The 44,591-nt window shown below is 55.0% G+C and carries 44 protein-coding genes; 22 read left to right on the forward strand and 22 right to left on the reverse strand.

The window, feature by feature from the left end:
- From mnmA to rluE, 3 genes are all read right to left on the reverse strand, one after another.
- Window positions 1-1,029: tRNA 2-thiouridine(34) synthase MnmA (gene mnmA, locus PMI17_RS18615; RefSeq protein ID WP_007891492.1), on the reverse strand; the 1,029-nt coding region annotated here is incomplete at its 3' end.
- 42 nt (window positions 1,030-1,071) lie between these two features.
- Window positions 1,072-1,545, reverse strand: coding sequence for an NUDIX domain-containing protein (locus PMI17_RS18620; protein ID WP_007891493.1), 474 nt, complete (start codon window positions 1,543-1,545; stop codon window positions 1,072-1,074).
- Between the two features lie 30 nt (window positions 1,546-1,575).
- Window positions 1,576-2,214, reverse strand: coding sequence for a 23S rRNA pseudouridine(2457) synthase RluE (rluE, locus tag PMI17_RS18625; RefSeq protein WP_007891495.1), 639 nt, complete (start codon window positions 2,212-2,214; stop codon window positions 1,576-1,578).
- Between the two features lie 131 nt (window positions 2,215-2,345).
- On the opposite strand from rluE, the gene icd reads away from it, so the two are divergent.
- Window positions 2,346-3,596, forward strand: a complete 1,251-nt coding sequence (gene icd, locus PMI17_RS18630) for an NADP-dependent isocitrate dehydrogenase (RefSeq protein WP_007891496.1) — start codon at window positions 2,346-2,348, stop codon at window positions 3,594-3,596.
- Between the two features lie 83 nt (window positions 3,597-3,679).
- Here the strand turns inward: icd and PMI17_RS18635 are convergent, their stop codons facing one another.
- From PMI17_RS18635 to PMI17_RS18645, 3 genes are all read right to left on the reverse strand, one after another.
- Window positions 3,680-4,609, reverse strand: coding sequence for a glycosyltransferase family 2 protein (locus PMI17_RS18635; RefSeq protein WP_007891502.1), 930 nt, complete (start codon window positions 4,607-4,609; stop codon window positions 3,680-3,682).
- Entirely contained in the window at window positions 4,606-4,965 is a 360-nt protein-coding gene (locus tag PMI17_RS18640; protein ID WP_007891506.1) for a GtrA family protein, read from the reverse strand. The genes PMI17_RS18635 and PMI17_RS18640 overlap by 4 nt, the downstream gene beginning before the upstream one ends.
- A 178-nt stretch (window positions 4,966-5,143) precedes the next feature.
- Window positions 5,144-6,400 carry a mechanosensitive ion channel family protein gene (locus PMI17_RS18645; RefSeq protein ID WP_007891508.1) on the reverse strand — a complete coding sequence of 419 codons (1,257 nt, stop codon included), beginning with the start codon at window positions 6,398-6,400 and terminating at the stop codon, window positions 5,144-5,146.
- 204 nt (window positions 6,401-6,604) lie between these two features.
- Here PMI17_RS18645 and PMI17_RS18650 point away from each other — a divergent pair, with 204 nt between their 5' ends.
- A complete protein-coding gene (locus PMI17_RS18650; protein ID WP_007891509.1) occupies window positions 6,605-6,802 on the forward strand; it encodes a DUF6404 family protein in 198 nt (65 codons plus the stop codon).
- Window positions 6,803-6,856: 54 nt separating this feature from the next.
- Here PMI17_RS18650 and PMI17_RS18655 read toward each other — a convergent pair whose 3' ends face one another.
- Entirely contained in the window at window positions 6,857-7,105 is a 249-nt protein-coding gene (locus PMI17_RS18655) for a CsbD family protein (RefSeq protein ID WP_007891510.1), read from the reverse strand.
- A gap of 182 nt (window positions 7,106-7,287) precedes the next feature.
- Here PMI17_RS18655 and PMI17_RS18660 point away from each other — a divergent pair, with 182 nt between their 5' ends.
- Window positions 7,288-7,497 carry a DUF2767 family protein gene (locus tag PMI17_RS18660; RefSeq protein ID WP_007891512.1) on the forward strand — a complete coding sequence of 70 codons (210 nt, stop codon included), beginning with the start codon at window positions 7,288-7,290 and terminating at the stop codon, window positions 7,495-7,497.
- 12 nt (window positions 7,498-7,509) lie between these two features.
- Here PMI17_RS18660 and PMI17_RS18665 read toward each other — a convergent pair whose 3' ends face one another.
- Both PMI17_RS18665 and PMI17_RS18670 read right to left on the reverse strand, forming a co-directional pair.
- The gene (locus tag PMI17_RS18665; protein ID WP_007891514.1) at window positions 7,510-8,061 is read right to left on the reverse strand and encodes a hypothetical protein; all 552 of its coding nucleotides are present in this window, start codon (window positions 8,059-8,061) and stop codon (window positions 7,510-7,512) included.
- Window positions 8,062-8,122: 61 nt separating this feature from the next.
- Window positions 8,123-8,452, reverse strand: a complete 330-nt coding sequence (locus PMI17_RS18670; RefSeq protein ID WP_007891515.1) for a hypothetical protein — start codon at window positions 8,450-8,452, stop codon at window positions 8,123-8,125.
- Between the two features lie 199 nt (window positions 8,453-8,651).
- On the opposite strand from PMI17_RS18670, the gene PMI17_RS18675 reads away from it, so the two are divergent.
- Complete coding sequence (locus PMI17_RS18675) at window positions 8,652-8,831, forward strand: hypothetical protein (RefSeq protein ID WP_007891517.1); 180 nt, start codon at window positions 8,652-8,654, stop codon at window positions 8,829-8,831.
- A gap of 163 nt (window positions 8,832-8,994) precedes the next feature.
- Complete coding sequence (locus PMI17_RS18680) at window positions 8,995-9,378, forward strand: hypothetical protein (protein WP_007891524.1); 384 nt, start codon at window positions 8,995-8,997, stop codon at window positions 9,376-9,378.
- Between the two features lies 1 nt (window position 9,379).
- Here PMI17_RS18680 and PMI17_RS18685 read toward each other — a convergent pair whose 3' ends face one another.
- The gene (locus tag PMI17_RS18685) at window positions 9,380-10,042 is read right to left on the reverse strand and encodes an MBL fold metallo-hydrolase (protein ID WP_007891525.1); all 663 of its coding nucleotides are present in this window, start codon (window positions 10,040-10,042) and stop codon (window positions 9,380-9,382) included.
- 23 nt (window positions 10,043-10,065) lie between these two features.
- Window positions 10,066-10,989, reverse strand: coding sequence for a muramoyltetrapeptide carboxypeptidase (gene ldcA / locus PMI17_RS18690; RefSeq protein WP_007891531.1), 924 nt, complete (start codon window positions 10,987-10,989; stop codon window positions 10,066-10,068).
- Window positions 10,990-11,152: 163 nt separating this feature from the next.
- Here ldcA and emtA point away from each other — a divergent pair, with 163 nt between their 5' ends.
- Entirely contained in the window at window positions 11,153-11,782 is a 630-nt protein-coding gene (gene emtA / locus PMI17_RS18695; protein ID WP_072093393.1) for a membrane-bound lytic murein transglycosylase EmtA, read from the forward strand.
- A gap of 78 nt (window positions 11,783-11,860) precedes the next feature.
- On the opposite strand, the gene PMI17_RS18700 is transcribed toward emtA, so the two are convergent.
- Entirely contained in the window at window positions 11,861-12,811 is a 951-nt protein-coding gene (locus PMI17_RS18700; protein WP_007891536.1) for a sugar-binding transcriptional regulator, read from the reverse strand.
- A gap of 183 nt (window positions 12,812-12,994) precedes the next feature.
- Here PMI17_RS18700 and PMI17_RS18705 point away from each other — a divergent pair, with 183 nt between their 5' ends.
- The 7 genes from PMI17_RS18705 (at window position 12,995) to PMI17_RS18735 (ending at window position 20,520) form a co-directional block, all read left to right on the forward strand.
- Window positions 12,995-13,936, forward strand: a complete 942-nt coding sequence (locus tag PMI17_RS18705; protein WP_007891538.1) for a D-ribose ABC transporter substrate-binding protein — start codon at window positions 12,995-12,997, stop codon at window positions 13,934-13,936.
- Between the two features lie 13 nt (window positions 13,937-13,949).
- Window positions 13,950-14,549, forward strand: a complete 600-nt coding sequence (locus tag PMI17_RS18710; RefSeq protein ID WP_007891540.1) for a DUF2291 family protein — start codon at window positions 13,950-13,952, stop codon at window positions 14,547-14,549.
- Window positions 14,549-16,063 carry a sugar ABC transporter ATP-binding protein gene (locus PMI17_RS18715; RefSeq protein ID WP_036621842.1) on the forward strand — a complete coding sequence of 505 codons (1,515 nt, stop codon included), beginning with the start codon at window positions 14,549-14,551 and terminating at the stop codon, window positions 16,061-16,063. Before PMI17_RS18710 ends, PMI17_RS18715 begins: the two co-directional genes overlap by 1 nt.
- A gap of 1 nt (window position 16,064) precedes the next feature.
- Complete coding sequence (locus PMI17_RS18720) at window positions 16,065-17,171, forward strand: ABC transporter permease (protein ID WP_007891542.1); 1,107 nt, start codon at window positions 16,065-16,067, stop codon at window positions 17,169-17,171.
- 88 nt (window positions 17,172-17,259) lie between these two features.
- On the forward strand, window positions 17,260-18,093 hold the full coding sequence (locus tag PMI17_RS18725) for a transketolase (RefSeq protein WP_007891543.1): 834 nt from the start codon (window positions 17,260-17,262) through the stop codon (window positions 18,091-18,093).
- Window positions 18,086-19,030, forward strand: coding sequence for a transketolase family protein (locus PMI17_RS18730; RefSeq protein ID WP_007891544.1), 945 nt, complete (start codon window positions 18,086-18,088; stop codon window positions 19,028-19,030). Before PMI17_RS18725 ends, PMI17_RS18730 begins: the two co-directional genes overlap by 8 nt.
- Before the next feature lie 2 nt (window positions 19,031-19,032).
- Window positions 19,033-20,520 carry an FGGY family carbohydrate kinase gene (locus tag PMI17_RS18735; protein ID WP_007891545.1) on the forward strand — a complete coding sequence of 496 codons (1,488 nt, stop codon included), beginning with the start codon at window positions 19,033-19,035 and terminating at the stop codon, window positions 20,518-20,520.
- A 103-nt stretch (window positions 20,521-20,623) separates the two neighbouring features.
- On the opposite strand, the gene PMI17_RS18740 is transcribed toward PMI17_RS18735, so the two are convergent.
- Window positions 20,624-21,358, reverse strand: a complete 735-nt coding sequence (locus PMI17_RS18740) for a flagellar brake protein (protein ID WP_007891548.1) — start codon at window positions 21,356-21,358, stop codon at window positions 20,624-20,626.
- 185 nt (window positions 21,359-21,543) lie between these two features.
- Here PMI17_RS18740 and PMI17_RS18745 point away from each other — a divergent pair, with 185 nt between their 5' ends.
- A complete protein-coding gene (locus tag PMI17_RS18745; RefSeq protein ID WP_007891551.1) occupies window positions 21,544-21,792 on the forward strand; it encodes a GlsB/YeaQ/YmgE family stress response membrane protein in 249 nt (82 codons plus the stop codon).
- A gap of 62 nt (window positions 21,793-21,854) precedes the next feature.
- Here the strand turns inward: PMI17_RS18745 and PMI17_RS18750 are convergent, their stop codons facing one another.
- Window positions 21,855-23,954, reverse strand: a complete 2,100-nt coding sequence (locus tag PMI17_RS18750) for a TonB-dependent siderophore receptor (protein WP_007891555.1) — start codon at window positions 23,952-23,954, stop codon at window positions 21,855-21,857.
- A gap of 261 nt (window positions 23,955-24,215) precedes the next feature.
- Complete coding sequence (treA, locus tag PMI17_RS18755) at window positions 24,216-25,895, reverse strand: alpha,alpha-trehalase TreA (protein ID WP_007891562.1); 1,680 nt, start codon at window positions 25,893-25,895, stop codon at window positions 24,216-24,218.
- 207 nt (window positions 25,896-26,102) lie between these two features.
- Here treA and ghrA point away from each other — a divergent pair, with 207 nt between their 5' ends.
- The 3 genes from ghrA to PMI17_RS18770 are packed head-to-tail and all read left to right on the forward strand — an operon-like array spanning window position 26,103 to window position 28,390.
- Complete coding sequence (ghrA, locus tag PMI17_RS18760) at window positions 26,103-27,041, forward strand: glyoxylate/hydroxypyruvate reductase GhrA (RefSeq protein WP_007891564.1); 939 nt, start codon at window positions 26,103-26,105, stop codon at window positions 27,039-27,041.
- A gap of 24 nt (window positions 27,042-27,065) precedes the next feature.
- Window positions 27,066-27,803 (forward strand): phosphatase, encoded by a 738-nt coding sequence (locus PMI17_RS18765; RefSeq protein ID WP_007891566.1) that lies wholly within the window; start codon window positions 27,066-27,068, stop codon window positions 27,801-27,803.
- Window positions 27,804-27,829: 26 nt separating this feature from the next.
- Window positions 27,830-28,390: a molecular chaperone gene (locus PMI17_RS18770; RefSeq protein WP_007891569.1), complete on the forward strand. Its 561-nt coding sequence runs from the start codon at window positions 27,830-27,832 to the stop codon at window positions 28,388-28,390.
- A 3-nt stretch (window positions 28,391-28,393) separates the two neighbouring features.
- Here the strand turns inward: PMI17_RS18770 and PMI17_RS18775 are convergent, their stop codons facing one another.
- Window positions 28,394-29,755: a CoA transferase gene (locus tag PMI17_RS18775; protein WP_007891572.1), complete on the reverse strand. Its 1,362-nt coding sequence runs from the start codon at window positions 29,753-29,755 to the stop codon at window positions 28,394-28,396.
- A 47-nt stretch (window positions 29,756-29,802) separates the two neighbouring features.
- Window positions 29,803-30,693 carry a DMT family transporter gene (locus PMI17_RS18780; protein ID WP_007891574.1) on the reverse strand — a complete coding sequence of 297 codons (891 nt, stop codon included), beginning with the start codon at window positions 30,691-30,693 and terminating at the stop codon, window positions 29,803-29,805.
- A gap of 190 nt (window positions 30,694-30,883) precedes the next feature.
- Between PMI17_RS18780 and PMI17_RS18785 the strand changes: the two genes are divergently transcribed.
- Complete coding sequence (locus tag PMI17_RS18785; protein WP_007891576.1) at window positions 30,884-31,609, forward strand: glutamine amidotransferase; 726 nt, start codon at window positions 30,884-30,886, stop codon at window positions 31,607-31,609.
- Here the strand turns inward: PMI17_RS18785 and PMI17_RS18790 are convergent.
- A complete protein-coding gene (locus tag PMI17_RS18790; RefSeq protein ID WP_007891578.1) occupies window positions 31,597-32,160 on the reverse strand; it encodes a class I SAM-dependent methyltransferase in 564 nt (187 codons plus the stop codon). The two genes, PMI17_RS18785 and PMI17_RS18790, sit on opposite strands and share 13 nt — an antisense overlap.
- Window positions 32,161-32,398: 238 nt before the next feature.
- On the opposite strand from PMI17_RS18790, the gene PMI17_RS18795 reads away from it, so the two are divergent.
- Together PMI17_RS18795 and PMI17_RS18800 are read left to right on the forward strand one after the other, a co-directional pair.
- Entirely contained in the window at window positions 32,399-33,919 is a 1,521-nt protein-coding gene (locus PMI17_RS18795; RefSeq protein ID WP_007891579.1) for an aldehyde dehydrogenase family protein, read from the forward strand.
- Window positions 33,920-34,091: 172 nt separating this feature from the next.
- On the forward strand, window positions 34,092-34,304 hold the full coding sequence (locus tag PMI17_RS18800; protein WP_007891580.1) for a hypothetical protein: 213 nt from the start codon (window positions 34,092-34,094) through the stop codon (window positions 34,302-34,304).
- A gap of 101 nt (window positions 34,305-34,405) precedes the next feature.
- Here PMI17_RS18800 and fumA read toward each other — a convergent pair whose 3' ends face one another.
- Complete coding sequence (fumA, locus tag PMI17_RS18805) at window positions 34,406-36,049, reverse strand: class I fumarate hydratase FumA (protein ID WP_007891584.1); 1,644 nt, start codon at window positions 36,047-36,049, stop codon at window positions 34,406-34,408.
- Between the two features lie 164 nt (window positions 36,050-36,213).
- Window positions 36,214-37,725 carry an anion permease gene (locus tag PMI17_RS18810; protein ID WP_007891586.1) on the reverse strand — a complete coding sequence of 504 codons (1,512 nt, stop codon included), beginning with the start codon at window positions 37,723-37,725 and terminating at the stop codon, window positions 36,214-36,216.
- A 605-nt stretch (window positions 37,726-38,330) separates the two neighbouring features.
- Between PMI17_RS18810 and PMI17_RS18815 the strand changes: the two genes are divergently transcribed.
- Together PMI17_RS18815 and PMI17_RS18820 are read left to right on the forward strand one after the other, a co-directional pair.
- On the forward strand, window positions 38,331-41,111 hold the full coding sequence (locus tag PMI17_RS18815) for a flavocytochrome c (RefSeq protein ID WP_007891589.1): 2,781 nt from the start codon (window positions 38,331-38,333) through the stop codon (window positions 41,109-41,111).
- Window positions 41,112-41,162: 51 nt separating this feature from the next.
- Window positions 41,163-42,122 carry an FAD:protein FMN transferase gene (locus tag PMI17_RS18820; protein ID WP_007891591.1) on the forward strand — a complete coding sequence of 320 codons (960 nt, stop codon included), beginning with the start codon at window positions 41,163-41,165 and terminating at the stop codon, window positions 42,120-42,122.
- On the opposite strand, the gene dcuR is transcribed toward PMI17_RS18820, so the two are convergent.
- Both dcuR and PMI17_RS18830 read right to left on the reverse strand, forming a co-directional pair.
- Entirely contained in the window at window positions 42,116-42,835 is a 720-nt protein-coding gene (gene dcuR, locus PMI17_RS18825; RefSeq protein ID WP_007891598.1) for a two-component system response regulator DcuR, read from the reverse strand. The two genes, PMI17_RS18820 and dcuR, sit on opposite strands and share 7 nt — an antisense overlap.
- Window positions 42,832-44,457 carry a sensor histidine kinase gene (locus PMI17_RS18830; protein WP_007891599.1) on the reverse strand — a complete coding sequence of 542 codons (1,626 nt, stop codon included), beginning with the start codon at window positions 44,455-44,457 and terminating at the stop codon, window positions 42,832-42,834. The genes dcuR and PMI17_RS18830 overlap by 4 nt, the downstream gene beginning before the upstream one ends.
- Window positions 44,458-44,591 lie beyond the last annotated feature (134 nt).

A 44,591-nucleotide genomic window follows, 5' to 3' on the forward strand; every position in this document is an offset into this window, starting at 1 on the left:
TGGCGTGCCCGCCGCTACCGGCTCGTCAAAACGGACTTCAATACGATCGTCGCCGTGCGGAATGATTTCGCACGGAATGTCAGTCTGGCGATAGCGGGTTTTCACCGTACAGCGCAACGGAGCGGTGATTGGTTGGCGATCGACCCAGTGCAGCTGTTGGGCCATCAAGCCCACCGACATCAGACGCGGATGTTCGGCACCCTGCGCCACCACGAGGCGATTGCGCGCCACATCTTTATCGACCACGTACCAGGGATCGTCATTGCTCTCTTTACGACCGCCAATCCCCAACCCTTTGCGCTGGCCAAGCGTGTGATACATCAACCCCTGATGCTCACCAACGATGTCGCCGTCAACGGTTTCAATTTCACCCGGCTGAGCGGGCAGATAGCGGCCAAGGAAATCGCGGAACTTGCGTTCGCCAATAAAGCAGATGCCGGTGGAATCTTTCTTCTTCGCGGTGATCAGGTCGAGCTGTTCAGCGATACGGCGCACTTCCGGCTTATCCAGTTCACCTACCGGGAACAGGCTTTGCGCAATCTGCTGGTGGCTCAGGGTATAGAGGAAGTAGCTCTGATCTTTATTGCCGTCGAGGCCGCGCAACAGGCGGCTTTGGCCCTCAACATCCTGGCGGCGCACATAGTGGCCGGTGGCAATATAGTCTGCGCCGAGATCGTCCGCCGCAAATTCGAGGAAGGCTTTGAACTTGATCTCTTTGTTGCACAGGATGTCGGGATTCGGCGTGCGTCCCGCTTTGTACTCTTCCAGGAAGTGTTCGAACACGTTATCCCAGTACTCAGCGGCGAAGTTGATTTTGTGCAGTTTGATGCCGAGTTTGTCACACACGGCTTGTGCGTCAGCCAGATCATCGGCGGCGGTGCAATACTCCTCGCCGTCGTCTTCCTCCCAGTTCTTCATGAACAGGCCTTCAACCTGATAGCCCTGCTGTTGCAGTAACCAGGCGGAAACGGAAGAATCGACGCCGCCGGACATTCCGACGATCACTTTTTTCTGGCTGTTGTCAGACATCACGCACTCTTAAATTACGATAAAAACAGGCGGCGCATTCTATCATGCAGAAGCGGGGCGCGCATCCTCATGAAACGGCCACTGGAACGGCGCGACCAGATGCAGCGGATAACGCGCGCCTTGTTGCCACAACCGAACGCTCTCTGCGACTAACGGCGAACGCAGGCGATTGGCCGTCAGAATCTGCTCTGGCGGCAGCCACCAGCAGCAATCAATGTCGCGATCGTGCGGCGAGGTTTCGACTTTTTCGGCCAGATCGAGACCAAACAGGAAACGCACAAAAGGTGTATCGTCCGGCGCAATCCACTGTTGCACGCCGAGAAAATACTCGGGCTGAGCATCAATACCGGTCTCTTCAAACAGTTCGCGCTGCGCGGCTTCCTGAATAGTTTCATTGGCCTCAAGGTGTCCGGCAGGCTGATTCCAGGTAATACGGCCGTGCACCCGCTCTTCAACCACCAGCAAATGTCCCTGAGCCTGCACAATACAAGCGACCGTTACATGAGGTTTAAACATCCTTCCTCCGGAATTGTTAACTAAAAGTTATTAAATGGTGGCGCTGATATCGCACCATTCGCCCGGCGCCAAATCGCCCAACTGGTGCTCACCCATCGCAAAGCGAATCAGGCGCAATGTCGGAAAACCAATATGTGCCGTCATGCGGCGCACCTGCCGATTACGTCCCTCAAACAGCGTGATTTGCAGCCAGCTGGTGGGAATCGCTTTGCGCTCGCGAATCGGCGGCTGGCGCGGCCACAGCCACTTGGGCTCAGCCACTAACTCGACGCCTGCCGGCAAGGTTGGACCATCGTTCAGCGTAACGCCGCTACGTAACAGGGATAAATCTGATTCCTGCGGCGCACCTTCCACCTGCACAAAATAGATTTTTCCGGTGCGCTTGCCGGGCTGCGTCAGCGCCGCCTGCAGCGCGCCGTCGTTGGTTAAAATCATCAAACCTTCGCTATCGCGATCGAGGCGGCCCGCGGCATAAACCTCGCTGATTGGTACAAAATCCTTCAGCGTCCGGCGTCCGGCCTCGTCACTAAATTGCGGCAAAACATCGAAAGGTTTGTTAAAGAGTATGACGCGTCTTGGGCCTTTCGGGCGGGTATCGCGGCGCACGGGCTTGCGTGCCGGGGCGCTTGCGCGCTTATCCTGGTGAAATCGTTGAGAAGTTTTTCGCATGGGCTTTGCAGTCGGAAACATTCGGCGCATTATAGCGCGAAACTACGGTGATTGGCGTAGCGGAAATAATCAAGTAGTATTGACCCGCATCTTACAAATCATTAACAAAAAATCGCTCGAAGGAGAGGTTGATGGAAAGCAAAGTAGTTGTTCCGGCGGAAGGTCAAAAAATCACCCTGGATCAGGGAAAACTGAATGTTCCGAATAACCCGATTATTCCTTACATTGAAGGTGACGGTATCGGCGTTGATGTTTCCCCGGTAATGTTGAAAGTGGTTGATGCCGCTGTGAAGAAAGCCTACAACGGCGAGCGAAAAATTTCCTGGATGGAAATTTATACCGGCGAAAAATCAGTAGAACTCTATGGCCAGGATGTCTGGCTGCCGCAAGAAACCCTCGATTTAATCAAAGAATACCGCGTTGCCATCAAAGGCCCGCTGACGACCCCAGTCGGTGGCGGTATTCGCTCCCTGAACGTTGCGCTGCGCCAGGAGCTGGATCTGTACGTCTGTCTGCGTCCGGTTCGCTACTACAAAGGCACGCCAAGCCCGGTTAAGCGTCCAGAAGAGACCGATATGGTGATCTTCCGCGAAAACTCAGAAGATATCTATGCGGGTATCGAGTGGAAAGCGGGCACGCCAGAAGCGGACAAGGTGATCAAGTTCCTGCGTGAAGAGATGGGCGTGAAGAAAATTCGCTTCCCAGAGCAGTGCGGTATCGGCGTTAAGCCATGCTCGGAAGAGGGTACCAAACGTCTGGTGCGCGCAGCGGTTGAGTACACCATCACCAACGATCGTGATTCTCTGACCCTGGTTCACAAAGGCAACATCATGAAGTTCACCGAAGGCTCTTTCAAAGACTGGGGCTACCAGTTAGTGAAAGAAGAGTTCGGCGGCGAGCTGATCGATGGCGGCCCGTGGATGAAGTTCAAAAACCCGAACACCGGTAAAGAGATCATCGTTAAAGACGTGATCGCCGATGCCTTCCTGCAGCAGATCCTGCTGCGTCCGGCTGAATACGACGTGATCGCCTGTATGAACCTGAACGGTGACTACATCTCTGATGCCCTGGCGGCACAGGTTGGTGGTATCGGTATCGCACCAGGCGCGAACATCGGTGACGAATGTGCGCTGTTCGAAGCGACGCACGGTACAGCACCGAAGTATGCTGGTCAGGATAAAGTGAACCCAGGTTCAGTGATTCTGTCTGCAGAAATGATGCTGCGTCACCTGGAATGGTTCGAAGCTGCTGACTTAATCGTGAAAGGTGTTGAAGGCGCTATCGCTAACAAGACCGTGACCTACGATTTCGAACGTCTGATGGACGGCGCTAAACTGCTGAAATGTTCAGAGTTTGGTGACGCAATCATCAGCAACATGTAATTTGCCGCTCAGGCAGAAAGCATAACGGGAGCCAATGGCTCCCGTTTTTCATTGGGTTAATATTAAAAATAAAGGCTTTAAAGTTATTTAACATCATGTTTATCATTCGCATCCTTTTTTATATATCGTGGTCTGTGTTTTGATTCAATATAAATCCTGCCGATATATTCGCCTAATACTCCGATGCCTATTAGCTGTACACCCCCTAAAAAGAGTATTGAAACTAATATTGAAGGATAACCGGCTACCGCATTCCCCCACACCAACTTATCGATAATCATCCAAATTGCATAAATGAATGATAAGAACGCTACAAAGAAGCCAATATAGCTCCACACTCTTAAGGGAAATGTTGAGAAGCTGGTGAAACCCTCAAGTGCCAAATTCCACAGTTTCCATCCGTTAAACTTAGGCTTACCTGCAACACGCTCAGAGCGATTATAAGTGACTATCGCTGCATCGCCTTGAACCCAGCTTAAAATCCCTTTCATGAAGAGATTGTGTTCCTGTAACCGCTTTATATTTTCAACCGTAGCACGGGAAAGTAAACGAAAGTCTCCCACATTTTCCTCTAACTCTGGTGAGCTGATCACATTATGGAGTTTGTAGAACCAGCTGGCGGTTTGGCGTTTAAAAAAGCTGTCACTGCTTCTGTCAATGCGTTTAGCCAGCACAATCGGCCATCCTTCCTGCCATTTTTCGATAAGCAAGGGAATGACTTCTATCGGATCCTGCAGGTCTACATCAATCGGGATCACCGCATCGCCGGTTGCATGCTCAAGCCCAGCTAGCAAAGCCGGTTCTTTACCGAAGTTGCGAATAAAGGTAACCGACAAAATTGACTCATCCTTCTCCTTCAACGACTGAATGATGTGTTCTGTTCGATCCGTGCTGCCATCATTAACAAAAACAATCTCAACATTGTAGGAGGAGAGTTTTTCTTTCACAGCTCTATAAAATAGGGGAATGGTATCTTCTTCATTAAATACGGGAACAACGAGGGAAATTTTCATTTGTTCACCCTAAAAACGATAAAGTTTGAATAGATGAAGCCAAATATGAGGCTTATAGCCGAGAAAGTAACAAGCGTAATGAACGGGTTGATATGAGTATGATCGGCCAGCAAGCCAATACCGGCGGCCATAGCCCCCATAAAAGCAACAAACATGACATAACGAAAAGGCGTTATTTGGGTTTTGAACGTCCATTTTGCATTAGCAAAAAATGAAAATGTTACGGCAACGCTAAAAGCAATGAAGTTTGCCAGCCATTGACTAACGTGTTGAGAATATATTAGCGCGAATACCACCCAATGAATCAGCGTGTTGATGATCCCAACTGAAAAAAATCTGGAGAATATTTTTAACATTCTGAAAGTTTGTCCAGAGGGTTTCGTTGTTACTTAGCGTAGACAACTATGCTTCAGATGGAAAATTAATCTGTGGGGGAGAGTCAGCGATTAACATGCCATACACCTGCACGGGGTATTGCCGCTCAACGAGTCAGAAAAAAACGGGAGCCACTGGCTCCCGTTGTTTATCGACAGATTAGTCGACTTGCTGCTCATGGGAGGTTGCCTGCTGCGCACGCTCCTGAGAAAGTCGCCAGAAATCGCTGCCGCCGGGATGTTGATACATCCGCAGCGAAAATTGACCGACAATGGCATAGATATATTCGAAAATGGCCGACTGAGAGTTCTCGTAATCCACCCACAGCACTGACGAGGTAAAGCAATAGACCTCCACCGGCAGCCCTTCAGGCGACGGTTTCATCGCGCGCACCACGATATACATATCCTTCTTAATATCGTCCCGCTGCGACAGCCACGCCGTCAGGTATTTACGAAACACGGTCAGATTAGTGATGCCGTTTTCAGCAAACCAGCGTTCGCCCACCGCATTGCTGTCGCGGCCATCCATCAATGCCGAAAGCTGCTCACTGACGCCACGGATCTGGCTCATCTGCTGCACCATGTCATGGTCGAGAAAACGTATCGACATCTGATCAAGATGAAAACTGCGCATAATGCGGCGTGCGCCGGAGGAGAACATCGCCTGCCAGTTGGTGTAGGTTTCGGTGAGGAAATTTTTGGTCGGGATGCGCGACAGCGTATTATCCCAGTTGCGTATGGTGATGGTGTGCAGCGCGATATCGATCACTTCACCGCTGATGCCGTTGTCCGGCATTTCGATCCAGTCACCGAGTTGCAAAACATCGTTCGAAGATACCTGAATATTGGCCACCAGCGACATCAACGTATGCTGGAACACCAACATTAATACCGCAGCCACGGCACCTAAACTGGAGATAATGATCACCGGCGACTTATTCGACATAATCGCTAAAATCATGATTGCCGAAATAATGTGCACCAAAATCTTACCGACCTGAATATAGCCTTTGATTGAATGATTCTTGCGCTTGGCTTTTTTGGAGTAAGAGTTATTAACAATCTCCAGCACTTCGGTAAAGAACAACGATAAATAGACGAAGAACAGAATGCCGCAGATGGTCTTTATCGCTATCAACAGATGCTCGGGCAAATCCGGCATAAACTGCAGCAGATAATAGACGGTAATGACCGGAATAAAGTTGGAGAGTTTCTCCGAAAGTCGCACGTCCTTATCGAGCGGCACCTGATTTTTATGCGTGCTGAAGAACACCTTTCTGACGACTTTAACGATGAAGAATTTGCAGATCAGATGCGCAATCATGCCGGCAAACATCAGTAACAACAGGCTAAATGCGGCAGACAACACCGTATTGCCTTCAATAAAATTTTGGATATTACTTAAATAAGTCATTTCAACCACGTGCCGGACAGTATTGGCGGGAATTCAAACATAAATGCGCGGTCGGCGATATGCGACGCGTGCGCAATATTCAACATCATTGCGGGTTTACAATCCCTTTCACAGAAATTTGAAACTGCTAGCATTTAAACGTTAACAGCCGTGTGTCATAGCGATTAAACCGTTATCTTCAGCGCTTACGATTGAGGAGGTGGTATGCAAGGTGTGATCAAGTTCGTCAAAGGCTGGCTGCTGTTTTCGCTGTTGTGGGGCATTTTCATGTGGTTTGTTTCATGGCAGGCACAAGGCAAAGAGATTGGCATGGTGATCGTGATGAGCTTGTATGCAGGCTTAATTTATCAGGCGCTGATGACCATGGTAGCGCGCTATAAGGCGCGGCGAGCGCAGGTTTGATTATCATCCCACAAAACATGAAGAACGGGGCCAGCGCGGCCCCGTTTTGACGGATTATTTCCGTCCGAGCAGAAAACCGACAATCACACCAATGCTGGCTGCAACAGCCAGACCGGTCGCGGGATTATCGCGTACCGATTTCACCACACAATCCGCTGCATCCTGAACCGCATAGCTGGCCTGAGCCGGATAACGACGCGCCGCGCCTTTAGCTTGCTGACGGCGTGAACCGGTGAATTCGCCAAATTTTTCCTGGACGGCACCTGCCGCTTCATTCAATTTTGCTTCCGCTTTGTCGCTCATGATAACTCCCTGATAGTGGTGAATGTCTTACTTAGCGTAGTCAGAGAAACTGCAGTCGGCAAATGACGCAGCGGTAAAGGTTGTAACAGCAATTTGCAGTACGCGAAAATTCTGCCCAGACTAAAAAGTGCTCAAGTGTACTTTTCTGCACGCCAAACGCACCCTTTTAAACGGGAGGAATCATGAAACGCGATGTGCTCAATGAAGATGATTACGATGAAGTGTGCCGGGTGATCGGCGATGCCGTAATTGTGTTAACCGAACTGGGGCATGAAACCCGGCGGGAGGAGATCACTACGCTGCTGCAGCGCACTCGCCATCAGCGAGCGCATGATGAGCGGGACGAACAGCGCATGCTGGAGCACGCCATCCGTTTAGTGCGGCCTAATTAGGCATTAAAACGCTTATTGGTTTCCCCGATAGGCGGGAAACCAGCTGACCAAAAAGTGGCGCAGATGATCAAAACACCATTCTGCATCGTCGGCCTGCTGGCAGTAATAGCGCAAGGTGACCTTCTCGTAGCGTATATGACGCTGATGCAGCGGTGACCAGCTCCAATCGAGCACGGCGCGCGCGTAATTGATTAGCGTGCCACTCTGCATGCTGTGCTGTTTTTCCTGGCGGCTGAGGTAGAGCTCAAACGCCTGATCGAGACTTTGTGTCTCATCACTGCTGGCGCTTGCTAGCGTCGGGCGAAATGCCACATCGATAAAACCACATACCCCGTCTTCACGCTGCTGCCAGTCGCAGGCCAGCGTCATAAACAGACCATCCTGCAAATTCACCTCTTCCAGCAGACGGCGCAAATTTTCAGAATGTTGCCCGGCGGCAATCTCATCAATCCGCGTGGTCTCCAGCGTGAGGTCAAATCCACACGGGTTGACTGAGCCATCTGCATTGGTGCTGGCAGGGAAGGGGAAATCGATATAGCCGTTGTTATCCAGACACTTTTCCATAAAGCCGATCCGTAACGTAAGATAGCCGGAGAATAAACCATCGTGCGTGACAGCGCACGGCTTATGGGCACGTCCAGGTGATCATGGTGTTCTGGTAGGGATTGATCAGGCGGAACTGTTTATCCGACAGGCGTTGCGCATAGAAACCTTCAGCGGTAATCGCCGAAGGCACATACTGGAAGCGATCGGTAGAGTGCAGCGTGCCGCTTTGGACTTTTACCCCATCGCGGGAGACGGCAAACGCGCTCACCAAATCAAAAATTCGTGCCTGAGTATTGCCCATTGGCTGGCCATAAATCGTCGACACGTCGCCCGGACAGTCGACACCTTTGGGTGCCGAACTGCAGCCAGCTAAAACTAAAAGGGTGAGTACAACCGTGATTCGCCACATGAGCACCTGCTTCATTCCCTGGTTTGCCATGGCACGCCAATGCGTACTGATAAGTGGATCATAGCAGGTCTGACGCTGCTTCCCATTTGTCATTTGTATAATCGTTAAGCGGAAGGAATGTAAGGGGGTGACTTTAGTAGCAGATAAACGTTATTCTTGCCAGCGTTGCGCACCAGGTAAGCAAAACAAGGGTAAATGAATGAAAGAAGAAGAAGCGAGTTTAATGATTCTTCAGCACGCGATCGACAAATTAGAAGCCGACAAAAAAAAGCAGATCATGAACTGTGTAGCGGCCATCCAGGAAGTGATGCAGCGTTTTGAAGCTGAAGAGGCTGGGCTGGCATTGATGTTAGTGGCCGCGCAGGTGGCCGCTGAGTGATTCTCACTGCTGGTAATCTGATCACGCTGTCCATTTGATAGCATTGCTGCTGCGCGGTTGATACGGCTAGCCGCAGCAGCAATGCCATTAGCGATTAATTTGTGTTACCCTCCGAGCAAGAAAATCCCAACGAAATCATCATGTAACCTCAGCGGAGAATCCAATGAAGGCGATAATAATGGCCGTTGGCGTGCTGGCTTGTCAGATTGCGCCCGCCTGGAGCGAAACCGAATATCAAATCACCTGTCCCGGCCGTCCCACCATGACGATATCGCGTGCCGAATATGGCTTAAGCACCTTGATGTGGCCGACGCGCCATTTCCAGATTGCCGCCGGTCAGCAGCGCACCAGCCTGAAAGGGGGAGATAAAGTTGCCATCACCCGTTTTCGTAATGGCGATCAGTTAATCGTCAATAAAAACAACGATGAAACCTTCTTTGTCTATGCCGACAGCAATAAGCTGCTGCCGTGCAGCCGCACGGAAAAGCGCGATGCGCAGATTCTTTCACTGGAACGTTACGACGACAGCGCGCGCCCGAACTCTTGATTCAAATCAATTGCCGCTGGCGCAAATCCAGCGGCGACTGTTCTGCCTCATCAATGGCGGCCAGCCAGCTCTGTAAATTCACCTTCGCCCACGAAAGATGCCCGCGCGTGGTGCTCATCAATACCACATCAGGCCGCAATGAGCGGTAAAGCTCCAGCGACTGCTGCAACTCGCTGGGATTACTCTCTGGCATCAGCACGCTGATCCAGCGATGGTAGTCGCGAGTCAAGGTATCGCCGACAAACAGATAAGTATGGCCGAGCGGAGAGTGATAGAGATAGCTGCTGCTGCCGGGTGTGTGGCCCGGCGTGGGCAATAGGTGAAAATCGCCGAAGTGCGTCTCTTGCTGCGTGAAGGTTTCGTCAGGCTCAATCACTAAGCTAACCGGCCCAAGCGAACGGCTATGGCAGTAGATTGCGCTATTAAAGCGTTGCTGAATGGCTATCGCGCCCGGCGCCGCTTCATGCCAGTGCGTGAAATAGTGGCGGATAACCCCGCCAGCCTCGTCGAGGAATTCGTGGTCGAGCGGATGCTCCACGCGACCAATCAGCAAATTACCGCGCGGATGGCGCAGCATAAAGCCGTGCATCATCAAATCGCTTGCCGTCTCTTCGGCGGGGAATTCGGGCGTGGAGATCCACAAGTCGTCGTACAGTGGCTTCATTGTCGGTCTCCTGCGGCAAAACGTTAGCGCAATGTCGGGTGGCCGGTGAAGGCGAACTGTGCTTCTCCATTCTCAATCTGCAACGTAGCGCTGGCACCCAGCGGCAGCGTCACGGTGTCGGCATCGTGACCAAAAGCCAGATCGCTAATTACCGGAATCTGGTACGCATCACGCATGCGCTGCCACACGGTGGCGAAATCAAAACCATTGTCGTAAGCCGACAGCGAGGTACTGGTAAAGCTGCCGGTGATAATCGCTTGCTGACGCGGCAAAATGCCACTCTGCTGCAGCTGAATCAGCATACGCTCGATGCGGAACGGGTGCTCGTTGACATCTTCGATCACCAGAATGCCGCCTTCAATTTGCGGCATCCACGGCGTACCAATCAGCGAGCATATCATCGCCAGATTGCCGCCCCATAATGTACCTTGCCAACGGCCCTGATCCGGGCTTTCACTGCGCCAGTTTAGGTTAACTGTAGGTGATGTTAGCGCATGCCAAAAGTGTGCCTCGGTAAAATCAGATAATGCCTCTGCGCCGAAGTTACCGGCCAGCATCGGCCCACTGAAGGTAACCAGGCCAGTTTGCGCCAGCAGTGCCAGCTGAATAGCGGTGAAATCGCTGTGTCCACATAGCGCCACCGGCTGATTGAGCAATCGACGCTGCAGGCCGATGTAATCGATCTTATCGAGCAACCGTGATGCGCCATAACCGCCGCGTACGGCCAGCACGATATCGGGTAGATGTTCCAGCGTTGCCAACCCATTGATATCATCCAACCGCTCAACATCATCACCAGCAAAACGTTGATAGCGGCGAGTAATCGCTGATTGATTCTGTAGGTGATGGCCTGCGGCCTGTAAACGGCTGACCGCGCGCTGGGCGGCGTCCTGATTGTGGCAATAGCCGGAAGGGGCGATGAGACGTAGCGTGCGGGGAGTAACCATAACTTCCATCCTGCTGTAGAGTGGCCTGCCGATGATGTCGAAATGCGTTATTGAAGTCACGGTAGCATAAGGTTTTTTATCGATTTAGGATAAACGGTAATTTTGCATCGCGCTGCGCCAGGTATGATAGCTTGCGCCAACCCTATTGCGGAACCAAAAATCAGTGAAAATTCGCCTACTTATGCTTTCTGCACTGCTGCTTGCGGGCTGTTCAAGTGAGCCGGAAAAACCGGCACTGCCCGAGAAGAATACGCCGTTAACCCAGGCTCCGCCGTCGAAAGTGAATGATGCATGGTCAATGTTTACCGAAGATGCCGCCAGTCATTATGGCGTTGATGAGAAGTTAATCAGCGCCATTATTAGTGTCGAATCCGGAGGCAATCCCACCGTAGTGAGCCGCTCCAATGCGGTTGGGTTGATGCAAATTAAGGCGTCCACCGCCGGTCGCGAAGTCTATCGCACCCAAGGCCGCCACGGTCAGCCGTCCTCTTCTGAGCTGCGCGATCCGGCGAAGAACATCGATATCGGTGCAGCATATCTGAAAATTCTGCAGGACTCGGCGCTGGCGGGCATTCGCGATCCGCTGACGCTGCGTTATGCCACCATCGTTTCCTACGCCAACGGTGCAGGGGCGCTATTGCGCACCTTCTCGCGCGACCGCGATCGTGCCATTGCGATGATCAACTCCATGACGCCGGATGAGTTTTACCAGCACGTCCAGAACAAACATCCGGCGGCGCAGGCCCCGCGTTATTTGTGGAAGGTTACCACCGCGTATCGCACCATCGGGTAATGTTGATAAGGTCGCCATTCCTGGCGACCTTATCAACAACCCCACTACCATAGCGACCTGACTAACAACCCCACCACATCAACCCTCAGCCAATAATCTCGCCGTCGGATAATCGACAATCAACACTTGCACGTAGCCGCCGCGTAACGCGCCGCGAATCGCCTGCGCTTTCTCTTTGCCGCCGGCGAGTGCCACCACTTGCGGACAGCGTTTAACCTGCGCCAGCTCCATACCAATCACCGGATCTTCTGCCGCGCTCAGCACCGGCTGACCATCGGCATCGAAATAGTGCAGGCAAATATCACCCACCGCGCCACGTTCGGCCAGCGTGCGCAGCATCTCGCCGTCGTAATAGTTGCCGGAGTTACGTAGCAGGGCGGATGGCTCGAGATCGCCAATGCCGACAATCGCCAGATCCACCTGATCAAACTTCTCCAGTACCACCGCCACCTCGGGATTAACCGACAAACGCTGGCGATCCTGCACCGAATGCTCAATCGATTGCGATGGCAGCAGCCACGCTGGACAATCCAGCAGCGCCGCCAGATTCTGCGTCAGGATCGTCGCCTGCACGTTGCCATTGGCGCCCACGCCGCCCAGCAGCTGAATCACGCCTTTACAGGGCGCGCTCAGCGGATGCAGGGCATCCACCATGGCACGAATGGTGCCGCTCCAGGACGAAATGCCAATCAGCTCATCGGCACGCAGACGCGTTTCCAGATAGTGCGCGGCAGCGGAACCAATTGCCTGTTTAATCTGCAAAGCCGATGCCTGATCCGGCACATCCACCACGATCACCTGCGGCAGTTGATACAGCTGCTCAATGGCTTTTTCCAGTTCGGGAAACACGTTGGCGGGCGGTACCACGCTGATCTTCACCACACCTTCTTTTACGCTGCGATTGAGAATGCGCGACACGAAGGATTGCGACAGCTTCAGCAGCTGCGCGATGTCGGATTGCTTCCTGCCTTCCACATAATAGAGCGTGGCGATTTTCACCATCAGCCGCTGTTCATCCTGTTTTGCCATGGTTTTTTCTCTCTCTTAACCTGCCTGGTATTGTTAATCAGCCGCCCATAAATAACAACGCAGAACATTTTGTGATCGTTTTCGCTTTTTGAGGATCGCGCAATGGACGTGCTCAGAAAGGCAGCGCATAGTCATTATGCATATAAAATCGCAATTGAATATATATTCAATCGGAGATAACAAATGAAAGCCTCTGTTCTCAAAGTCTCTCTACTTGCTTCAATCATGATGATATCGGCAGCATCGCTCGCGGCAGATAAGGGATTGCTGGCCATTATTACGCCCTCGCACGACAACCCGTTCTTTAAAGCGGAAGCCGACGGCGCGCAGGAAAAAGCCAAAGCGCTGGGCTACACCACGCTGGTGGCATCACATGATGATGACGTCAACAAGCAGAACCAGCTGATCGAAACCGCCATCGCGCGCAAAGCTAAAGCCATCATCCTTGATAACGCCGGCGCTGATGCCACCGTTGGACCGGTACAGAAAGCGAAAGATGCCGGTATTCCAACCTTCCTCATCGACCGTGAAATCAATAAAACCGGCATCGCCGTGGCACAAATTGTCTCCAACAACTATCAGGGCGCACAGCTCGGTGCGGAGAAGTTCGCCAAGCTGCTGAACGGCAAAGGCGATTATGTGGAGCTGCTGGGGAAAGAGTCTGATACCAATGCGGGCGTGCGTTCGCAGGGTTATCACGATGTGCTGGATGATTATCCCGATCTGAAAATGGTGGCACAGCAGAGTGCCAACTGGAGCCAGACCGAAGCCTTTAGTCGTATGGAAACCATCCTGCAGAAAAACCCAAACATTGTCGGGGTGATCTCCGGTAACGACACCATGGCGCTGGGTGCGGAAGCGGCGTTAAAAGCCGCGGGTAAAACCAATGTCATTATCGTGGGTTTCGACGGCAGTGATTACACCCGTGATTCCATCATCAACAAAGGCAATATCAAAGCCACGGTGCTGCAGCCGGGCTGGGATCAGGCGCAGATGGCGGTTGAACAGGTGGATTATTATCTGAAGAACGGCAAAGCGCAGAAAGAAGAGAAACAGCTGATGGATTGCGTGCTGATTGATGACAGCAATGCCTCGAAGCTGAAAACCTTCAAGCTGGCGCAATAAGATGGCGGACGGCATGAAGGGCAAGGTGCTGGTCGCGCTGCTGACGCTGATGTTAGCCGCCTGTACCGTGGTGGATCTGGATGCCAACGGCAATCCCATCATGCCGAAAGATCCTAACGCTAAGCCGGGTTACCGCGATCAGACACCGCAGCAGATCGCCGAATCGAGCTGGGCCAGCCGCGTGCAGCAGCCTGCAGAGAAGCAGGCGCTGAGCTGGGCAGATATGGAAACCAAAAGTCATACCGTCAAAGCGGGCGGCAGCGAAAGCGTGTTTGTGCGCGCATCGGGCACGGTGACGGCGTTTGATACCAGCAACGACCGTGAGCGCAGCCTCACCATGACCATCAACGGCAAGCCGGTGAAGGTGCTGATCGGCCCGGTACTGCGTGGCAATGCCATTCGCGATGCCGCCGGCTTCCGTTTTGAAGAGTTCACCAATCAGGTGCAATACGCGCAACTGACCAAAGCGCTCAATCGCCATGCGGTGAAGCAGCTGCCTGCGGTGGATGCCAGTTGGGTGGGTAAGCCAGCACAGGCGCTACTCGCGGTCAGCATGGGCGCCGGCACGGTGGACGATGTGGTGGCGATTCAGCTGCAGCAGGGGAATCCATGATGAGCGACGAGATTATTCTGCAGGCCAATCAGATGTCGATGCTGTTTCCCGGCACGTTAGCCTTGGATCGCGTGGATTACCGCGTATGGCGCGGCAAAGTCAACGTCATCATCGGCGAGAACGGGGCGGGTAAATCGACGCTCATGAAGATTCTCGCCGGCGTGCAGCAGCCGACCAGTGGCGAGATGTTTCTTAACGGACAAAAAGTGGCGTTCAGCAGCACGCGTGACGCCGCGCGCCACGGCATCGGCATGGTGCATCAGGAACTTAACCTGTTCGAAAACCTTAGCGTGGCAGAGAATATTTTTCTCGGTCGCGAAATTCAGCACGGCATACGTCCGATCAACGAAGCCGAGCAGAAGCGCCGCACCGCCGCGCTGATGCAGCGCCTCGACCAACCCATTTCACCGGATGAGAAGGTCGGCAACCTCAAAGTCGGCCAGCAGCAGCTGGTGGAGATTGCCAAAGCGCTGGCGGAAGATGCCGACATTTTGATCCTTGATGAACCGACCTCGGCACTGAGCAAAACCGAAGTTGAAATTCTGTTTCGGGTGATCCGCGAACTGACGCGCCAGGGCGTTTCCATCATCTACATCTCGCATCGGCTGGAGGAGCTGATGGCGATTGGCGATGTCATCACCATTCTGCGCGACGGCCGTTTTCAGGCTGAAGCCCAGGTGAGCGATATCGACGTGCCGTGGATCGTGCATGAAATGCTCGGCAGCGATCCGGTTAACACCTTCCTGCCACCGAACCGGCAGTTTGGCGCGCCGGTGCTGGAAGCCGAACACATCACCTGCGTCAGCCCGAACGGCAACACGCTGGTCGATGACGTCAGTTTTCAGGTGCGTTCCGGCGAAATTGTCGGCATTTACGGCTTAATGGGCGCCGGTCGTACCGAGCTGTTTGAGTGCTTGCTCGGCACCCAGCGTAGCTATCTGGGCAAACTGTGGCTTGACAGTAAACCGCTGCCGACGCGGCTTCCCACCGCGGAACGCATTCGCATGGGCATGAGTTTGGTACCGGAAGATCGCAAACGCTCAGGCATTTTTCCCATCTCGTCGGTGGCGAGCAATCTGACCATCGCCAGTCTGTGGCGGCGCTTATCCCATCGTACGGTGATCTCTGAGCAGGCCGAACGCGAGGTGGTGGCCAGCACGGTGGGCAATCTGGCCATCAAAATCTCCTCGCCGGATGTCGCCATCAGCGCGTTAAGCGGCGGCAATCAGCAAAAGGTGGTGATTGGCCGTTCGCTGCTGACCAACCCGCGTTTGCTGCTGCTGGATGAGCCGAGTCGCGGTATCGACGTCGGCGCCAAAGCGGAAGTGTTCCGCATGATGGTGAAGCTGTCGGAGCAGGGGATTGCGGTGGTGTTCTCAACCTCTGACCTGAAAGAAATCATGGCCGTTGCCGACCGCATCATGGTGATGTCCGGCGGCAAATTAACTGCTGACCTGCCGCGCGCTGAAGCGGAAGAGGCGGCGCTGGTTAAAGCAAGCGCACAAGGGTTCTGATATGAAAAACAACGGCGCACTCGCGCTCTCAACGCCGGGCAAAGCGTTCAACTCACGCGAAAGCCTGATTCTGCTGCTGTTAAAACTGCGTACCTTTATTGCGCTGTTCCTGATTGTCGGTTTCTTTGCCATTACCGTGCCGGATTTCCTCGCGGTCGGCAGCATGGTGATCATGGTGAAACACATCGCCATTAACGCCTTCCTCGCGCTCGGCATCACCTTTGTCATTATCACTGCGGGCATCGATCTCTCCATCGGCGCTACGCTCGGCCTGTGCGGCATGATTGCCGGCTGGCTAATCACCAAAGGCATTGTGCTGCCGATGTTCGGCATCGCCATCTTCCCCAGCGTATGGGTGATCGTGCCGATTGTATTGCTGATTGGCGGAGTGATAGGCGCGGCGAATGGCTGGATCATCACCCGTTATAACGTGGCGCCGTTCATCTGCACGCTCGGCACCATGTATATCCTGCGCGGCACCGCGATGCTCACGTCGGGGGGCGAAACCTTTCCCGGCTTGCAGGGCAATGAAATGCTCGGTAACACCGGATTTGACAAGATCGGCGCCGGCTATTTTCTCGGCTTGCCGTGGGCCATCTGGATGATGGTGCTGCTGGCGCTGGTGATCGCGTACGTTGCGCGGCGCCTGCCGTTTGGCCGCCAGGTTTATGCCATTGGCGATAACGAACGCGCGGCGGAACTCTCGGGCGTGAAGGTGAAGTCGGTAAAAATCTGGGTATATGCCATTTCCGGTTTCTGCGCGGCAATTGCCGGCATCGTGGTCTCTTCACAGTTGGTGGCCAGCCATCCGGCGAACGGTACCTCATTCGAAATGAACGCCATCGCTGCGGTGGTGCTGGGCGGCACGTCGCTGGCCGGTGGACGCGGCACCATCCTCGGTACGCTAATTGGCGCTTTCGTCATCGGTTTCCTCGCCGACGGATTAATCATGATGGGGGTGAGCGAGTTCTGGCAGATGGTGATCAAAGGCATTGTGATTATTGTGGCGGTGATCATCGATCAGATGCAGAGCCGCATGCAGCAGAAAGCGGCGGTGGTGGCGCAGAAAGCGCTGATTGAGGAGGGCGCTAGCCCGGCAAAAAGTTAATCGGTTGGGTGCAGGCGCCGATTGTCTGCACCTTTTTTTATTCATCGAGAATAAATATTCATCAATGCTTTAAAATTCAGAGGTGTCTATGAATCCTTTCAAATATTCGGTAGCGGATCTGGCCGCCAAAGCGCGCGCTGTGCGCCGTCGCATCATCCAGCTTAACGCTGGGAGCCCGGCTGGTGGGCACACCGGTGCCGATCTCTCCCAGGTAGAGATTCTCACCGCGCTCTATTTCCGCATTCTTAACTGCGCGCCGGATCGCACCAACGATCCGCAACGCGACATCTATATCCAGTCGAAAGGCCATGCCGTCGGCGGTTATTACTGCGTGCTGGCGGAAGCGGGCTATTTCCCTACCGAATGGCTGCCGACGTATCAGCATGCTGATTCACATCTGCCGGGCCATCCGGTACGACAGAAAACGCCGGGCGTTGAACTGAACACCGGTGCGCTGGGGCACGGATTACCGGTCGCCGTCGGCATTGCGCTGGCGGCGAAAAAAGATAACAGCGACCGCCGCATTTTTGTCGTCACCGGCGACGGCGAACTGGCGGAAGGCAGTAACTGGGAAGCGGCGCTGGTGGCGGCGCATTACGGCCTCGATAACCTGGTCATTATCAACGATAAGAACAAGCTGCAGCTGGCAGGCCACACGCGCGACATCATGAACACCGATCCGCTGCCGGAAAAATGGCGCGCCTTTGGTCTGGAGGTGAGCGAATGCAATGGCAATGACATGGCTGCCGTAGTTGAGGCCATTGAAACGCTGCCACGGAACGGCGGCAAACCGCAGGTCATTGTGGCGCACACCGAAAAAGGCTTCGGCATCTCCTTTATTCAGGGCAAGCCCGAGTGGCATCACCGTGTGCCGAAAGGCGAAGAGATTGAGTTGGCACTGGAGGAGTTGAAAGATGAGTAATGCAAAACACCTGGCGACGGTAATGGTCGAGGCATTTATCGATGCGGTGAATCGCGGCGTTGATTTAGTGCCGGTGGTGGCCGACTCCACCTCAACCGCCAAAATTGCGCCGTTCATCAACGCGTTTCCCGATCGCCTGATTAACGTCGGCATCGCGGAACAAACGTTAGTGGGGACCGCTGCCGGACTGGCGATTGGCGGCAAAGTCGCCGTCACCTGTAATGCCGCGCCGTTCCTGGTTTCCCGTGCTAATGAGCAGGTAAAAGTCGACGTCTGCTACAACAACACCAACGTTAAATTGTTTGGCCTGAATGCCGGTGCCAGCTATGGGCCGCTGGCCAGCACCCATCACAGCATCGACGACATTGCGGTGATGCGCGGCTTCGGCAACATCGAAATCTATGCGCCATCCTGCCCGCTTGAGTGTCGCCAGATCATTGAGTACGCGCTGGCGCATGTGGGCCCAGTGTATATCCGCCTCGACGGCAAAGATCTGCCGCAGCTGCACGACGAAGACTACCAATTCCGTCCCGGCCAGATTGATGTTTTACGTGAAGGTGATGACATCGTGCTGGTGGCGATGGGCTCCACCGTTCACGAGGTGGTTCACGCCGCTGAGCAACTGCATGAACAAGGCATTACGGCGGGTGTGATCGCCATTCCATCGATTCGACCTTGTGATACCCAACGGCTTCGCGAGCTGTTAAATCACTACCCAGCGGTAATTAGCGTGGAAGAGCATAACGTCAACGGCGGGGTTGGCAGCCTGGTGGCAGAAGTGTTGGCTGAAGGTGGCTGCGGCATTCCCCTGCTGCGATTGGGTATTCCGGATGGTGAATACGCGATTGCCGGCGATCGTGCCTCAACCCGGGCACGCCATGGCATCGATGCGGCCAGCGTGGTGAAGAGTGCGGTACGTATCTGTGCAGGAGCGTAATGATGGCAGGTTCGTTGATACTGGCGATTGATGAAGGTACCACTAACGCCAAAGCGATTGCGGTGGATGGCGCAGGAACGGTGGTGGCGCGCAGCAGCCAGCTGCTGACGCTGGCCCATCCGCAGCCGGGACTGGCGGAACAAGATCCGCTGGCGATTTGGCAGGCGGTAAAACGAGCGGTCGAAGAGTGTCTGGCGCAGTGCGCGGGCGCGGCAGTGGCGGCGGTGGCAATCAGTAATCAGCGCGAGTCGGTGTTGATCTGGCAGCGGCACAACGGCCAGCCGTTGACGCCGTTAGTCAGCTGGCAGGATCGCCGATCGGAAGCCTTTTGCCGCGACTTACGCGTGGCCGGCAAAGCGCCCCGTATCACCGGCCTCACCGGATTGGCGGTGGATCCGATGTTTCCAGCCGGCAAACTCACCGGCATGCTGGCCGCGTTGCCGAACGGCCTGGCGCGGGCGCAGGCCGGTGAACTCTGTATCGGTACCGTGGACAGTTGGTTGAGCTGGCAACTGAGTGAGGGTGAAAGTTTCGTCACCGATCATGCTAATGCGGCGCGTACTCAACTTTATAACCTGCACAGCGGCGACTGGGACGATGAGCTGCTGGCGTTATTCCACATTCCACGCGCGGCGCTAGCGCAGATTGTGCCCTCGGCCAGCGCCCATGGCGTGGTAACACGTCAGGATATGCCCGGTTTAACGCCGGGCACACCGATTCTGGCGCGCATCGGTGATTCGCATGCCGCGCTGCAAGCGCAGCGTAACGGCAACGAAGAGGTGGTAAAAGCCACTTATGGCACCGGGTCATCGTTGATGATGTCGATGGCGACGCCGCTGCTGACCGAAAATGGCCTCAGCACCACGGTGGCCTGGCACGACGGCACGCTGCGCTACGCTTTTGAAGGCAACATCACCCATACCGGATCGGGGGCGGCGTGGCTTGGCCGCATGTTGGGCATCCAGGACCCGCGTGAACTCACGGCTCTGGCACAGCATAGTGAGCACAATCAGGGCATCTATTTTGTGCCCGCGCTTTCCGGGCTGGGCGCACCCTGGTGGGATCTGAAAGCGCGCGGCATGGTGTGCGGGCTGACCGATGCAGCCACGCCGGAAGTGCTGGCGCGCGTGGCGCTGGAATCGATCACCTTTCAGATCGCGGACGTGTTTTTCGCGATGGAACAAGCCAGCGGCGTGCGGCTGCCAGCGCTGTGCGTTGATGGCAGCGCCACGGAAAACGGCTGGTTGATGCAGTTGCAGGCGGATGTATTGCAGCGGCCACTGAAGCGCGTGCCGACGCCGGAGGTTTCCGCACTGGGCGCTGCGCTACTGGCGGGCCGCACGTTAGGCTGGTGGCAGCAGGGCAGTGAGATGCAGGCGCTGCAGGGGGGCAGCGTCATTATGCCGCGTGAAGAGCAGGCGAAAAGCATGCAGGAGAATTATCAGGGCTGGCTCGAAGCGGTGGCGCGTTGTCGTTATCAGCCGCATTGACCGGTGCGGTTTTCGTCAGGTGCGCATTGATGCGCACCTGCAACATCGGTCGCCATACATGGCGACCCTACGGTTGAACTGTGCACAATGATGCGTACCGGGATTACTGGAACCGATTCGCCTTATCACGCGCCAGGCGCTCCAGCGCAAAAATTACCTGCTGTAGCTGACGTTCCTGAATCGGTTCGATGGCGGTAAAGCGGAAGCTCAGGCGCGGTGTCACGCGGGTATCGTTCTTGCTGGTCACCACGGTACGTTCACCGATGTGTAGCAGCTGCGCCGTCACTTCAAAATGGCCATATTCAGCGAGATCAACGCGGAGTTTTTTAAAGGTATCGCCACGGTTGAGCCCTTCTGGCAGCGCTTCATCCAGCAATACGCCGACGCCGCCTAAGGAGAGATCCTGCAGACGGAAACGCGCAGTACGGCCATCAGGCCACTGGCTGTGGCAGTAAAACACCGGCTCCAGCGGCGCATTCACGCGGAAAAATTCACGGCGCTGAATTTGCCATACCAATTCGGGTAGCGATGCGGCAAAAGCGGGCAGACCTTCAAATTCGATACGTTGTAAACCGGTTAAGCCAAATTCCACTTTGGCGCCGTGTGTTTCGGCGGCAATATTGATTTCGCCACCTTGCAGCGCTAAATCGTTATCCAGCGCATTGCTGCCGAGGTCAAAGATCACTTGATCTTCATCGGCTGACAGCATGCGGCTGATAAACTGACCGCGCGAAAAATTCACCATCAACGGGGTTTGAAAACGCAACAGGTCTTTCATCACGCCCAAAACAGCTAACGTGCCTCGCTTGAGGTATTGTTCTTTATCGGCTTCTCCCACGTCCTGCTCCATTATCCGATTGTTATTTTCACGACTGCCAATGCTGTTCGACTGTTATCGGCGTATTCACGCTGAGCTTTAGCCTGCTAACGATGATTTACTGTGGCAAGTTGCGATGCAGATCAAAAAATCCCGGCTATACTTGTTGCGGTGAACACATTGATTAATAACGTAAGGAGCAGTACATGGGTATTCTTTCATGGATTATTTTTGGTCTGATTGCCGGTATTATCGCCAAGTGGATTATGCCGGGTAAAGATGGCGGCGGTTTTATCATCACCGTAGTGCTGGGTGTGGTGGGTGCGGTTGTCGGTGGCTGGATCAGTACCCTGTTTGGTTTCGGTAAAGTTGACGGTTTCAACTTCGGCAGCTTCGTGGTGGCGGTCGTGGGTGCCATTGTGGTGCTGTGGATTTACCGTAAAGTTCGAAGTTAACCGCACAGAGATTTGATGAAATCCGCCATCCCAACCAGGATGGCGGATTTTTTTATACCTGCTTAAAAGTCGTAGCCTACCGTTGCCATCACGGTACGCTCGGCGCCGCGATAGCAGTAACCGGTGCCATAACAGGCCGCCAGATACTTTTTATCCGTCAGGTTGTTGGCATTGACCTGCAGCCATGCCCCCTTCAGCTGTGAATTCCACGCGCCAAGATCCGCACGTACCGACGCATCGAACAGCGTCACCGATGGCAAACGCGTGGTGTTTTCGTTATCCGCCCACTGTTTTCCGATATAGCGCACGCCAGCCCCGGCACTCAAACCGTAATCAAACTGATAGTGACCCCACAACGATGCCATGCTGTTTGGCGTCACGTAAGGTGTATGACCATCGTTACCGTCTACGGAGTCTTTGAAGCGCAGATGATTCAGCGTGTAACCCGCGATGGTGCTGAAACGCGAGGTAAGCTGATTACGTGCTTCCAGCTCAATACCCTGTGAATGCACTTTGCCCGATGGCGTGTAAGTACCGTCCTGCACGTTACGGTTGGCGACATCATCCTGGGTTAAATCGTATAGGGCGATGGTGTACATATCGCGCGTGCCGACCGGCTGATATTTCACGCCCGCTTCGTACTGCTCGGAGGTGGTCGGTTTCAGCTGATTGCCATCAGGATCGGTCAATGAGGCGGGGGTAATCGCCTGGCTCCAGCTGACGTAAGGCGATACGCCATTGTCGAAGGCGTACAGCAGCGCAGCACGGCCGCTGATGTGATCGTCCTGACGACGGCTGTTGCCATTTTCTGACACGATGCGGTCGTAGCGGCCCGAGAGATCCAGATGCCAGCGATCGAGCTGCAACTCATCCTGCAGATACAGGCCGGTCTGATAATAGCGACGCGTTTGCGCTGTCCAGGCAAAATCTGGCATCGCGCCGACGGCTTCACCGGTCCACGGGTTCAGCGCACTCGCTGCGCCGCTAGAGTCGCTGATGTCGTTTTTATAACGATGGTATTCGGCACCCAGCGTCACGCGATGTTGTAACGCGCCGGTGGCAAAATCGGCCTGCAGCTGGTTATCGTTGGCCCAGGCGTTGAGTGATGAACGCTCGCCGGAGAAGTAGCGATTCAGCAAGTCTGGATTGGTGGCATTCCAGCCAATCTGATACACCTGATCGAGCTCGGTATTAGAGTGACTGTAGCTGCCGGTAGAGTGCACTGACCACACATCGTTGAAGCGGTGTGAAAAATCATAGCTGTAGATCTGTTCGTGGCGTTTGAACTGATCGAGCGCGCTGTCGCCTTCGTAGAAGCTATCGCTTAACTTACGACCATTATGACTGTAAAGCGTGCCTTCTGCGGGTACCGAACCGTGATAGCCACCAGACGGATCTTTCTGCAGATAGGCGCGCAGCACTAAATTGGTGTCTTCACTTGGCTGCCACATCAGCTGCGGTGAAATCGCATACTTCTCTTCACGGGTGTGATCGTATTGGGTATCGCTGTTGCGTGTGATGCCGGTTACACGGAATGCCCACTGGTCATTGATGGCGTTGGTGTAATCAAACGCGGCGCTGTTGGTGGCATTCGTGCCAGTAGACAGGCGGAAATGACCCTCTTCAGCAAACTGCGGACGCTTACTGACCATATTCACCAATCCGCCCGGCACGGTTTGGCCATACAACGCAGAAGAGGGGCCTTTAATCACATCTATGCGATCGAGGAACCAGTTATCCACCTGCAGAATGTTGAAGCTGCCGCCGTCACTCATCACGCGCAGTCCATCAAGGAAGGTATTATCGACATCACCGCCGTGGAAGCCGCGCAGGGCGATGGTGTCATAACGCGTGGCGGCACCGCCAAAGTTGGTAAACACGCCCGGTGTATAACCCAGTGCCTGATTGAGATCCTGCGCACCCTGATCTTGCATTTGCTGACGCGTTACCACCGAGATGGATTGTGGGGTGGTAATCAGCGGTTGATCGGTTTTACTGGCACCGCTGCTGCGCGTGGCGAGATAACCTTGCGTCGGTGAAGTGGCGCTCTCCTGCGGCTGAGCGGTAACGACAATCGACTCTTCCGCAAAGCTCGCAGCGGGTAGAGCCAGCGCAAGCGCACACAGCACGCGGCCACGTTTAAGGGTAAACAGCGAGGTCATGAGGGTTCCTGTTGTTATTAATGGGAATGGCTATCGATATCAGATTGAGAATTATTATCTTTTAATGCGGGTGTTTCAAGGTGTGAATTTGTTGTAAGAGGGTTGTGAGGAAAATGCACAGATGACGCATACAAGCCGTAGCGGCGCGATTTATCGCGCATAATAATGGCGGAATTATGCCCATCCAGAGGATGCGCAATAAATTACGCCGCGACGGAATGTGCGGTTGCCGGGCCTGTTCGCCCGGCATGAGGGATAGGATTACTTCGCGGAAGTCAACGCAGGCATATCAGGAATATCACCGGCGCTATTACAGGTTTTGTCTTTCGGGCAGTATTTGTCGAGCAGTTTCAGCGTCACGCCATTGGTCCAGCCGAAACCGTCCTGCAGCGGATATTCACCGCCGCCACCGCCGCCCAGCTGCGCGCCTTCCACCACATATTTCTCAACCAGTTTGTGCTCCTTGTCGTAAGTTGCCTGCACGTTTTGCAGGAAGCGCTGACCAATCTGCTGCGCCAGCTTCGGCTGGTTGTAATGCTCCAGACCTTCTACCGCCACCCACTGCAGCGGGGCCCAGCCGTTTGGCGCATCCCATTGCTGGCCGTTGTTTACGGTGGTGGTAACCAATCCGCCGGGTTTCAGCAACTGTTTCTCCACCGCTTTAGCGGTGCGATCTGCTTGTTTATCGCTCGCTACCTGCATATAGAGCGGGAACAGCGTGGCTGCCGTAAGCTGAGGATGTACCTGCTTTTTCTGGAAGTCGTAATCGGCGTACCAGCCTTGTTTGTCGTTCCACAGATAACGATTGATCGCTGCCTGACGTTTTTCGGCATCCGCAGCAAACGCTTTGGCCTTGTCATCCTGCTTGTCCAGTTTGGACGCTTTCGACAATGTCTGTTCGAGGTGGAACAGCAGGCTGTTGAGATCGACCGGCGCTAACTGCGTGGTGCGGATCGAGGCCAGATTATGGGCATCAGTAAACCAGCGCGAACTGAAATCCCAGCCTGACGCCGCGCCCGCACGCAGATCGCGATACACCTGCTGCTTATTGCGCTCCGGCGCTTTGTTCGCCGTGTTGACATCATCCAGCCAGGATTCGGTACGGGGTGCGTCGCGATCGTCCCAGTAGCGGTTGAGCAGCGTGCCGTCGCTCAGTTTAATCACCCGTTTGCTGGCCTGACCGGCGGCGACTTTATCGCTGTCCGCCATCCAGTAGTCGTACTCTTTCTGCAACTGCGGCAGGTATTGACGATAGACATCGTCGCCTTTGTGCGTCGCCAGCAGGTCAATCATCAAGCTGAAGAACGGCGGCTGCGAGCGGCTGAGATAGTAGCTGCGGTTGCCGTTAGGAATATGGCCATATTTGTCGAGTTCGGTGGCGAAGTTATCCACCATATCCTGCACGCGATCCCAGTGACCGCTCTCCGCCAGGCCCAGCATGGTGAAGTAGCTGTCCCAATAATAGACTTCGCGGAAACGACCGCCGGGCACCACATAAGGTTTTGGCAGCGGCAGCAGTGAATCATATTGGCTGGCGCTCTGCGCAGTGCGCGTCAGCACCGGCCACAAACCGTTGATGTGCTCTCGCAGGCTTTGTCCGGATGGCGGTACATATTTGTCTTGCTCTTTCGGCAGCGTAAAGTTGCTGTCGACAAAGTGCTTGAGATCGAAGTTGCGCTGGCTTTTCTGCATCTGCCAGTCGGCGAGAATCGAAGAGGGATTCGATTTTGGCACCGCATCGGCGAAGGTTTTCTGATCCGGATAAAATTTCGCCTGCTGCACCGCATTGAACAACGGTCCCAGGCGCACATCCGGTGGCTGCGGTTGATTGCTGAGCATGCGGCTTTGGTCATCGGCGTGCGCGGCGCTGGCGCCGGCCAGCAGTGCGGCGCTGAGTAAAAAGGTCAGACGCGCGGGCGTGAATACGGCATTTTTTATCATCGGTTTTTCTCCTTGTCCGAAAAGGTGGTGTGCTAACGCATTGACCACCCGAACAACTTTAGTCGCTATCGCGTCGCTTAGCCTTGTGTCGCAGTGGAAATGTGAAGCGCCCGGAATTAATCACCTGAGAAATTGCATTAAGGCTAAGGTTTTTGCTTGCCCTGTACGGCTATTTGCCTGAGGCTGAAAGAAAAAAAGGAGAGCTGTATGGAGATTATCTGGTATCACCCATCGCTGGCACCGCACGGTTGGCTGGACGGTTTACGTCAGCGTTTACCTGAGGCGCGCGTTCGTCACTGGCAGCCAGGCGACACGGCCCCGGCCGATTACGCCATCGTGCGTTCTCCGCCGGTTGAGATGCTGGCAGGCCGTCAGCTAAAAGGTGTATTTGCCATGGGCGCGGGCGTCGACGAAATTCTTAAGCAAATTCGTGAAAATCCACAGATGCTGGCTGACGAGGTGCCGCTGTTCCGGCTGGAAGACACCGGTATGGCGCGCCAGATGCAGGAGTATGCCAACTGGTGCGTGCTGGGCTGGTTCCGCCGCTTCGCTGACTATCGCCAACTGCAGCAGCAATCGCAGTGGCAGGAGCTTGATGGGCGGGATCGGCACAACTTCACCGTTGGTGTTTTAGGCGCGGGCGTATTAGGCCGCAGCGTGCTGGAAAGCCTGCGTCAGTGGGGTTTTCCGTTGCGTAGCTGGAGCCGCTCCGCCAAACAGATTGACGGCGTGCAGAGTTTCCACGGGCGCGATCAGCTGAATGCCTTCCTCGATGGCACCCAGGTGCTGATCGATCTGCTGCCCACCACGCCGGAGACCACGAACTTAATCGATAGCCAATTTTTGCGCGTGTTACCGCACGGTGCCTGCTTCCTTAACCTGGCGCGCGGTGCGCATGTGGTGGAAGCCGATTTGCTCGCCGCGCTGAATAGCGGTCAGCTGGCGGCTGCCGCGCTGGATGTGTTCCAGACCGAGCCGCTGCCGCAGGATCATCCATTGTGGTCTCATCCGCATGTCACAATCACGCCACATACTGCGGCTATCACGTTGCCGGGTGAAGCGATGGATTACATTGCGGATGCCATACTTGCTCTACAGCAGGGCGATAAGCCAGGCGGTTTGGTCGATCGCCAGCGCGGTTATTAACTCACATTTGGTCAGGAGATGAAGATGTATCCCGTTGATTTACATATGCACACTGTCGCCAGCACCCATGCATACAGCACGCTGCATGATTATGTGGCGCAGGCGAAACAGAATGGCTTAAAGCTGTTTGCCATTACCGATCACGGTCCGGATATGGCCGATGCGCCGCACTATTGGCACTTCGTCAACATGCGCATCTGGCCGCGCGTGATTGACGGCGTCGGCGTACTGCGCGGTATTGAAGCCAACATCAAAAATCAGCATGGCGAGATTGATTGCAGCGGCCCGATGCTGGATGCGCTCGATCTGATCGTCGCCGGCTTCCACGAGCCAGTGTATGCACCGCGCGATAAAGCGCATCACACCGAAGCGATGATTGCCGCCATGGCTGGAGGTTTAGTGCATATCATCTCTCATCCCGGCAACCCAAAATTCCCGGTAGATATCCGCGCGATTGCCGAAGCTGCGGCGCACTACGATGTGGCGCTGGAGATCAATAACTCCTCCTTTACGCATTCACGGCCGGGCAGCGAACCGAACTGCCGCGCTATTGCTGAAGCCGTGCGCTATGCCGGTGGTCGCCTGGCATTTGGTTCCGATTCGCATACCGCGTTTACGCTGGGGCATTTCGAACACTGCATTCGCATCACCAGCGAAGTGGATTTTCCGCAAGATCGCGTGTTAAATGTCACGCCGCGTCGCCTGCTCGATTTCCTCGAACAGCGCACCGGCAAACATATTGCTGAATTTGCTGATTTTTAACTTTTTGCCTCAAGGAATTCTGTTGCATGAATGAGTTTTCCATTCTCTGCCGCGTCATCGGCTCGCTGTTTAATCGCCAGCCGCAGGATCCGCTGCTGGTACCGCTGTTCACGCTGCTGCGCGAAGGCAAACTGCAACAGCAGTGGCCGCTGGAGCAGGAGGAACTGTTGACGCGTCTGCAGCAGAATAGCGATCCCCAGGCGCTGGCCGCCGATTACAACGCGCTGTTTGTAGGCAGCGAGTGCAGCGTGCCACCGTATGCTTCGCAGTGGCCAAATGGCCCACAGGAAGCCGAGGTGCGCGCCTTTCTCAGCGCCCGCGGCATGCCGCTAAGCGAAGCCCCGGCCGATCACTTCGGCGTGCTGCTGCTGGCGGCGTCGTGGCTGGAAGATCAGTCGGCGGAAGATGAATCCGCCGCACAGCTGGCGCTGTTCGATGAGTATCTGCTGCCGTGGTGCGGCGCGTTCCTCGGTAAAGTGGAAGCGCACGCTACCACGGCGTTTTATCGCACGCTGGCCGCACTGAGCCGTGAAGCCATGCAGGCGATGTATGACGAGCTTAACGAAGAGCAGGGCGACGAGGCGTAATCGTTACCAGCTGGCTGCGCTGCTGCCGAGTTTGACACCCGGCGTAGCGCAGATCATTGGCGTGCCGGGCAGATAAGCCGCGGCACGCAATCTCTGCGCAATCCCCCACTGATTGAATTCCACACTGCTCAGCACATCATCGCGTTGCGCCTCAATACCGTTTTGCCCATTTTCTGGCGCGGCACCGAACTGTTGCAACAGCTGCGCCGTACGTGCCAGCGACAAACGCGCCTGCCAGCCGACGCCGTGGCTTAACCGTTGACGCAGACCTTCCAGCACCGCTGAAGCCATCAGGTAGCCGGTGGCGTGATCGAGCGCCTGCACCGGCAGCGGTGTCGGTTTGTTGCTGCCGCTCCAACGCATGCCTTGCTCGGCGATGCCGCAGCCCATCTGCACCAGGCTGTCGAATCCGCGCCGGTTGCGCCACGGCCCGCTCCAGCCCCACGCATTAAGGCTGACATCCACTAAGCCGGGTGCCAGTTTGCGGCGGGTATCGGCATCCAGTCCCAGTTTCTCCAGCGCATCGGCACGATAACCGTGTACCAGCACATCGCTGTGTTGCAATAGTTGGCGCAGCTGTTCGCGCCCGGCCCGTGATTTGATATCAAGACGCGCACAGCGTTTGCCGCAGGTGATCTCCTCTTCCAGCGTCGGCTCGTGCCAGTCGGGCGGATCGATGCGCAGCACATTGGCGCCAAGGCTGGCGAGAAAGCGCGTGGCGACCGGACCGGCGATGATGCGGGTGAGATCCAACACGCGTACGCCGAGCAGCGGGCGTGCGGGCGACAACGTCCAGCCTGGCGTCGGCGCCTCACCGCAGGCCAGCTGTGCAATCAGCGGCTCATGTTGCACCGCGCTGCCTTGCGGATGCTGCTGCCATTGTGCTTCGCTGCGCATCTGCGCGGCGCAACCGCCGGCCTCAATTACCGCCTGCTCGAGCGCGGCGGCGGGCCAGCGTGCGACCGCGTCGGCCAGTGAGGCGCGATGGGCATGCTGGCCAAGAACCTGCTCCATCGCGGCACGATGATGAGCGGCATTAGTGTGCAGGCGGACCCAGCCGTCGGCGCTGGCGTAATCGCCGGCGAATTCGTCCCACAGCGCAGCGGGAGGCCGATTAAGCGGAATCAGGCTGTGTTGAAACCAGCGTGAGGCAAGACGGACGTTGATGCTGACCGGCGCGGATTGGCCGAGTAAGTCGCTCAGCGCCTGGCTGGCCAGCCCGATGCTGGTGGCCGCCAGTTCACTGACGGCAAAGGCAGACGCGAAGGTTTCGGGTTGGAGGAAGGTGAGCGAGGGAAGCGCATCTGCGCCTCGTAATCCCTGCCACATTTGCTGCCACAGTGCGGCAGCACGTTGAGAATCCATGTTGAGTCTCCGGATAACGCGCGAGACTCAAGCATAGCAGAGGCAATTTAACGGCGACGCAAGCGTAAACGGGGGAAACGCGCGTGCATGCGCAGGTTACGCAGATTGATCACGGCAATCGCGGTCCCCAATACCACCAGCGAAGCGCCGAGAACCTTAAAGCTGTTCATGCTATCGCCGAGCACCAGTACGCCCATCAACACCGCCAGCACCGGCGTCAGCAACGAGTAGGGCATGATCAGATTCACGTTGTACTTCTTCAGCAACGCGTACCACAGCGTGTAGGCCACAATCGACGAGGCCAGCGCGCTGTAGAGAATACCAAACCAGCCGCGCCAGCCCGCGTGGCTCAGCGCGTAAAACTGGTGTGATTCGGTGAGCCAGGAGGCTGCGCCGACAATCGGCACCGCAAGGAAGGAGATCCAGCCGGTAAGCGTCAGCGGTTTAATCGGCGGCGATTTTTTCACAATCATATTGCTAATGGCCCAGCCGAAGGCGCTGCACAGCAGAATGCACAGCACCCACCAGGCCGGAATGGTGGGGCTACCCGACAGCACCGCCACGCCGCTTAACGAAATCGCGATACCGATCAGCTGTATCGCGCGCAGCTTCTCTTTCAGAATCACCATCGCCAACAACATGGCAATCGGCGTGCCGAGCTGCACCACAATGGCACCGGTGCCGGCATCGGTGTAACGCATGCCGACAAACAGCAGCGAGAAGTGCATAAAGCCAAAGGTGAACGCCAGCGTCAGCAGCCACGGCAGCTGCGCGCGCGTAATGCGACAGAAGGGCACCAGCACAATCGCCACCACCACAAAGCGCATCCAGGTAAGAAACAGCGGGGGAAGTTCCAGCAATCCCCACTTTACCGCTACGTTATTGAACGCCCAGATGGAAACCACCATCAGAACCATAAAAAAATGCCGCGCTGCCACAATGTCTTCCTTCACCGTCAATCAGGATTAATACCGGCTAATGATGGCATGAAGGCGATGATTTCGGGCGTGTCTGAGGAAAAAAATTTCGTTGAAGCATTAGCTTATGCAGGAAAAAAATAAGACATGTTGCTGATTTACTGTCAAAGTGGATGTCCGAAAAGCGACCATAATGAGGAACGTATTCGGCATGACACAGACCCGCGCATTACCCCTTGCCCTGATTCAACTCGACGTTCCGCCGCCACAGGTTGTGGCACAAATTGGTGAACAACCGCAGTGGTTTATCGATGCGCTGCAGCTGCAGCCCGATGACTATGTGATTGTACGTCCGCATCTGGGCGATGATTTACCGGCGTTTGACCGCGTCAGCGGCGCGATTCTCAGCGGTTCCTGGGCGATGGTGACCGATCACGCCGACTGGAGTGAACGCACCGCCGCCTGGATTCGCGGCGTGCTGGATGCAGAACTGCCGCTGCTCGGCGTGTGTTACGGTCATCAGCTGATGGCTTACGCGCTGGGTGGCAAAGTGGGCGATAATCCGCAAGGCTGGGAGCGTGGACTGAAACCGCTGACGTGCAGTGCGCAGGCGAAAACCGATCCCTGGCTGGGGCCCTTACCGGGCGAGTTCAAGGCGTGGTTGTCCCATCGTCAATCGGTATTAACGCCGCCGCCGCATGCGCAAGTGCTGGCGAGTTCGGCGCAGGATGGCTGTCAAATTTTGCGTTATTCACCGCAGGCGCTGTCGGTACAGTTCCATCCGGAATTTACCCGCGACATTATGACGGCTTGTTTACCGGCGGGCGTCAGCGATGAGGGTACGCCATTGGTGGGGGAAGATTGGTCGCGTGAACTGTTACGGAGCTTCTGGCAGCAAACGCGGCCGCAGCCGCGCGTGCAGGCTCAGGGCGCGTAATGACGGGTGCAGCGATAGACCCACGCGGGTGGCATGTTTTTCAGCACCCGCTGGCGTTCCCAGGTGAAGTAACGCGATAAATTGGGTTGGGTAAACGAGGTGTATTGAAACTGAACAAATACGCCGCGTGGACCCAGCGCATCATGCACGGCGCTGAGAATCGCATCGCGCGTGGCGGGCGGTAAGGACAGCAGCGGCAGGCCAGAAAAAATCACATCATATTCCCCAGCGAGATACTCAGCCGAACAGGCACGCACTTGCATGCGCGGGTCCGGTAAGCCGCGCAGACTTTTCACCAGTTCCGGGCTGATTTCAAACACATCCAGCTGTGCTTCCGGCGCCATGCGAGCCAGTAGATGACGCGTCAGAACGCCGTCACCGGCGCCGAGTTCGGCGATGCGCATACTGCTATCCCAATTCACTGCATCGCACATGGTGCGGCACAGCGCGGCGGAAGAGGGCGTGATGCTGCCCATTTTGCGCGGGTTGCGGATAAATTGCTGAACAAAGTTCGCTTTGGCGCGCATTAACGTCAGGGCTGAAGCCAACATCTGTTTCTCCTGGTTAGTATCCTGCTTCATATTGACCACATATTTGGCCCATGTTCCGCTTTTTGCTGCATCTGCGGGAAAACTCGGAATTATCTGTAGCAGCGACCGCACGCCAAATTTCCCACGATGCGGTCACAGTTTCCCGCTCTGCGATCTGACAGGCTGGCACCGATCGCTCAATGTTAATAACAGGTTTCATAGTTGTTAATCGCCACTCTGTCCCGCAAGGAGAAACACCATGCGTTACGCTGCTCCGGGAGAACAAGGTTCTCTCATTACTCTGCAATCGCGTTATGGCAACTTTATCAACGGCGAATTTGTTGCGCCGGTGAATGGAAATTACTTCCTCAACACCTCCCCAATTAATGCTTCCACCATTGGCGAATTTCCGCGCTCGGATCGCGCTGATATCGATAATGCCGTTGCCGCCGCGCAGGCCGCCGCCGATGCGTGGGGCAAAACCTCGCCGCAGGCACGATCGTTAGTGCTGCTAAAAATTGCTGACCGGCTGGAAGAGAATCTGGAATACATCGCAGTCAATGAGACCTGGGATAACGGCAAGCCGGTGCGCGAAACGCTGGCCGCCGATCTGCCGCTGGCGGTCGATCACTTTCGCTATTTCGCTGGCTGCGTGCGTGCGCAGGAAGGGACAGCGGCTGAAATCGATGAGTTCACCGCCGCCTACCACTTCCACGAACCGCTGGGCGTGGTAGGGCAAATCATTCCATGGAATTTCCCGCTGCTGATGGCGGCATGGAAACTGGCGCCGGCACTGGGCGCAGGCAACTGCGTGGTGTTGAAACCGGCTGAGCAAACGCCGCTGTCAATTACGCTGTTTATGGAGGTGATTAAAGATCTGCTGCCGCCGGGCGTGATTAACGTGGTGCATGGCTACGGCAAAGAGGCCGGCGAAGCGCTGGCGTCGCATCCGGGTATCGCCAAAATCGCCTTTACCGGATCAACCGCCACTGGGGGGCATATTCTCGAACTGGCCGCGAAAAGTCTCATCCCGTCCACCGTCGAGCTAGGCGGAAAATCGCCGAACATTTTCTTCGAAGACATCATGGACGCGGAGGAGAGTTTCATTGAGAAAGCCGCAGAAGGCGTGGTGCTCGGCTTCCTCAATCAGGGTGAAGTCTGTACCTGTCCGTCACGCGCGCTGGTGCAGGAGTCGATCTTCGAGCCGTTTATGGCAGCGGTGATGAAGCGTATCAAAACCATCAAACGTGGCGATCCGCTGGATACCGAAACCATGATTGGTGCGCAGGCCTCGCAGCAGCAGTTCGATAAAATCCTCTCTTATCTGGAAATAGCGCAGCAAGAGGGCGCGCAGGTGCTGCACGGCGGCGGCGTGGAGAAGATCGGTGAGGAGTTTGCCAGCGGCTACTATATCCAGCCGACGTTGCTGAAAGGTGACAACAGCATGCGCGTGTTCCAGGAGGAGATCTTTGGACCGGTGGTCGGCGTGCTGACCTTTAAAGATGAAGCCGAAGCGCTCGCCATCGCCAATGACTCGATTTATGGTCTCGGCGCGGGCGTGTGGACGCGTGATATCAATCGTGCCTATCGCATGGGCCGTGCAATCAAAGCGGGTCGCGTGTGGACCAACTGTTATCACCTCTATCCGGCACATGCGGCGTTTGGCGGCTATAAAAAATCGGGTATTGGCCGCGAAACCCACAAAATGATGCTCGACCATTATCAGCAAACCAAAAACCTGCTGGTGAGCTACAGCACCCAACCGCTCGGTTTCTTCTGATCCACCAAGGGCAGCAGAGTCATCTGCTGCCCGTTCACCTCTCCGTCATCTTGCCTCTGCAGGATAGTCATGTCGCAAGAAATTTCCGATTACGTAACATCTTTAAGCCAGGTCTTGTGTTCTTTAAAGGGCGTGATTTGCCAGAATGGCCCACCTATTTTAAGGAGATCCCATGAACACGTTGTACAACTACCTGGAACAGCACGATGAGATGCTGGACGGTGTCGAACAAAATATTATTACGGTAAATCTGCCTGGGCGTCAGGCGGTGTATGTGATTGGTCAGAATGATGCTGACCTGCTGCTGGAAGTGAAAGCGCGCGAAATCGCCACGGCGCAGCGCATAGAGACATTGCGTCAGCTGGAGAGTCAATTCCGTTTTTAACTTTTTTGCTTTGCCTCATTCGATGATCAATTTGTCAGAAATATCGCAATAAAAAAGCCGCTATCACACGATAACGGCTTTTTTGTGCTGCGATGCGTAAATTACTTCACGCAGGCCGCGCAGTTGTTGTGAATCTGCTGGAAGAAGTCGTTTCCTTTGTCATCCACCAGAATGAACGCCGGGAAGTTTTCCACTTCGATTTTCCAAATCGCTTCCATGCCAAGCTCGGCATACTCCACGCATTCCAGACTCTTAATGCTCTGCTGTGCCAGTACCGCTGCCGGGCCGCCGATGCTTCCCAGATAGAAGCCGCCGTGTTTTTGACACGCATCGGTAACCTGCTTGCTGCGGTTGCCCTTCGCCAGCATCACCATGCTGCCGCCGTTGGCCTGCAGCAGATCAACGTAGGAGTCCATACGACCAGCAGTCGTTGGGCCAAGTGAGCCAGAAGCATAACCTTCTGGCGTCTTGGCCGGACCCGCGTAATACACCGGATGATCTTTGATGTACTGCGGCAAACCTTCGCCGTTATCAATACGCTCTTTCAGCTTGGCATGTGCAATGTCGCGCGCCACGATGATGGTGCCATTCAATGACAGGCGCGTGGAGACCGGATACGCCGACAGCAGCGCCAGAATCTCGCTCATCGGCTGGTTCAGATCGACATGTACCACTTCACCTTCGCCCTGCTGACGCAGCTCTTCCGGAATATAGCGGCCCGGATTATCTTCCATCTTCTCAATCCAGATGCCTTCGCGGTTGATTTTGGCTTTGATGTTACGGTCAGCGGAGCAGGACACACCCATGCCCACCGGGCAGGATGCGCCGTGACGTGGCAGACGCACTACGCGGATATCGTGCGCGAAGTATTTACCGCCAAACTGCGCGCCCAAGCCAAGCTCCTGCGACGCTTTCAGCAACTCTTCTTCCAGCTGCACATCGCGGAAGGCCTGACCATGTTCGTTGCCTTCAGTCGGCAGTGAATCGTAGTAGTGGGTTGAAGCCAGCTTAACGGTTTTCAGTGTGCTTTCTGCGGAGGTGCCGCCGATGACAAAGGCGATGTGGTACGGCGGGCAGGCCGCGGTGCCCAGCGACATCATCTTATCGACCAGGTAGTTCTTCAGCTTAGCTGGCGTAATCAGCGCTTTGGTTTCCTGATACAGATAGGTTTTGTTAGCGGAACCGCCACCTTTAGCAATGCACAGGAATTTGTACTCGTCGCCATCCACGCTGTAGAGATCGATCTGCGCCGGCAGGTTGGTACCGGTATTCACCTCTTTATACATATCCAGCGCGGCGTTCTGTGAGTAGCGCAGGTTATCTTCAATAAAGGTGTTGTAGACGCCCTGTGACAGCGCGGCTTCATCGCCGCCACCGGTCCAGACGCGCTGGCCTTTTTTACCCATGATGATGGCGGTGCCGGTGTCCTGACAGGTTGGCAGCACGCCTTTCGCGGCAATTTCCGAGTTACGCAGGAACTGCAGCGCGACATATTTATCGTTCTTGCTGGCTTCATCATCGGCAAGGATCGCGGCGACCTGCGCCTGGTGCGAAGCGCGCAGCATAAAGGACGCATCATGGAATGCCTGCTTCGCCAACAGCGTCAGCGCTTTAGGATCGACTTTCAGGACTTCTTCGCCATCGAAGTTGGCCACCGAGACGTAATCACGGCTCAGCAGATAGTATTCAGTATCATCTTTGGCGAGAGGAAACGGATTCTGGTAATAGAAGGGTTTGTTCGACATGTTGGCTCACTTAGCTTCGTGTTGCCCGCCAGCATGACGGGCGACAAATTAGGCAATCTGTTATTTGATTTTTCTCTCGCCAGCCCTCCGCAGGGGCTGACTGGCGAGCATCATAACATTTTCACGGTAATACGCGGCTCCGTTTTAACATCGAAGCAACATCATCAGAACATCATCACCATCCATGGATAGGCGACAACCATCAGCAGAACCAGGAACAACGCACCGAAGATGGTACCGAGACGCCAGTAATCTTTGGTTGGCAGATAGCCGCTGCCGTAGTAAATCGGGCTTGGGCCGGTGCCGTACGGGGTGATAATGCCCATCACGCCGAGAGAAACACACATCATCAAACAGAATACCGGCATGTTGATGCCCGGGATGGAGGCGGCAATGGTCAACATCGCTGGCAGCAGCGCCGTGGTGTGCGCCGTGGTACTGGCGAACAGGTAGTGCAGCAGATAGAAGGCGACTAACAGGACCACGGCAGAAACTTGCGGGTCATAGCCTTGTAGCAGCATCGCACCTTCTTTACCGAGCCAGGCGATGAAGCCAACGCGTGCTAAGCCATCGGCGAGGGCGACCAGCGTGGCGAACCAGGCAAAAGTGTTCCAGGCTGCTTTGTTGCTGGTGATGTCATTCCAATTCAGTACACCGGTCCACAGCATCAGCACGATAACCAACAGTGCGGCCATCGCCGGTTCAATCCACGCCGTGGCGAAGATCCACATCATCAGCGCAGCCACCACGAAGCCCAGCAGCAGGATTTCGTTGCGTTTCAGTTTGCCCAGTTTCGCCAGCTCAGCAGTCGCCCAGCGCGGCACTTCATCATTCACTTTCACTTCTGGCGGATAGAGCCAGTAGGCCAGCAGCGGCATGGTAAGAATCAGCAGCACACCCAGCGGCAGGAAGGCGAGGAACCACATGCCCCAGGAAATATCGAAGCCGACCACGCTTTTCACCAGCGCCAGCGCCAGCAGGTTAGGTGCCAGAGCCGAAAGGAACATTGAACTGGTGATACACGCGGCGGTGATCGCTACCCACATCAGGTAAGAACCAATCTTGCGTGCGCTCGGATCGTTAGGTTTTGAACCGTAGAGCGGCGGCAGGTTGGCGATAATCGGATAGATGGTACCGCCACTGCGTGCGGTGTTCGACGGCGTAAACGGCGCCAGCAGCAGGTCAGCGAAGGTAATCGCATAACCGAGCGTCAGGCTACGACGACCAAGATATTTCACCAGAATCAGCGCCAGGCGGCGACCAAACTGGGTTTTATCGTAGCCCGCAGCGAACATAAAGGCACCGAAGATCAGCCAGACCGTGGAATTGCCGAAGCCGCTCACTGCCCATTTGAATGACTGCGCGGCGGTTTTGAACTTGGGATCGGCCAGTTCCGCTGGGCTAAACAGCACCCATTGGCTGAACAGCGCAATGATCACCACGCCGGTCAAGCCGATGACCGCGCCGGGTAGCGGCTCAAAAATCAATCCAACAATCACCCCGACAAAAATGGCAAAGAAGTGCCATGCGTAAGGTTCGAGTCCTGCCGGCGTTGGCACCAGCAGCAACAGCACAGCGACAACAATTGGCAGGCACAACATAATCAGGCGGTTCTTTTTCCCCGGTGCCGCAGGCGGCGCGGGTAGTGATTCACTCTGGGTGGTTTGTGTGTTCATAGTTTTGGTCTGCAAGTTATGGAGATGCGGTTATACGCCCCGAACTAAGTGGGTTTATTTAGTTACAAAACCCTTGTAGCAGATTAGTCGTGACATTTAAAACTGAGTTTTAATAAATCGCTATTTGCAAAATTCGATGCGCGAATTATCTATTGAATGTGAATATGATGCGATTAATTAAAATATCTATTTTGATCTAGATCAATAAAATTTATTCGTGTTTTTTTTGCATTAAGCGTGCGCCTGTTAATAAACGAACCATTAGGTGAAAATTAACTGTGTAAGGCAAACGAAACGCCACAAATCAAGCAAAAAACAGAGGAGGGTGATGATTTATCTTTATGATAAGGCTGGTTTTGTTTTAAATGTAAGGAAAAAGTTGATTTTTGTCAAGTCTTGGTTAAAACTTAGCGGAACGCAGCTTTCAGCAATGAGCATCAAATATTATTTTCATGCGTAAAACTTATATAACTAACGAATAAGGTTATGTAAGTAAATAAAATGGTATATTTATGGCATGAAGTCGGACCACTCAAATAAATATAAATTCCTCCGAACCGCCAAAGAATTGAATACAAAATTTCTTAATTCTGGAGTTGCTCATCATGAATACGCTCACCCCGATTCTTAATCCGCTTACGCTACCGAAAGGTGCGGTGCTCAAAAACCGTTTGGTTATGGCACCGATGACCACCTGTACCGGTTACTTTGACGGCGGTGTTACCAGTGACCTTGTCGAATATTATCGCGTGCGTGCCGGCAGCATCGGCACCGTGATTGTTGAATGCTGCTTTGTTGATAACCGCGGCCCGGCGTTCCCTGGCGCGCTCGGCATCGATAGCGATAACAAAATTCCCGGCCTGGCGAAAATCGCGCACGCCATCAAGTCTCAAGGCTCCAAAGCGATCCTGCAGATTTATCACGGCGGCCGTATGGTGGAACCTGCGCTGATCGGCGGTAAAACCCCGGTCGCGCCTAGCGCCATCGCCGCACCGCGTGAAGGCGCCACCACGCCACAAGCGCTGACGGCAGAAGAAGTCGACGTGATGATCACCAAGTTTGGTGATGCGGTGAACCGTGCCATCAAAGCCGGCTTTGATGGCGTGGAAATTCACGGCGCAAATACCTATCTGATCCAACAGTTCTACTCGCCAAACTCGAACCAGCGCGACGATAAATGGGGCGGCAGCCGCGATAATCGCGCCCGTTTCCCACTGGAAGTGCTGGAGATCACCCACAAAATGGCCGACCGTTTTGCCGCGGCGGATTTCGTCATTGGTTATCGTTTCTCACCGGAAGAGCTGGAAGTCCCAGGTATCCGCTGGGATGACACGCTGTACCTGCTGGAAAAACTGGCCGAACGCGGCCTCGATTACGTGCACTTCTCCGTCGGCCAACTGCTGCGTCCGTCGATAGTCGATACCCAGGATCCTACGCCGCTGATCACCAAATACCTTGCCCAGCGCTCACCAAACCTGGCGAAAGTGCCGGTGATTGGCGTCGGCGGCATTGTGAATAAAGAAGATGCCGAGAATGCGCTGGAGCACGGTTTCGATCTGGTTGCGGTCGGTAAAGCCTGTATCGCCTATCCGGACTGGGCCGATCGCGCGATCAAAAATCAGCATATGGAGCTGTACATTGACAGCACCAAGCGCGAAGAGCTGACCATCCCGGAACCGCTGTGGCGCTTCTCGCTGGTGGATGCGATGATTCGCGACGTCAGCGATACCGGGCGTAAGTACAAAGCCGGCGTTTATCAGGCCAAAGTCGAAGCCGAAGCGCTGAAGCTGAAAATCAACGTGACGCTGGATACCGACCGTATTACCGACATTTCACTGGTGCCGGATCCGAGCCTCGATGTCGACTTCACCAGTACCTTCGAGAGCCTGCGTGAACGCATTCTTGTGGCGAACAGCCCACACGTGGATGCCATTACCGGCGCCACTACGCAGAGTGAAGCGCTGAAAAAAGCGGTATCACGCGCCATGACCACCTCAAGCAAAGAGTATGTGATTGAGGAGGGCGGTAACCCTAACGCACCGGTTAATTACGATGTGGTGGTGGTGGGCACCGGCGGTGCCGGTCTGGCGGCAGCGATTCAGGCGCATGACGATGGCGCACGCGTGGTAATCATCGAGAAGATGCCCACCATCGGCGGCAACACCATTAAAGCCTCAGTGGGTATGAACGCGGCCGAAACCCGTTATCAGAAGCTGAAAGGCATTGAAGACAGTAAAGAGCTGTTCTACGAAGAGACGCTGAAGGGCGGCAAATTCAAAAATAATCCGATACTGCTGCGCGAATTTGTTGAGCAAGCACCTGAAGCGATTGAGTGGCTGGCGGCGAAAGAGATCGAGCTGTGCGACATCACTATCACCGGCGGTATGAGCATCGATCGTACGCATCGTCCGGAAGATCGTTCTGCGGTGGGAGGCTTCCTGATTAGCGGCCTGGTTAAAAATGTGAATCAGCGCAATATCGAAGTGCTGCTGGAAACCTCGGTGGCCGAAATCCTGGTGGAAAATGGCGCAGTCACCGGCGTTAAAGTGGTGGATGAGTACAACGATAGCCGTATCATCAACGCTAAAAGCGTGATTGTGGCCACCGGTGGCTTCAGTGCAAACCGCGAGATGGTGGTGAAATATCGCCCTGAGCTGGATGGTTTCGTGACTACCAACCACAAAGGCGCTACCGGCAGCGGCATTGCCATGTTGCAACACATCGGCGCGGATACGGTGGATATGGGCGAGATTCAGATTCACCCAACGGTTGAGCAAACCACCTCGTATCTGATTTCCGAAGCGATGCGCGGCGGCGGAGCAATCCTGGTCAGTCAGGCGGGCAAGCGTTTCTACAACGAAATGGAAACCCGCGACAAAGTTTCTGCCGAGATCATCGCCCTGCCTGAGAAGAGCGCGTGGATCATTTTTGATGAGCAGGTTCGTGCTAACAACAAAGCGGCTGACGAATACATCGCCAAAGGCTTCGTGATTAGCGCACCAACGCCACACGAGCTGGCGGTGAAACTCAATATGGATCAGGAAGCGCTGCAAACCACGCTGGGTCGTTACAACGAGTTCGTGGCGAAGCAGGACGACGAAGATTTTGGCCGTAAAACGGCGCTGCGTCATCCGCTGAACAAAGGTCCGTATTTTGCGATTCGTATCGCACCGGGCGTGCACCACACCATGGGCGGCGTGACAATCAACACCGATACCGCGGTGCTGGATGCACAGAAAGCAGTGATTCCAGGTGCGTGGGCGGCAGGTGAAGTGGTCGGTGGCATCCACGGTGCTAACCGCATCGGCGGTAACGCGGTGGCCGATATCATCATCTTTGGTATCAAAGCCGGCCACAATGCCGCTAAACTGGCGCTAGGACACTAAGCTGTAAAGATGCCCGCCTTGTGCGGGCATCGTTTTCTTTAGAGGCATGCAATGACCGATGGCGTCTTCTCTTACTCTGCCGTACTTATGGGTTCGCCCATTCTGCTCAAACTCTTCGACGACAATCCCACGCTAGCCCGCCAGGTTTTCCAACTCATCAAGCAGCAAGAAAATCTGTTCACCGTTAATCGCGCTGAATCCGAAGTGATGTCGATCAATCAGGCCGCAGGCCGGAATCCGGTGGTGGTGAGCGAGCCGGTTTTCGCTTTGATTAGCGTGGCACACGCCGTGAGCTTGCTACCGGATAGCGCGTTTAATTTCACTATCGGGCCGGTGGTGAAGCGCTGGAAGATTGGATTTCAGGGACGCGCGGTGCCGCCGGCAAACGAGATTGCTGCTCTGTTGAAACTGACCGATCCGCATCAGGTGGTGCTTAATTCCGCCGATTGCTCGGTATTTCTGCTGCAGTCGGGCATGGAGATCGATCTCGGCGCCATCGCCAAAGGCTATATCGCCGATCGCGTACAGGCGTTTCTGCGTCAGCAGGGCGTGCAGCAGGCGCTGATTAATCTGGGCGGTAATGTGCAAACGCTGGGCTCGCCGCCGCATGAACCGCAAGGTTGGGGCATCGGTCTGAAAAAACCTTTTGGACGTGATGATGAGCTGTTAGGCGTGCTGCAAGTGCAGGGTAAATCGGTGGTGACGTCGGGCATTTACGAGCGTTATTTCGAACGGGATGGCCGCTGCTGGCACCATATTTTTGATCCGCAAAGCGGCTATCCGCTCGATAATGAACTGCTGAGCGTGACGGTGATTTCCGATCGCTCAATTGATGGCGATATCTACACCACGCTGCTCTACGGCATGGGCGTAGAGCGAGGGCTGGCGTATCTCGCTGACCAGCCCGATATCGATGCGGTATTTGTTACGCGCGATCGGCAGATTATCTGCTCCTCGCCGCGCCACTTCCAATTCCAGCAGCGCGATTTCGCCTGGCAGCTCCGTTACTGACAATATTGCTGCAGCAGCGAATGGTATTCCGGCTGCAAGCGATAGCGATATACCGGGCGACCGGTGGCGCCATAGTGAATGCTGGTGAACAGGATATTAATCTGCGCCAGCCAAATCAGGTATTTACGGCAAGAGACGCGCGATATATTCACTTCGGCCGCCAGCTCATCGGTCGAGAACTCATGACCCGGATGGGCGTCAATCCACTGACACAGCGTGCGTAGCGTCTGCGGTGTTAACCCTTTTGGCAGGCGCTTATTATCGTGTTGCGTTGCCGGGCTGCCGTGAATCAGCAAATCAACATCGGATTGCTGATAGTAATGCTGATTGTCCATCAGCGACTTCTTCTGCCGCCAGCCGGTCAGCGCCTCTTCAAAACGCGGGAACTGGAAGGGTTTGATCAGATAATCCACCACGCCGTAGTGCAGCGAAGTTTTGATATTCTCTGCATCCGCCGCTGACGAAATGATGATCACTTCCACCGCGCTTTGCGCCGTGCGCAGTTCCGGTAACAGATCGAGACCATTCTCCTGCTGCATATAGATATCCAGCAGCACCAGATCGACTGCGGTATCGCTATTGAACAGGATCTCCTTCGCCTGCTTCAGCGTTGAGGCGGTGCCACAACAGTGAAAGCCCTGAATCTGGCCGATATAAGCGCGATTAAGCTCGGCGACCATGGCGTCATCATCGACCACTAACACATTGATCATGCGGATTGGTTTCCTCCATCCCAGGGAAGTTGGACTAAAAATTGGGTAAACACGCCGGGTTCTGACTCTACGCTTACGCTGCCACCGATATGCTCGGTTTGTTGCTGCAGCAAAAACAGCCCGACACCGCGGTTTTCACCTTTGGTGGAGAAGCCTTTTTCAAAAATCGTGGCGAGGCGATCGGCTTCAATGCCTGGGCCATCGTCACTCACTTCACAGGTTAACCAACCATTTTGGTAGTGCAGCATCACGTGAATCTCGCCTTCAACCTGCTCGCTCAGCGCATCCAGCGCGTTTTCAATTAGATTGCCGATCACCGTAATCAGCGCCGCCATCTGCTCTTCATTACCGCTGTCGGGCAGGAAGCTGGCATCGCTAATGGTCAGGCGATGGCCGCAATCCGAGGCGCGGTTGATTTTACTCAGCAAAAATCCGGCAATCACCGGCGATTTTATTTTGTCGAGCAGGAAACCAATCTCCGTCTGGTAATTATTGGCGGTCTTGAGAATATAGCTCTCTACCTGCGTGTAGTTTTTCATATGCAGCAGGCCGAGAATCACGTGCAGCTTATTCATAAACTCGTGCGAGCGTTCACGCAGCGCATCCACGTAGTTTACCATGCCGGTCAGGCGCTGCATTAGCTGACTGATTTCCGTTTTATCCCTGAAGGTGCAAACCGCGCCGATAATCCGGCCCTGGTTGCGCACCGGCACGGTATTACTTAGCAGCACGCGGCCATTAACATTCAGCTCCTGATCGCGCCGCGCCCGTCCGCTTTGCAGCACATCACGCAGATGATCGTTGATCACCGACGCATCATAGATGCGATCGCCGGTGATTGTGCCCATGGAATCATTGAGCAGCGCACGCGCCGCCTGATTGACCAGCGTAACCTGGGCTTGCTCGTCCATCGCCACCACGCCCTCTTTTAGCGAGTTTAAAATCGCCTGGCGCTGTTCAAACAGCGTGGAGATCTCGTAGGGTTCGAGTCCAAACAGAATGCGCTTCAGCACGCGTACCAGCACCAGGGTGCCAATCGCGCCCGCCAGCGTACCAATAAAAATGGTCCACAGAATGCTCCAGCGGCTTTCGTTGATCTGCACGCTGACCGCATCCAGTGAGATGCCTATCGCCACCACGCCAATTTGTTGGTGCTGCGCGTTGAAGACCGGCGTGAAGACGCGCAGCGCTTTCGCTAGCGAACCTTGGTTCACCGAGACATTTTCATGGCCGCGCAGCGCGGGTTCGAGATCGTCGCCGATGAAGTGTTTGCCAATCAGTTCGGGGTTGCGATGTGAATAGCGGATGCCGTCCATGTTGGTCACGGTAATGAACAGCAAATTATTGGTTTCCTCAACCGCTTTGGCGATTGGCTGGATGCGCGTGCCATCCGGCGGATAGGTCAGCGCACGCTGTATTTCAGGCGAATCGGCCAGCGTGCGCGCCACGGCCATGGCTTTATCCTCCAGCTGCGCGCGGGTGGCCGCGCCAATCTGGAAAAAATAGAACATGTGCACACTGAGCAGCACCAGCACAATTACCGCGCTGAGCATCAGGGTGACCAGCGTATTGAGCTTCATCGGCTGCTTGCGCGCCGTTATTCCTTGCTGTGGAGAAGACATGATCGCTCTCGGCGGAGAAGAGGGCGGTTATTATGACGGATAAATGCGTGCAGGTCGCGCACCAGGTAAGGTTGCCATTCATGGCGTAATACCGAACAGTTAAGCGCTGAGCGACTTTCGTTCGCCATCGGCTG

Origin of the sequence: Pantoea sp. GM01 (assembly GCF_000282675.1) — a bacterium.
In the GTDB taxonomy this organism is placed as follows: domain Bacteria; phylum Pseudomonadota; class Gammaproteobacteria; order Enterobacterales; family Enterobacteriaceae; genus Pantoea; species Pantoea nemavictus.

Coding starts and splice junctions, on each gene's coding strand:
- PMI17_RS18620 (WP_007891493.1), bottom strand. CDS start 1,545: ATGTTTAAACCTCATGTAACGGTCGCTTGTATTGTGCAGGCTCAGGGA.
- rluE (WP_007891495.1), bottom strand. CDS start 2,214: ATGCGAAAAACTTCTCAACGATTTCACCAGGATAAGCGCGCAAGCGCC.
- icd (WP_007891496.1), top strand. CDS start 2,346: ATGGAAAGCAAAGTAGTTGTTCCGGCGGAAGGTCAAAAAATCACCCTG.
- PMI17_RS18635 (WP_007891502.1), bottom strand. CDS start 4,609: ATGAAAATTTCCCTCGTTGTTCCCGTATTTAATGAAGAAGATACCATT.
- PMI17_RS18640 (WP_007891506.1), bottom strand. CDS start 4,965: ATGTTAAAAATATTCTCCAGATTTTTTTCAGTTGGGATCATCAACACG.
- PMI17_RS18645 (WP_007891508.1), bottom strand. CDS start 6,400: ATGACTTATTTAAGTAATATCCAAAATTTTATTGAAGGCAATACGGTG.
- PMI17_RS18650 (WP_007891509.1), top strand. CDS start 6,605: ATGCAAGGTGTGATCAAGTTCGTCAAAGGCTGGCTGCTGTTTTCGCTG.
- PMI17_RS18655 (WP_007891510.1), bottom strand. CDS start 7,105: ATGAGCGACAAAGCGGAAGCAAAATTGAATGAAGCGGCAGGTGCCGTC.
- PMI17_RS18660 (WP_007891512.1), top strand. CDS start 7,288: ATGAAACGCGATGTGCTCAATGAAGATGATTACGATGAAGTGTGCCGG.
- PMI17_RS18665 (WP_007891514.1), bottom strand. CDS start 8,061: ATGGAAAAGTGTCTGGATAACAACGGCTATATCGATTTCCCCTTCCCT.
- PMI17_RS18670 (WP_007891515.1), bottom strand. CDS start 8,452: ATGTGGCGAATCACGGTTGTACTCACCCTTTTAGTTTTAGCTGGCTGC.
- PMI17_RS18675 (WP_007891517.1), top strand. CDS start 8,652: ATGAAAGAAGAAGAAGCGAGTTTAATGATTCTTCAGCACGCGATCGAC.
- PMI17_RS18680 (WP_007891524.1), top strand. CDS start 8,995: ATGAAGGCGATAATAATGGCCGTTGGCGTGCTGGCTTGTCAGATTGCG.
- PMI17_RS18685 (WP_007891525.1), bottom strand. CDS start 10,042: ATGAAGCCACTGTACGACGACTTGTGGATCTCCACGCCCGAATTCCCC.
- ldcA (WP_007891531.1), bottom strand. CDS start 10,989: ATGGTTACTCCCCGCACGCTACGTCTCATCGCCCCTTCCGGCTATTGC.
- PMI17_RS18700 (WP_007891536.1), bottom strand. CDS start 12,811: ATGGCAAAACAGGATGAACAGCGGCTGATGGTGAAAATCGCCACGCTC.
- PMI17_RS18705 (WP_007891538.1), top strand. CDS start 12,995: ATGAAAGCCTCTGTTCTCAAAGTCTCTCTACTTGCTTCAATCATGATG.
- PMI17_RS18710 (WP_007891540.1), top strand. CDS start 13,950: ATGAAGGGCAAGGTGCTGGTCGCGCTGCTGACGCTGATGTTAGCCGCC.
- PMI17_RS18715 (WP_036621842.1), top strand. CDS start 14,549: ATGAGCGACGAGATTATTCTGCAGGCCAATCAGATGTCGATGCTGTTT.
- PMI17_RS18720 (WP_007891542.1), top strand. CDS start 16,065: ATGAAAAACAACGGCGCACTCGCGCTCTCAACGCCGGGCAAAGCGTTC.
- PMI17_RS18725 (WP_007891543.1), top strand. CDS start 17,260: ATGAATCCTTTCAAATATTCGGTAGCGGATCTGGCCGCCAAAGCGCGC.
- PMI17_RS18730 (WP_007891544.1), top strand. CDS start 18,086: ATGAGTAATGCAAAACACCTGGCGACGGTAATGGTCGAGGCATTTATC.
- PMI17_RS18735 (WP_007891545.1), top strand. CDS start 19,033: ATGGCAGGTTCGTTGATACTGGCGATTGATGAAGGTACCACTAACGCC.
- PMI17_RS18745 (WP_007891551.1), top strand. CDS start 21,544: ATGGGTATTCTTTCATGGATTATTTTTGGTCTGATTGCCGGTATTATC.
- PMI17_RS18750 (WP_007891555.1), bottom strand. CDS start 23,954: ATGACCTCGCTGTTTACCCTTAAACGTGGCCGCGTGCTGTGTGCGCTT.
- treA (WP_007891562.1), bottom strand. CDS start 25,895: ATGATAAAAAATGCCGTATTCACGCCCGCGCGTCTGACCTTTTTACTC.
- ghrA (WP_007891564.1), top strand. CDS start 26,103: ATGGAGATTATCTGGTATCACCCATCGCTGGCACCGCACGGTTGGCTG.
- PMI17_RS18765 (WP_007891566.1), top strand. CDS start 27,066: ATGTATCCCGTTGATTTACATATGCACACTGTCGCCAGCACCCATGCA.
- PMI17_RS18770 (WP_007891569.1), top strand. CDS start 27,830: ATGAATGAGTTTTCCATTCTCTGCCGCGTCATCGGCTCGCTGTTTAAT.
- PMI17_RS18775 (WP_007891572.1), bottom strand. CDS start 29,755: ATGGATTCTCAACGTGCTGCCGCACTGTGGCAGCAAATGTGGCAGGGA.
- PMI17_RS18785 (WP_007891576.1), top strand. CDS start 30,884: ATGACACAGACCCGCGCATTACCCCTTGCCCTGATTCAACTCGACGTT.
- PMI17_RS18790 (WP_007891578.1), bottom strand. CDS start 32,160: ATGTTGGCTTCAGCCCTGACGTTAATGCGCGCCAAAGCGAACTTTGTT.
- PMI17_RS18795 (WP_007891579.1), top strand. CDS start 32,399: ATGCGTTACGCTGCTCCGGGAGAACAAGGTTCTCTCATTACTCTGCAA.
- PMI17_RS18800 (WP_007891580.1), top strand. CDS start 34,092: ATGAACACGTTGTACAACTACCTGGAACAGCACGATGAGATGCTGGAC.
- fumA (WP_007891584.1), bottom strand. CDS start 36,049: ATGTCGAACAAACCCTTCTATTACCAGAATCCGTTTCCTCTCGCCAAA.
- PMI17_RS18810 (WP_007891586.1), bottom strand. CDS start 37,725: ATGAACACACAAACCACCCAGAGTGAATCACTACCCGCGCCGCCTGCG.
- PMI17_RS18815 (WP_007891589.1), top strand. CDS start 38,331: ATGAATACGCTCACCCCGATTCTTAATCCGCTTACGCTACCGAAAGGT.
- PMI17_RS18820 (WP_007891591.1), top strand. CDS start 41,163: ATGACCGATGGCGTCTTCTCTTACTCTGCCGTACTTATGGGTTCGCCC.
- dcuR (WP_007891598.1), bottom strand. CDS start 42,835: ATGATCAATGTGTTAGTGGTCGATGATGACGCCATGGTCGCCGAGCTT.
- PMI17_RS18830 (WP_007891599.1), bottom strand. CDS start 44,457: ATGTCTTCTCCACAGCAAGGAATAACGGCGCGCAAGCAGCCGATGAAG.